This is a genomic window from Irregularibacter muris, assembly GCF_024622505.1.
In the GTDB taxonomy this organism is placed as follows: domain Bacteria; phylum Bacillota; class Clostridia; order Eubacteriales; family Garciellaceae; genus Irregularibacter; species Irregularibacter muris.
Genome location: NZ_JANKAS010000016.1, coordinates 1 through 57671, shown reverse-complemented (window position 1 = coordinate 57671; position 57671 = coordinate 1). Strand labels below are relative to the sequence as shown.

The window sequence follows — 57671 nt, the reverse complement described above, 5'->3', positions numbered from 1 at the left end:
CCATGCTGGCAACTTGAAAAATATCCTCATAATCTGTCCCCTTGTTAACATATTTTCTGGATAGAATTTCGGGAATATAGATATATCTTTCTATTAATTCATTTCTGATATGAACATCCTTAGTCTCGGCATATTTTTTGAAAAGTTCTCTCATATGCTTTTTATCGTCTAAAGTTTGTCTCCTATTTTTTGTCTTTTTATCATTCGTCATATTAGGCTTCCCCCAGGCTCTTACTCATTCTAATGCTTGTTCCACATTCTCTGCTTTCAATAAATTCTACTTCATCCATTAGAGATCTTATAATGAAAATACCCAATCCTCCTTCTCTAGGTTTTGACAAATCTGGTTGTTGCAATTTTTCATAATCAAAACCTTTACCCTTGTCGGTTACATCGATAACCAGCTTATTGTCACATATAAAAAACACAATATTGTAGTTTGAGTTACTATCACAACCATGTTTTAAGGCATTAGTACAGGCCTCAGCAATAGCAACCTTCAAGTCTTCTATATCTTCAATATTAAACCCCATACGATTAGCTATTCCTGATAGGGTCAATCTTGCTATGCTTACATACTCAGGGGCATTGGGTAGGGAAAGGGATACCCTATCTCTTACTTTTTCCGGTATATTTTTATTGCAATTTATTTGTTCCTGCATATCTACACTCCTCCTATTACTCTTCTACTATGAATATTTTATCCAACCCTGTGATCTTTAATAATTTTCTTACGTTTGGTTGAACGTTTGTAAGCACTAGCACTTTGTTATTTTCTATCATTCTACCTCTTATGCCAATAAGCGAGCCAAGACCTGTACTATCGATATATTTTAAGGTAGTACAATCCATCAGGATATCTGCCATATGTTGATCTAACAATTGATTTATTTTATCCTTTAAGTTATTTACGGTATATACATCAATTTCTCCTTCTAACTGCACCAGCCACTTTTTTTGTTGTTCATCATATTGATCTTGTATTTGTAATATCATTTTTCTTCCTCCCTTACCCTTAAACTTTCCTATAGATTATCCCCGAAATTTTGCTATCCATATCCGTTTTCTATTCTATTATATCCTATTTATTTTGCTTTCTCCTTTTTTAAAATACCTGCTACATTTTTTACCCCTTGCCCTAGATTGATTAATCCCATTATGGGCATGATGATATTGTCTCTGCTCATTTCAACAGTCTCTTCTACCATTTTAGTGGTATTATTCAAGGACTCCACAACTCCATTGATGTCCTCCATATCCTTTGCTATATCCTTAGTTATGGTAGCTGCATTTTCGCTAACCGCGGCTAATTCCTTCGTGATAACGGCTACACTCTGGGAACTACTGTGTACTAAGGTTCTTACTTGATCCAAGGTACGATTTAATCCCTGGAGTACATTGATTAGATAAACAGTTAAAATAATGAAGCATATTGCCACGATAAACACTGCCACCTGCCATAATTCTACTAACATGTTTTCCCTCCTTATTCTTAAAGAAAACCAAAAACTAGGCTAACCAAGCTTTTGTCTTTGGTTTAAGTGGATGATGTCCACTTTCTTTTATATATTTCTTCCTTAGTAAAAGTGTATCCCCGGTGGATTATTCTTCCTCTTCTATTTCCTCTTTATCTTCTTGGATTTCTTCTTTTATTTCTTCTTCAATTTCTTCGATTTCTTCCTCTATGGTATCTTGGGCTGCCGCTGCCTTTTCTTTAATATCTTCCCATTTTTCATAGGCCTTTGTCTTGGTCCCTTCAACCTTTTCCTTTATTTTATCGGCGCTTTTCTCTATTTTGTTTTGCACATATTCTTTATGGTCTGATACCGTATCCATGATATCTTCGCCATATTCTTTGATATTTTCCTGAAACTCTAAACCTTTATCCTGAATTATCTTCCTTGTCTCTTTACCAGATTGAGGTGCCAATAATACTCCTAGTACCCCTCCTGCTAGACTGCCAAAGAACATTCCTTTCCAAAAGTTATTTTTTTCTTGATTTGACATAAACCCCATCTCCTTTTTTAAAAATTCTTATGTATTTCAATATTACCCCTTATGCTCATTATAAAACAAAAAACAATAAAAGCCTATCTCTAGGGATAGGCTTTTATTGTTTACTCTTCGCCGAACTTACTTTCCACTAGTTCTGCCAGTTTTTCTACTGCTTCCCCTTCATCTGGACCTTTGGCTTCTATAATAATTTCAGTTCCTTGTGAAATACCTGCAGCCATAATTCCCATAATACTCTTTGCATTAATTCTGTTTCCATCCTTAATGACAAAAATATCTGATTTAAATTTACTTGCTGTTTGAATAAACATGGAAGCTGGTCTTGCATGTAATCCTGTGGCATTTTGAACAGTTACTGATTTTTGCATATTTATTCCTCCCTACATTATTGTTATATTTAATTTATTTAATTTTTCGTTAACCATATCTCTTATTTCTTCTGGAGTGGCTAGGGAAAGGGCTTCATTGGCTATCTCCTTAGCTTCTTCCAAAGTAATATTGCGAATTATTTTTTTGATTTGAGGAATAGTCAAAGCACTCATGCTAAATTCATCTAGACCCAAACCTAAGAGAATTAAAGTATTGATAGGATCTCCTGCCATTTCTCCGCACATCCCTGTAAAAATTCCTCTTTGGTGGGATGCATCGATTACATTTTTCACCAATCTCAGTATGGCAGGATGAAGGGGCTCATATAGATAGGAAACCTTCTCATTCATTCTATCTACTGCAATAGTATATTGGCATAAATCATTGGTTCCTATACTAAAGAAATCAACTTCTCTAGCAATAATATCTGCTGAAACAGCTGCCGATGGAATTTCCACCATAATACCTATTTTGATATCCTTATCAAAGGGGATATTTTCTGCCTCTAGTTCTCTCTTGGCTTCCTCTACTATTGTCTTTGCTTCTCTTACTTCCTGTACTCCTGAAATCATCGGAAACATAATAAGAGCCTGGCCATAGGTACTTGCTCTCAATATCGCTCTTAATTGCGTCTTAAACATGTCCTTTAATTCAAGGCATATACGAATTGCTCGCCACCCTAAGAAGGGGTTCATTTCTTCAGGTAAGTTTAAATAGGGTAGTTTTTTGTCTCCACCTATATCCAGGGTTCTAATAATAACAGGCTTACCTTCCATTCCCTGCAATACTTCTTTATAGGCTACAAATTGCTCCTCTTCGGTGGGCATATTCTCTCTGTCCATATATAAAAACTCTGTTCTATATAGACCAATACCTTGTCCTCCATTGTTTAAGACACCTTCCACATCTTGAGGTGTGCCAATATTTCCTGCTACTTCTACCTCATGTCCATCTAAGGTTTTAGCTGGCAGTTCTTTTAATTCTTCCAATTCTTTTCTATAGGATTGATATTCTCTTTTTTTATGTTCATATTTTTCTAAAAGTTCTTCAGAAGGATTGATCAGCACTTCTCCTGATAAACCGTCTAATATAATGATATCTCCATCTTTAACTTGGGATGTAATATCTCCCAACCCTAGTACTGCTGGTATTTCCAAACTTCTTGCCATAATGGCTGTATGGGATGTACGTCCTCCTATATCTGTTCCAAATGCCAACACTCTATCCTTATCCATTTGGGCTGTATCCGAAGGAGTTAAATCATAGGCTAATATAATGGCATCCTCATCCATGGAGCTTAAATCTCCTGATTGTATCCCTAAAATATTTTTAATGATTCTCGTCCCTACATCCTTAACATCTGCTGCTCTTTCCTTTAGATATTCGTCATCCATACTTTCGAAAATACTCACAAATTGGTTCATAATTTTCTGGGTAGCAAAGGCGGCATTATCTAGATTATTTTCTATATCCAGTTTAACCTGCCCTACAAATTCCGGATCTTCCAATACCATAAGATGGGCACTAAAAATTTCTGCTTCTGATTCTCCTAATTCTTTAACTGCTTTTTCTTTAATGGCTTCCAATTGCTTTCTGGACTTATCAATGGCTTTTTCTAGTTTTTCTACCTCTGCTCCTTGATCAGCAGATTGTATTTTTTTAGAGCTCACTTCAATTTCCTGATGCTTTAATACCAAAGCCTTTCCAATAGCAATTCCTGGAGATGCACCAATTCCAATCATTTTATTTCCCCCTTCATCCATATGATTTTTATGAGTAGAACAAAAATGATAAATAAAAACACAATTGTAGAATAGAAAATTTGTAATAATTGTCTAAAAACACTTAACTTTTTTTATGATATCATACCCTATATTTTTTTGCTAATTGTAAATGTTTTCAATTTTCAAAAGAAATATTTTTCTTCATAATTTTTCTTATGTAGAAGCAGATTAAAGGAAAATCATAAATATAGGATTATTGTTTTTATTCTATGCTTGTTTTATTCTTCCTATGAAATTTTTATCCTATGAAGATGAGAAAGAATGGTCTTACCAACAAAAAAAGAGCTGTCGCACTAAATAATTAGTGCTCAGCGTCTTTTTTCGTGGATTTATTCTATGCTTCTCCACATCTAAGAAGTAGTTCGTTCCATCTTCTATCTACTTCTGCTTGGAAGTCTTCTAAAAGATCTTTGTTTTCTGGTTTTAAAAGATGCTTGAATCTTCCTTGAATCTTTAAGAAATCTTCAATAGGTCTTTTATTTTTTGGTTTGTAGTTTAATTTCCACTCTCCATCAATAACTTCAAATAATGGCCAGTAGCAAGTTTCCACTGCTAATTTGGAAATTTCCATTAATTTTGGTGTATCATATCTCCATCCTCTAGGACAGGGAGCCAAAACATTTAAGAAAGCTGCTCCTTCAGTATAGATAGCTTTTTCAGATTTTTCATAAAGATCTTTAAAGTTACCGATTAAAGCAGATTGCCCTACATATGGAATATTGTGGGCTGCCATAATTTGTGTTAAGTCTTTTCTAGATTGTTGTTTCCCTTTTATTACTTTACCAGCTGGAGAAGTAGTAGTATCTGCATACTTTGGAGTTGCAGAGGATCTTTGAATACCTGTATTCATATATGCTCCATTATCATAGCATACATATACCATATCATGTCCTCTTTCCATAGCTCCTGATAGGGATTGGAAACCGATATCGTAGGTTCCACCATCTCCACCAAAAGTAATGAATTTGGTATCTCCTTCTATTTTTCCCTTTCTTTTCATTGCTTTATAAGCTGCTTCGGCTCCAGATACTGTTGCACCGGCATTTTCAAAAGCACTATGAATAAAGGAATCTTTCCAGGCTGTATAAGGATAAATAAAGGTAGATACCTCTAAACATCCTGTTGCAGATCCTACAACGGCATGATCTTCTGGTTTTAATGCTCTAAGCACTGTTCTTACTACAGGAGGAGCACCACAACCAGCACACATTCTATGTCCACCAGTTAATCGTTCTGGTTTACTCATCACTTCTTTTAATTTATATGCCACTTACGCCACCTCCTACTTTTTTAATCCTAAATAGTTGTAAACCTCATCTACTTGACCGGATTTTTCAATTTCCATTAAGTTCTCATATACAACCTTGATATCATCAGTTCTAACATCTCTTCCGCCAAGGCCATAGATGTAGCTAATTACTTTAACATCATTTGCAAAATCATACATTGCACTTCTAACTTCGTTAAATACAGGACCACCATTGGTTCCAAACATTTCAGATTTGTCCATAACAGCTACTGCTTTTTTCCCCTTAAGAGCTTCAGCAATTTCCTTAGCTGGGAATGGTCTGAACATTCTTATTTTTAAGAGACCTGCTTTTACGCCTTCTTTTCTTAACTCATCTACAACAGCCTTTGCGGTACCAGCAGTAGAGTTAAGAATAACAATAGCAACATCAGCATCATCTAATTTATATTCTTCAAAGAAACCATATTTTCTTCCAGTCATTGCTTCAAATTCTTTAGCAACCTCTAGAATAACTTCTTTAGCATTTTCACATGCCACTGCTTGTTGATATTTATGTTCGAAATAATATGGAGGCATATCCAAAGGACCAGCAGCCATTGGATTTTCTCTGTTTAAAAGGTAATTTTCTGGGGTATATTCTCCTACAAAATCCTTTACCTTATCGTCTTCAATTAATTCAATATTTTCAATGGCATGGCTAGTGATGAAACCATCTTGACATACCATAACCGGTAATTGAACATCTAAATGTTCTGCAATTCTGAAGGCTTGGATTGTATTATCATAAGCCTCTTGGTTCGTTTCTGAATATAATTGAATCCAGCCAGAATCTCTTGCTCCCATAGTATCACTATGATCGTTATGAATATTGATTGGGCCAGATAATGCTCTATTTACAGCACCTAAAATAATAGGTAATCTATTGGAAGCCGCAATATATAGCATTTCCCACATTAGGGCTAGTCCGTTGGCAGAAGTTGCTGTACAAGTTCTAGCACCTGCTGTAGCGGCACCAATACAAGCACTCATAGCACTATGCTCACTTTCAACAGCAACAAATTCAGTATCTACAGTTCCATTGGCAACAAATTGTGAAAAATATTGAGGAATTTCAGTAGATGGTGTAATGGGGAATGCTGCCATTACATCAGGATTAACTTGTTTCATAGCAATTGCTACTGCTTCATTACCACTTAATCTTTCTCGAATACCCATTTACTTAACCTCCTCGCTTCCTTCTTCTACGAATTTAATTGCTTCAAAAGGACAAACGGCTACACAAACTCCACAGCCTTTGCAATGATCGTAGTCGAAATCTAATCTTTTTCCATCTTTTACAGGAATTGAGCTATCAGGACAGGTTGGAGGACAAAGCATACATTGTTTACACTTTTCTTCCACCCAAATAGGCTTCATAGATCTCCAGTCCCCTGTATTAAAATCATGAGCACTACCTGCTTTATAAATATTACCCCCAGGAGTTAACTCTTCCCAAGTAGCATCTGCATTAAAATTATATTGTTTCTTACTCAAGGCCTTTCACCTCCTGCATAGCTTTCTCTAAAGCTTGCATATTTCCTTGGATAACTTCAGGCTTAGTAGCAAATTTATGAGCAAAAGAATTTTTCATTGATTCCAAGAATGTATCTTCTCCCATAATACCAGAAATCTTCACAACAGCACCAAGCATTGGAGTGTTGGGGAAATATCTACCTAGAGTTGCCATAGACACCTCTCTTGCATCTATGGTATATACCTTACCTTTGTAACCTTTAAGTAATGGTCTTAATTCTTCTGGAGTCTTATGTGTATTAATGATAATACCTCCATCTTCCTTTAGACCCGCTGCAACATCTACTGCCTTTAATAATGTTTCATCCACTACTACTACATAATCTGGTTTGTATATATTGCTGTGAATGGTAATCCTATCATCACTAATTCTGTTATAAGCAGTAATTGGAGCTCCCATTCTCTCTGGACCATATTCAGGAAATCCCTGGATATACTTTCCAGTGTCGAAAGCTGCATCGGCTAATAGCAATGAAGCAGTTTTCGCTCCTTGTCCTCCTCGGCCATGCCAACGGATTTCAACCATCTTACCCATATACTCTCCTCCCTCCATAAATATAAAGAATATTTTTTTACTTTACTTTGCTTTGCATTCTATATTCTAAACTATCGGAATATAGAATGCAAAAATATTTTATAATATTTTTACAGCTTATCCTATTAGGTTTTGTTGTATTATAACAGCTTCATCTTTTGCTGCGTGTATTATAACATATTATCTCTTCGAGGTATAACAGTTTCTCAATTTATTGATATGTAACACTTTCAGCTGTGAAACATGTTTCCTCAAGAAAAGTATAACAGAATATTATTCCTTATGTCAATATATTGTATACAACTTTTCCAATCTCTAAAAACCCTCAAAAAAATAAAAAAAGCGGCTAAGACCCCTCTAGTAATCTAGGACAGATTTATCCCTTATTCCCAAGACCAACTTTCCTATACAAAAATAAAACTCAACCCTATAAAAGTTGAGTTTTTATAATATATTTTTCAGAATAATCATTAATACAATGCCGGGTACTCCTAAAAATCCAGCTACTAAAACAGTTATGGGATTCACAGCCATGTAGAAATCAAAATATCCTCCCACCATATTTATCAAAAATAGCATGATTCCCCCAAGTATGCCATTAAATAGCAAAACCCCTAGCCATTTTAATGGTTTAGAAAAAAGCTTATAAAGTATATAGCCTGTAATATATAAAAGTACTAGTGCAAAACCATAGGCAATTAAAACTTCTATTTCTATTCCCAATATTCTCACCCCATTATTTACGCATTGTCCTATTAATCATCTTATTAACTTAGGGCAAGTTTTATGTATATTTTTATGCCTCCGCTCGAATTCCTTTTCTCTTTGCTTCTTTTAATAAATAGATATAAAAAGTTCTCGTAGCTTCTATACGATAAATAGCCAATTCTATTAAATCTGGATCAGTGACTTCTTCAAAATAATTTAGAGCATCCTTCCAATCTTCTTTGGCCTTATTAACTAAGATTACAAATTCTTTGGTCTTTTGTTTCTTTTTAGCCTCTTCTATTTCTTCTGGAGTTTGTCTTGTCCACAGCTTAGAAAGTTCTTGCCACCATTGCTTTAAAAAATCCATGCCTTCTCTTTCTTTAAGTTGTTCCATAGCTTTCATCTTATACCCTACCCCTTTCCTTATCCTTATTATAATTTTGGACAAAAAAAGGGGGAAATATACCATAATTTGTACTCTTATTCTTTTTCTATAGATTTTTTAAATATTTTGTAATTAGTTGATCTAGTTTTTGGCTTAATTCTAGAGTTTCTTGATTACTTATTCCCTTATCATTTGCTAAAGTTTTTTTATTGAGCTCATCCCTTAGGTCTTCTATCTCCTGCCTCATTTTTTTTAACCCATGATTGTCTATCTGTTTATCTTTGTTTTTGACTTGATGTTTTTTTCTTCTATCCCTATTCACTGGTATCTTGACTCCTCCAACTTATTGATTGTCTCCCTATGCCTATCTATATAGATCCATTTTCTCCCTTATAGTATTCATTGTATAAATATTTTTATACGAGCAAACCATAGATTAGGGCAGAATTGCCCACTTTCTTTAAATCTTCTTTGTAAAATCCAAAAAAACAAAACTCCTACAGACATAAATATAATATTGCCTGTGGGAGTCATTAGCATAAAGGAGTTTAGGTGAACTTCACCAACCTCTTTACATTATAGTCAGATTATCCTATTTGTCAAAAATAATATCAAATTATTTATATTTTCTATCGGACCTTTATTCCTATTCCCTTCTTAAATAATAGAATAGAAGTCACAAAGGTCACCACTAAAAATATAGCCGCTGAACTACCTTGGGCTATAATACTGCCTTCATTAAATCCTAGATAGGCATATCTTGTGATGCTCACCAAAGGATAGATAGGATTTAGAAGGCCTAGGTAAGCTAAAATTCCTGAAAGCTTAGATATTTCAAAAAATACGCCTCCCAAATAGGATAGGGGAGTGATGACAATGGCTAAAATAAAGTTCATCTTTTCAAAATTATCCAATAATAATCCAAAAATCAATCCTAGAGAAGAAAATATAAAGGAAGTAAGAATAATCGAGAAAAAGAAAAGGAATGGCTTTTCTATATAAAACCCTACAAAAGGTAGAGTTGCCACATAGGTCAAAATCCCTACTAAAATACCCCTAAAGGTCCCTCCTAAGATAAAGGCCATGGATTTTTCCATATCCGATATGGGATAACTATTGATTTCTTGAATGGTCCCTTGGAATTTCTGTTGTACCAAGGAAAAAGAAGGATTTTGATAGGCTGCCATAAGTGCTCCCATGGTTACCAAACCGGGCACTAAAAAATGTAGATAATTCACCCCTTCTAGTCCTACCTCCCTAGTCTTTAACATCCCTCCAAAGACTGCCAAATACAAGAGATTGGATAAAAGTGGTGCTAAAATGGTTTGAACAAACACCTTGAAAAAACGATGAATTTCTCTATATAAAAGGGTTCTAAAACCCAAGGAATTATAAAATATTTTCATGATTATCCCCCCTGTCGTGTCTGATTAGATTTAGGTAAATATCCTCTAATTTGGGCTTGTTTACCGTTACATCTATAAAGTTCAGTCCTTGATCACTTACCATTTTCATCAGTCTCGATAAACCATTCTTTTCCACCTTTAGGCAAAGTCTTCTATCTCCCTGAATCCTAGGGCTGAACTCTTTTAGAAATTCTATTTCCTGGTGAGGGATATCATAGTCAAATTCAAAGTCTACAGTAACATGCTGGGAAAAGACCTTCATGAGTTCTTCCTTTGGTTGGTCTGCTATGATTTCTCCTTGGTCGATGACGACGATTCTTTTACATAGCTTTTCTGCCTCTTCTATATAATGGGTAGTCAAAATAATGGTGGTACCTTCCTCATGAAGTTTGTTTAAAAACTTATACATAACCTGGCGTAGTTCTATATCTACTCCTGCAGTAGGCTCATCTAAAATAAGAAGTTGAGGTTTATGAATGAGGGCCTTGGCAATTAAAAATCTTCTTTTCATTCCTCCAGATAATTCCCTCATAGTGACCTTTCTTTTATCCTGCAAAGATAGGGCCGTTAAGAGCTCATCTATATATTCCTCATTATTTTTTATTCCAAAATAACCTGATTGTTTTTGTAACATATCTTCTAAGGTAAAACTATAGTCACTGCCTATCTCCTGGGGTACAATACTGAGAATTTTTTTAATTTCTAGGGGATTTTTGTCTAAATCATAGTCTCCAATAATTACAGTTCCTGTACTTTTATGCACATTTCCTCCCAGGATATTGATGAGGGTAGTTTTTCCTGCTCCATTTTGTCCTAATAAAGCAGTGAATTCTCCTTTTTGAATATTTAAATGGATATCCTTTAAAGCCTTTTTATTTCCTCTTTTATAAGTCTTTGAAACATTGTTTATTTTCAGCATTGATTGGTTCATTCCTTTCTTTCATACCCACTACCTAGAGTAGATGACTGGGACAGTTCTGTCGACTGAAATTTTTCAATAAATCTTATCATAATGAAGGTGATTTCCTCCATGGAATATAAATATTGATTTAAAGCTATTCTATTTTTTAGCTGTCGATGGGTTGTAGGCAGTGGAGCTTCATAAAAATGTTGCTTAATTGCATCTAGGGCCTTAAGCTGTATTTCATAGGAGTCCAATATCCTAGTATTCATAAAAAATTCTTCGGTAAAATATTTTAACATCATGACCTCTGATTTCTTAAGAAATTCCGGAAGTAAGAGTTTTTGCATAGATCGAATAATATAATATTGCTGGGAACGCATGATAAAATACTCCACATAATAGTTATTATGCTGTAGGTAATAACTATTCATATAATCATAGGCTCTTTTTTTCCCTGCGGAAATAATTTCTTTTAACTCCCTTAATTGCTCTTCTATCCTTTCATAATTACACTCATTAATTAAACATAAACTCATGTTGGAGAAAATAGAGCTAAGATGTTTTTCTAGCTGTTTTTGATAGTCTTTAATTTCCTTTTCTATATTAACATTATAGGCATTAAAAACAAGGGCTACAGTAATCCCTAATAACATCAAAAGAAATTCATTTAAAATTATAGCTGCTGATATCTGTTTTAGGGAATAGACATGCAATACCAACACCACATTAAGCACAATAGCAATCATGGTATCAAATTTTGACATCATTATAGTAAAAATAAATAGATAGATGCCAAATACAGTGATGGAAAATCCAAATAAGGAAAATAATAGGCAAGACAGTGCCAAGGAAAGGATAGCTGCCAATAAACGAGTCCCTGCAATTTTAAGGGACTGTTTTTTTGTATCCAACATACTTACCAGCACAATGGTGCCCACCGAAGTATAAAATTCCATATGTAAAGCCTTAGCAATCAATATCGCCACAATCATTCCCGAGGTAATTTTTATACCTCTGATCACATGTTCCTTCATCTACAACATCCTTTTTCTTTTTAAATCCCTTTATATTATAATCGAATCACTATTCCTGGACACCTGCATATATGAGGCTGCCCGAAGAAATAAAATGTAATAACTTCGCTCTTTTGATCGGTAAAATATGCGTGGTGGGAGTATACCACAATCTTATTTATACCCCTTTTAGGAATAAAAATAACATGCCAAAGCATTATATCATATTCTCCAGCAAAAAAGCCTAAAATGCACTATAATCATAGGCTTTAGGCTATTGTTATCCTTCTAGGCTTGCTATATTTTATTGTATGAAAAAATTTGGGATAGGTTTACAAATACTTATTCTTTTTATTTCTACTTCCGCTTTTTATGGTATCAAAGGGTTAATCCTTCTTCATTTCTTCAATAGGAAAGGTCACTTGCCAGTTTCCCTTTGTAAGCAATCCACTGGTTATAAAGTTTCCATAAAGAGAATATTGATCCATTTCTGACTGGGGAATATCAAATACATAGTCTACATAATCTACTCTATTGTCTCCATTAGAATTGTCCGTAAAATGAACACTATAATCATATAGGATTTCATTTCCCTGCTTATCCCTTAGGAAAAAATGTCCATGATTGTCCTTCCTCAAGTTATCCACAACAGAGGTTTGAATGTGAAGCTTCCCATTGATATATCCAAGGCCTGTAAGATCAATACCCTCAATGGGAAAATCCATTGGACGGGATGGGATGAGAACTTCAGGGGCAGTTGCATCCTTTGAAAAATCTTCTACCTCCTTGTCCCCACTAAAGCCATTTATAGAAACTTGATTTGTGGATGGCCTATGATCAACATTTTTTAGGTCTACTTCAATGGGTACATTATTATACACCTGTTTATCACTTAAAAACTCCCGAACTGAAAAGGTTATTTTGTCCCCTACAATCTTTTGTTTTTTCCACTCTGTTATGGTGATAAGAAAAGTTGCTGTTTTGGTTGATTCATCATAGCCCACAAAACTGCAGCTTGCCGAACTATCAAAGGGACGATGAATGGAATAACTGTCATAAAGATCTGTAGTTTCATCAATACGTCCTCCTATAAGGTCTTGCATAGTAATATATATTTCAATTGTATTGTCTTTGGTATAGGCTGACACAACTTCCATTTTAATCCTATTATCTTCAGTAGATTTTTGTATAGGCATAAAAAATTGGGCAGTTGAGGGAGAAATCAAATGCATTAACTCGTAAACAGCTGGAATATTTGCCGCAAGTACAGGGGTGGATGTTAAAACAATGATCATCAAAGTTACTGCAATAATCATAGGCTTAGGAAATAACATTTTCACTTTGTTTTTTCCCCTTTTCTTTCCTTCCTTGGAGTGCATCACTCTATTTATAAGCTCTTGATCAGGAAAAATTTGCTCATTCATGCTGTGGTATTTTTCTTTAAACATTATAATCCTCCTTTAAAATTTCCTTTAGTTTATACCTTGCTCGGGTAAGCTGGGTTCTAATGGTAGATGGTTTTTGATCTAAAATTTCACTGATTTTTTGGATACTCAAGTCCTCATAATAAAATAGGTGTATTACCCTTCTATACTTCATAGGCAGTTTCCCAAGCTCATAATAAAGATTATTTTCTTCCTCCATTTCAAAAGAAATGGTTTCCTCTAAGGCTATTGACTTTTTTCTCCAGGACAACGCCCACATTTTTTTACAACAGTTTACCGTAACCCGAATCAGCCAAGCTTTTCTATGTTCCTCTGTCTCAAAACAGGGTTTCTTTCGGATATATCGTAAAAAAACTTCCTGATAAATATCATCTGCATCACTTTTATTTCTTGTTTGGGAAAAAGCTAATCTATACACCATATTGGAATATGCTTTAATCGTTGTTTCTAGGCTATCGTCCCATTGTTTCATAAGCTCCATCCTCCCTTCACTATGAATACCCTTGGGCAACTCAAAAAGCTACAAAAACTTTAAAATATAAAAATTTCATCCTATATCTATTCTCATATTTCATCTTGGTCAGAATAAAGAAGGTAAATGACCAAACCTATATGATTAAAAAGGAGGTGTCTCAGAATAATTTCTGAGGCACCTCTAATTTTTAGTCAATTTTAATTTTTTCTATGTTTTCACAAGTAATGGTAATGACTTGCAATCCCTTAACGCTCTCCAACCTCCTGTTACACCAATAAAAACCATCTCCGCAACTATTGCAATAGCTACCAACAGTGGGATTTTGATAATTTCTAGTAGACTAACACTTGATCCGCCTCTACTTTCTGTAAGAACCTGTACAGTTGAATAAGCAAAATTTGGAAGATAGCTGATTTTCTAAAACTCATTTTATTCCTATCTCTAGACCCTTCCAATGCCTTCTAAATCAAAATAAACATTTCTTATCTTGAATGGGGAAGGGTTGGTATATTGTAACTTAATCTTTTCAAAATCACTTATTCTCCTAGAATGATAGTAAGGCTTATCAAATCTTAACCTTTCATCTCTGATCCAGTCTGGAACTTTCATATCATGGATTTGTAAATAATAATCTATTAAGGCTGATATTTTGGTTAGATATTTTATTTCCTTCCCCCTACATAATTCTAGATCTATGGGATCATGTAGACTATTTATAAATTCTATATTCTTTGATATTAATAATTCTAACAGCTGATTTAAGCTCGTATCCTCATCAGGATATTCATATAATTCTTTTAAATATTTATTTCCAATCATAGCCTAAATCCTCTCCTAAATATTCAATGAATTTTCTTTGTCTTTCTCCTATAAGAGTAAGATATATATATCCTGAGCATATATCCAATAATTTTTCTTTAGTTGTAATATTTAAATCTTTACACAATATATATGCATCTACAAAGTCTTTGGCTGGCTCCGGTCTTGCAGCTAACACCTTCATAGCTAATAATTGTTCAGCCTTGGGTTTTAATATCTTCAAGTTAGAATATACCCTATAAGTTTCTTTGTCTTCTTTTAAAATTGATTTTAGTGGTTCTTTAATTTCTTCATTGATCCATCCATCTGTAAGGTTAAAAGCAAATTTAGTAAGCTCCAATATATTATCCAATAACTTGAAATTAGTTTCAGAAAATACACAATCTATATCTCTAGTAGCTGGGCGATTATCATAAACCATGGTCATAATAGAACCATCATAAATTGTGATCTCTAGTTGCATTTGATTTTCCCTAAGTCTTTCATTTAAATAGTCAAATATTTGTAATAGCTTTTCTTTATTCATTAAACCAATATCTTTAAACTTGTTCATCTTACCCCTCCTAATGATAGAGTTGATGATTACTATAATTATATCATATAAACAGATCTCTTCTGCCATATTCCTCTGCCTCTTCCAAGAAATCTGAGCAGATGATGGACATTTCAAGAGCTTCCATCATCATCGCTACCTGATCCACTCTTCGAATGACCAGTTCAATCTTAAACGCCTAATATAATACAAATAGTGCTTCAACATAAGGATCTTTCTAGGAGCCATTGGCATTACGCAATTGGGGTAACCTCATCCTCTTGTTCTTTGTGAGCTGTTTGCGCCTCTGCTATAACATCAACCTTTTTATACAACTGTATGAACAGGGAGACTCTTCTTATAAACTATCTACATACTCTTTGGCTTCCTTCAGCCCCATTCCTGTAGCTTCTCTTAATTTTTTAATTGCTCTAACTTTCTTGTTTTTCTTGTGGAGTTCTATTAACTCCTCTTTTAATTTCTCATCTATGTATATACCCGTGGACTGGGGCAATCCAAGATGCTCTATAATTCTATCTAGCTTTGATTTTATCTGTTTTTGATTCTCTTGTATCTCATTTATATTTGTACTAAAGATAACGAATAAAAAAATAACTAAAACTATAGATATGTATTCCATAGGGGAACCTCCTTAAGGGTTTATTATTGCGAGCTACTAATATGAAACGAAGTAGATGTAGGCATATGTTCTTAATCATCCTTCCTATTTCTAATTATCATATTAATATATTTTTCATTATTTCATCATTTTTTATAAATTTCCCTTAAATACCATTATACCAACTATAATCTTATAAATAAAATTCTTCAATACTCCACCCCTTAAGCTCTCTATCAAACCCTCTATTTCTCGGCCTTCAATTTTTTATTAGAAAACACTTTTCCCTTCTAGATTGCAATGATTATCATCTTTTATATGATATCTAAGTATTTTTTAAAATCTTCTTTGATTCTAAAGTCAAAATTTTTAATACAGTTGTATAACTTAATATGTAATTCTTGAATACAATCAGGATCAACTTCCCCATTAATATAACTATTTTTATATGTTAATGGTTCAAATTTATCTATAATTTCTTTTATAGCTTCTTCATCATCCTTCTTTGCCAATTCATAAAGTTCTTTTAAATCATAATTACTCATCATAATTACTTCCCTTCACATCATCCTTTTGTCGAATAACTAGCTCCATAAGATTGATAATCGTTGTATTTAACTGATCTAATTTCTTTTCAACTCTTGTTAGTAAAAAAGAAGTAACTAAAATCGGGAATGCTATATTACCTGAAAGATTACTAAATAGCTCTTCCATTTATTTCACCTCCTAGGTAAGTTCTTATTCTTTTTAAACCCGCAAGCTTAACCTTATTGACAGATTGCTTAGATACATTTAATTCTCGGGCAATTTGTTTTTCTTCTTTTTCTTCAATATAGTGCATGAATAATACTAATTTTTGTTTGTTAGTCGTATTTTCTATTGCATTAGCCAGCTCTTTGTTTGCTACCATATCTTTAAAATCCATACCCTTAGACATTTCGTCTAAGGGATCTATTGAATCATCCCTTATCATATTTATTTTTTCTTCATTAAAATCCTCGTCGATTACATTCAATGTACATAATTCCCTCTCCGATAATTTTTTTCGTTTTCTTTTAATTTCTAAGGCCTTAAATCTTAAAGATTTTTCTATATAACTAATAAAATAAATTCTAAATACATAATTATGAAATTCCTCATATAACCGATTAATATCATACTGGTTACCATATGTTTTTGCTTTAAAATAAAGTTCGCTATTCCTGTTGTTTTCATTTAAGAACTTTCTTACTAAGTTATGCATACTTATCCCTCCTGTTAATATCCAGTGTCAAAATTATACCACAATCACCGAACTTATGTTCGTTTAAAAAGTAAAAAAATATACTTTTTTCTCTAATTACTTCCTTTAATATATAAGAAGATTTTTATAGAAAGGTTGACAACCTTTCTATAAAAATATATTCCAATACCGTCCAATTGGATTTTAAAAAAGAAACATAGGAAATATATAAAACTCTTATTTCCTATGTTTCTATATTTTATAAACTTTAATAAGTTATTATCAATCCAAGACTTGTAATTATGCCTTTGGTAAAATACAATCTATCCCCAAATATATGTTCACATATAGAATTACAATCTATCTTGAAATTCTTAGTCTTTTACGAGCATCTATAGGTACAACATCTTTACTTAATCAATCCAATTAACTATAATCCTAAAATTTAACCTTGGTTGTGTCCATATTTTCAGAAACAATATTTTTAAATAAGTCAATGTCTTCCTCTGAATCAAAGAATCTTGTAGGTATGACGATGGCTTTCATTGTAGTTACATATAGTATGAACATATCCCTCACTAGAATTGCTTTTTGAATTTCTCCCCATCTAAAAAGGGCATCTGAACTTTCACATTTTAGTCTTATACCTTCTTCACTAGAAATATAAGTCATTTCTCCCTTAATACTGGGTTCGCTTTTGTACTCTTTCACAGCAAATCTCATGTTAACTATTCTTATGGCAGAGATAAGCAAAACTGAAGTAATTATTGAAAAAAGAATAGAAAAAATAATAACTGAATGAAAATTATCCATCATTAAGACATAAAAGATTATAAAGAATAAAAAAAGAAAAGAAAAGAAAGCAATCATTTCCCGTTTTCTCATATGATACTTGTTATATCTTTTAAACTCCTCAAAATTTACTATTCCTTTTGCTAAAACTTCTTGATTCATATTTTAAAATCTTCCCTTCTTTGGCTTCATATTATTCTACATATGTACAATAAGCCGATATTTAAATTATATCATATTTCCTTTATTACCATATATTTTTCAACTTGAAACAATAATTGATTTTTGAATATTTATTATTTCTAGTTTCCATAAGTGTTCTATTTTGCTAAATATTTAATATGATTAGCAAGACGTTCGCTATCAACATGGATTTCTATCAGTATATCAGTCACTTTTAAATCTTACTTTTTACTAATATACTGATAAGGCCAGGGATATTGATTCTTTTTATAGATGATATAACAATTAGGATTAATACTTCTGTCATAAACCCAGTTAGAAATTTCATATGGAATATCATAAAACGTACAAAGTGAATTTTTCCCTACATATACCTCATGTCGGCTGTATTATCTCTTCTGAAGTAGTTGCGTTAAACACATCATCTGCGTAGAGATGGGTCTCAACTATGAATCATTAGAAACATTTATACAATATATTTACATAGTTTAAAAATAAAGATAAAAAATATCTTCATATGAAAAATTAGGATAAATGTATTCATTTATCCCAATTTTAAATCATTTTTAATTATTTTATGGTCTCACAAAGAGTGGTATTAGTTTGCAAGCATTTAACGCTCCCCACCCCCCTGTCATTCCTACAAAAACTACCCCAGCAACTATTGCAATAGCTGATACAACCACTGCGGTTTTGATAATTTCTGGTAAAATCTCACCTGACCCGTCTCTACTTCCTGTAGGAACCATTACAGTTGAATAAGCAAAATCTAGTGGATTTCTATAAATATTATATATGAATCTTTGATATACTGTGGTATCCCCTATTGGTAAAGCTGCTTCCATTATTACCTCTAAAAAATCAAGTTTATTTTGCACACTATATTTCACAATCCTATCTATATCTTGAGTAGCTTTCAATCGATTTATAGGCATTTGTAAATTCATTCCGGGCCCAAAAACAACTCCGGTCGATCCCAGTTTATCCAAAAAACTAACTTCTATTTCATTTGATGTTAATGATAAATTTAAAACTTCTTGTTTAGCTGGAATTGGAAATGTTGTTGTTGCTGATAATTCCACTTGCAGAGTAACTTTTGGCCTAATCGAAATTAATTGAACAGGACTCTTTGTATTAAATGTCTCTACATCAACGCCAAGCCCTTTAAATAAACCATTCCGACTAGCATATCGAATAATCTCTTTTGTTGCATCAGGTAGCTCTACATTTGCACCTATAATTTGAGAGGCTAGTGAAGATACAAATTCATTTTGTCCGGAATTTAATTTACTTGCATCACTTGAATTCGTTATAAATGCTGTTTCTGTTAGTATTGCAGGCATATTGCTTAACCTAAGCACAGCAAAATTAGCTTCTTTATGTCCTCTATTTCTTAAACCTAAACTTTTAGCCATATCATTAGAAACATTTCTCGATAAAGCTTTTGTAGATGCACTTGCACTTGGATGAGTAAAACACTCTGTACCATGTGCACTGGAGGATTTAAAAGCATTGCAATGTATGGATACAAATAAATCTGCTCCCCAAGCATTCGCTTGACTTGCTCTATTTTGTAGACTTACATATTTATCTGTTGTTCTTGAATACTTTACACTCATGCCTTTTGCTTGTAATAAATTGCCTAATTTTAATGCCATTGATAAGGTTATGTCCTTTTCTTTTAATCCATTTCCTAAAGCCCCGGGATCACTGCCACCATGTCCTGGATCAATAAATACCTTTTTTATGTTTCCGAGATTTCCCATTCCACCTGAAGAATCTATTCCAAATAATTTATTCCAAGTAGCTGGACCAACAGATCCATCCACAGCTAGTTTATTTGCTCTTTGGAATTCCATTACAGCTTGCCGGCAAGCTGGTCCAAATGATCCATCGATTATTCCACCATAAAATCCTAATGCTTGTAATCTTTTTTGTACATGAATAACATCATTACCTGTCATTACTGGGCTTGTATAGTATAGTGCCCTTGTGTACACGAGTTCTGTTGAGGCTGCATCATTGAAAAGTTTCTCCCAAGTAGCTGGTCCAACCGACCCATCTACTGCTAGCCCATTAGCTCTTTGAAAATTTCTTATTGCTTCATCACATCCTGGTCCAAATGACCCATCTATTCCTCCATTGTAAAAGCCTAACTCCTTTAATCTTTTCTGAACATGGGTTACATCATTGCCTGTCATAACTGGACTTGTATAGTGCAGCGCCCTTGTGTATTTCATTTCTGAATTTACATTGTCACTAAAAAGCTTGCTCCAAGTCAATGGACCAACAGACCCATCCACTTCTAACCCATTGGCTCTTTGGAAGTTTCTTGTTGCTAAATCACAGGCTGGTCCAAATGATCCGTCTATCGCATCTTTGTAAAATCCTAATTCTTTCAATTTTTTTTGAACTTTTACAACATCATCACCAGTTCTAATGGGGATTGTATAATACAATGCTCTTGTATAACTAACTTGGCCTGCCGATGTATCACTAAATAATTTATTCCAAGTAGCTGGTCCAACCGATCCATCTACATCTAAGCCATTTTCCCTTTGAAAGTTTATTACTGCTTGATTACAAAGTGTACCAAATGATCCATCTATTTCACCCGTATAGAATCCTAATGATTTCAGTGCATTTTGAACATGAGTAACATCACTACCTGTCATAACTGGCCTTGTATAATACAATGCTCTTGTATATTGAATTGAAGTATTTACATTATTTCCAAATAGTTTTTCCCAAGTAGCTGGCCCAACTGACCCGTCTATACCTAGTCCATTTGCCCTTTGAAAGTCCATTACTGCTTGATTACATGCAGGGCCAAATGATCCATCTACTAATCCTGTATAAAATCCCAACAATTTTAAACGTCTTTGTACATAGGTCACATCTTGTCCTACCATAACTGGTGAAGTATAATAAAGTGCTCTTGTATAAGTAAAAACGGCAACTGCATTACTACTAAATAATACATTCCACGTTATGGGACCTAAAGACCCATCAGGTTCCAATAGATTTGTTTTTTGAAAATGTATAACTGCTCGCCTGCAAGCTGGACCGAATGACCCATCAATGCTTCCTGTGTAGTATCCTAGTTCCTTTAATCTTTCCTGTACATATCTTACATCATTACCTGTCATAATAGGACTTTTATAATATAGTGCTCTTGTAAAATCCATGTTTACATTTCTCCCTTATTATATATTGGTAAGACTTCTATCTGTTGGCCAACTTATTTGTCCTACACTATATAAAAAGACTTATCTATTAAAATTATCAACTTCTTTCTTTAAAAAGAAAATTTATTTATATAAATGCTAAATTGCTTATGAAGTTTAAAAAATAATAACATTTAGTAAAAAATATTATCTGTGAGTTCACCACATTCAAAAGAATTCTTAGTCTTTACATCCATTCGCGATATATCATGAATGGATGTAGTGTCCAATAAAAAAACTCCTACTGAGACACTTTCCCTGTTCTCTGTAGGAGTCATTAGTATTATACAATTGGGGTAAGTAAACCCCATCATCTTGTTCTTTATAAACTGTTTGCACTTATCTTATAATATCAATTTTTTTATCCTTTACATTTTCACCCAATACACTTCATTATCAAGGGATTTGATGTATTTTTCCAAATCCGATGCCTTAAAAGTAATGGTGGCAGAATTGATATTTGGGTGTACTCCCACTTTATCACATTGTTTTAAATCTTGATCTATATAGACGATAACGTGATTGGTGGAATCATTGATCAGACCAAAGGGGGAAACACTCCCAGAGGGTACCCCTAAATATTTTAAAAGTCTTTTTTCACTGGCGAAGGATAGTTTTCCTAGGCCTTGCTTTTGTTCAAATTCTTTTAGATTAAAAGGTTTTTCCTTTGCCATTACCACAAGATAGTGTTGATTTCCTTTTTGATTTCTTAAAAATAAGTTTTTACATACTTGTGCATCCATTTCTGGAAGAACTTTTTCCATTTCTTCTACTGTTAGAGCCGCTTCATGCTCAATGATTTCAAAGGGTATAGATAATTCTTTCAGTTTTTCATATACTTTTTCTGCCGCCATAGCAACCTCCTTCGTCATTTACATAGATTTATTTTTCTTCAGTTTTGTAGAAAACTTTATAGATTATTTCTTTTCTTTATAATTCTCTTCTGCCCTCAAAGGCTTTACTTAAGGTTACTTCATCGGTATATTCCAAATCCCCTCCGATAGGAATGCCTGAGGCCAGCCGGGTGACTTTGATGCCTAAGGGTTTTACTAGCTTGGCAATATACATGGCTGTGGCTTCGCCCTCTATAGTCGGGTTGGTGGCCAGGATGATTTCCTTCACCTCATCATCCTGCAGTCTAAGGAGAAGTTCTTTAATATATATTTCATTAGGACCTATGCCTTCCATGGGGGAAATAGCTCCGTGGAGGACATGGTACTTGCCCCTAAATTCTCTGGTCTTTTCAATGGCCACAACATCCTTAGGGTCTTGCACTACACAAAGAACTTCACTATCTCTTTTGGTGTTAGCACAGATATCACAGCATTGTTTGTCTGTAATATTAAAACAAGTATCACAGTATTTTATCTTTTCCTTTGCCTCTATAATGGCCTGAGCCAATTCTTGGGCATTTTCCTGTGTGGTATTGAGAACATGAAAGGCCAAACGTTGAGCAGTTTTTTGACCGATTCCTGGTAGTTTGCTAAATTCATCTATTAATTTTGAAATTGGTGCTGCATAAAATGACATTTCTTCACCTCTACTGTCCGGGCCTAGAATAATCCTGGTATGTTCATTCCACCTGTTAGTTTACCCATCTCACTGGAAACCATGTCTTCTGCTTTTCTCATAGCTTCATTGACAGCTGCCAAAATTAAGTCTTCCAACATTTCTACATCGTCAGGGTCTACGGCTTCTGGCTGAATTTCTATAGATATAATATTTTTCTTTCCATTGGCCACTACTTTTACTACTCCTCCACCAGCGGTGGCTTCTACTTCCTTTTCTTCCAATTCAGCTTGCACCTTTTCCATATCTTTTTGCATCTTTTGTACTTGCTTCATCATATTTCCCATATTACCCATTCCACCTGGGAATTTTCCTCTTGCCATTTTTTATTCCTCCTCTAATCTCCATATATTTTTTTGATACAGATTTTTCTATGTTTAGCAATTTTTATTATAATACTTTTATTATAGCATAACAGCCTTTCTTTTCTACTTTTCCTCCACAATTTCCACTACATCTTCTCCGAAAATTTCTATGGTTTTATCCACAATATCTACTTCTTCCTGTCCTGAAAAAGTGATTTGGTCCATCATGACGCACTCTACCTTAATGGCAGAGTTCATCACCTGGGATATTACCTGCTGTAGTAGACCGAGATTATCTTTTCTAGAAAGGGCTGTTTGGTGAAAACCAAATCCTTCTTTAAAACCAAGCAATAATTTGCCTTTGTCATATTGTGCAAGTTGCCCTTCCTTTAACAGAGCTTCTACAGATACTTTTCTCTTCCTTACTTCCCTTAGGATATCCCCCCATTTTTCTTGGATATTTTCCTTGGTCAATGAATCATTTCTTTGTAATGTCTCCTGTTCTTCCCCTTGGGGTGGCACAGATGTCCGAGTTGGGGAAGGAGTTGGTTGGACTTTAGGCCTTGATGGGGGAGGGGGAGTAGGAGTAGGAGTAACCCTTGGGGATGGGCTGGCTTGGGTGACCATCCCGTCCTGTATTTTTTTCTCTAGAATGGATATTCTCTCCAATAGGCTTTCTAAAGATTCGCCCTTAGGTTGTTTACAAAGATTGATTAATTCCATTTCTAATATAATCACTGGTTGACTAGTGGTTTTCATTTTATTTTCTACTTGATTTAAATGATCTATAAATCGAAACAATCTTTCTTCTATAATTTCTTCTCCCTGATTTTTAAGGCTTTCTATTTGTTCTGCAGTCATTTCTAAAATATTCTCTGCCTGGGAGAGGGTTTTTACCATGAGAAGATTACGAAAATGCTCCCTAAGCTGTTTGACCATTTGAAGGATATCTTTACCATTATCCATCATCTCATGGAGCAGTGAAAGGGTGTTTCTTATATCCTGCTTTAAAATACTACCAGCAATATCATAAACCCAGCTCTCCGATGCCAGTCCTAAGGTATCGGTAATATTTTCATAGGTAATGGTTTGATTTTCTTCTACTAGGGATAGACATTGATCCAATATACTGAGGGCATCTCTCATGGCGCCCTCGGCATTTTTGGCAATAAGTTCTAGGGCCTTTTCTTCAATGGAAATATCCATTTCTCGGCAGATATATTCCATCCTTCCAACCATGTCCTTTAGGGTCACTCGTTTAAAATCAAAACGCTGGCATCTGGACAATATGGTAGCAGGCAATTTGTGCGGTTCTGTAGTGGCCAAAATAAAGATGACGTGCTTAGGTGGTTCCTCTAAAGTTTTTAGTAGAGCATTAAAGGCCTCTTGAGTGAGCATATGCACTTCATCAATGATATATACTTTATAGCGTCCTAGAGAGGGAGGATACTTTACCCTTTCTCTTAGGTCTCTAATTTCATCAACACCTCTGTTAGAGGCAGCATCTATTTCAATAATGTCCATAACACCTGAGCTTTCAATTTCTTTACATACTTCACATTGATGGCAGGGATCCCCCTGAATATGATGAGGGCAATTTACTGCTCTAGCAAAGATTTTAGCTGTAGAGGTCTTTCCCGTTCCCCTGGTACCACTAAAAAGATAAGCATGGGCAATACGATTGAAAAGTATTTGATTTTTTAAGGTGGTGGTAATATGTTCTTGTCCCACCACATCTTCAAAGGTTTTTGGCCGCCATTTTCTGTATAAAGCTATATAACTCACAATCTTCCCCACACTTTCCTTGATATCTTTTTTATTATTTCCCATTATACCATAAAAGCAAACCCTTAATCCTTTGGCTCTTCTCTTATTTTTCTATGATAAATACGTAAAAAGGATAGAGAATCTTCTCTATCCTTTTGCATTTATAAATTTTAAAGGCCGTACACCTACCTTCGGTAATGATCCTCCAGACGTTACCTGGGCAGTTAGCTCCAATCAGGCTAACCTGCGGCACACGGAAGGGTTCACTTACCGCTGCTTCCTTCCGGATCTGACGGGGTTCATGAATTTCCGTTGCGCAGGACCCGATCTTCAACACCACTTACTCAGGGCAGACTCCACAGAATCAAAATCTAGGGTAGGAATTCAATCCTGCTATAGCGGATTGCAGGTTATAGGGCACCGCTACCTCCCCATCTAGTACGACCAAACTTAATATCAACTTTAATGAAACTTGTTTTAGAGATGAAAAAAACCTCTTATTCAAGGTTCTAACATTTAATGGCGGAGAGAGAGGGATTCGAACCCTCGGTACGGTTTGTGCCGCACACCCGCTTTCCAGGCGAGCTCCTTCAGCCAGCTCAGACATCTCTCCAAAACTTATGATGTGAGTTATTTTTCTTCCTCACAGATCTATATTATACGTACTTTTTATTCCTCTGTCAAGTCTATTACACAAGAAATAAATGGATAAAGCCTCTAATGAATTCTCTGTCTCTATCTATACTTATTCTATTTACATCTCCATATAGTGTAGTTTATAATTTGTTATTAAGGGAAAAATGAATATATCAAGAATTTTAGGGAGGCAAAAAATGGTTCTTAAAGCGGACAAAAAATTAAAACTTCATGGTTTTAATAATTTAACAAAATCTCTTAGTTTCAATATGTATGATATCTGTTATGCCAATACCGAAGAGCACCGTAAAGAATATATTGAATATATAGATGAGCAATATAATGCCCAAAGATTAACGGATATCTTATCCAATGTATCAGATATCATTGGGGCCAATATATTAAATATCGCCAAGCAAGATTATGAACCCCAAGGAGCAAGTGTGACTATGCTGATTTCAGAAGAACCTATACGTACTCTAGAAGACTTAGAGGAATTTAAATCCGAGAGCCCTGGTCCCCTTCCCCAATCAGTAGTGGGACATTTGGATAAAAGCCATATCACTGTTCATACTTATCCAGAAAGCCACCCCCATGATGGGATTTGTACCTTTAGAGCAGATATCGATGTTTCTACCTGTGGAAGAATCTCTCCCTTAAAGGCCCTCAATTATCTTATTCACTCCTTTGACTCAGATATTATGACCATAGATTATCGGGTAAGGGGCTTCACCAGAAATGTAAAGGGTAGAAAAATATTCATTGATCATAAAATAAATTCTATACAAAACTTTATTGATCGAAATACTAGCAATAAATATCAGATGATTGATGTCAATGTCTATCAGGAAAATATTTTTCATACCAAAATGCTTTTAAAGGATTTTGACCTTAATAATTATTTGTTTGGAGTAGAGGAAAGCGACTTTTCTCCTAAGGAAGTTAAAACCATTAAGAAGAAATTGAGAAAAGAAATGCAAGAAATATTTTATGGAAGAAATGTCCCTAGAGTATAAAAAAAGCCAATAGGATTTTCCTATTGGCCTTTTAAATTGTATACTTATTTTCCATGTATTTGAATGGTCACTGTTTTTCTACCATATCTAAGGGCCTCTGCTCTGCTGCCAAAGGCTAAATCTATTCTATTTCCTTTAATAGCACTACCAGTATCTAGTGCCTGACCAAAGCCATATCCTGGTACATAAAGTCTTGTATAATAAGGAATAACGCTAGGGTCTACTGCGATAACACCTTTTTTAAGAGTTGCTCCTGTACTGGTACGATTGCCCACTCCAGGATCTTCAGAACTATAGGCTGTGGCAACTACTTTTAGTGTACGAGTTACCTTGCCATTACTACTAGATCCCCTAGAAGGAGTACCGCCTCTACTAGCTTTAGGAGCTGGTTTGGCCTTTGTGCCTACTTCTATAATTTGATCCACTGCTTTTTTGATGGTTTTTTCATTTATGGTTTTTCGATTTACTTCTTTTCCATCTTCATAAGTAACTTGTATTTCTTTTTCTAAGGTTCCTTTTTGCCCTTTTTGGACTACTTTATTGGTTCCTTTGTACAAAGAAGAAGAATTTTTTCGAACTGTTTTAAAATCAATATCTTCTTTTTCTGTGATGGTCTTTTCTTTTACTCGAGTAATTTTTATTTGTAAGTCTTTTTCAATCTTAGTCTCTAGATCATGATTAATCTTATCCTTCTCTCCCAGACTTATCTCCGCTTCCTCCATTACCTCTTTCACATTGGAGGCCGTAGTCAATAATTCTGTTTTCTCCCCATCCACTTCAATGACAATGGGTATAGCCCTTACCACCTGAATATTCAATCCTTGTTTTAAAGGTTTATCCAGACTTGGGTATACGTCATCTTTTTCGCCTAATTCAATCTTTGCTTGATTTAAAGCGTCTGCCACTGTCTCTACAGGAGTCAATAAATCATAAGTTTTATCGTCTGCCAGAATGGATACTTTTACAGCTCTTTCTATAGTAATCGTTATGTCGTCTTCTAGTTTGCTTTCCAAAGTTGGGGTAATTACATCTTCAGGAATATAGGAAATTCCCTGTTCTTCTAATACTTCTTCTATAGTATCTTTACGAGATTTTACTTCTAGCTCTTTTCCCTCATCTAGAATAGTTACTTTTTTGAAGGATAAATGGTACCCTACTGCTGTAAGAGATAAAACTGTAACAGCTAGTATGATCAGAAGGAGTTGAGTAGATTTCTTTTTAAAAATCTCCTTCTTTAGGATTTTATTCATTGTACTACCTCCTATTTTTTTACAAAACATAGATGTTTTGTAGGATCCAGATAATAGTATCTTTTTTGTTTCGATTTGTCAACTTTTTGTAACATACAGTATTATATTCTCTGGATGTTGATGTAATGCCTATTTTTATTTATAAACAAAAACTTGGTTTCCTTGGCTATCATTCCCATATTCTTTACTTTTATTCCTTATGATGATGTATCAACAACTCTATCCCCTTGACACATGGACTCTCAAAAAAATAAAAAAAGGCTTTTTCGGCATTAGCCTTGATTTTAGCCTATAGCACTCTTCCCCCCCAATTTTACGATTTTCAGAGAGAAGTGTAGAAAAACAACTTGGGAAATAACCTCAAGATACTTTAAGACCCAGTGCTTTTATAGCACACAAACCACAGCATACTCTGCCATTGACATTGATTTAAAGTAAATGACAAGGTAGGTTAGCCTCACAAAGGCTATGATCTATGTATAAAAAATATACAGCTTTCTCTTGATGGAGATACTCTGTATTTTGGAGTAATCCTAAAAAAGATTTTTGCTGTTAGGACAAATTATTCCGCCCTAGTTAGTGATAAACTGTAGTTTTTTGGTTCTCATGCTCACTTTGTTGGACTACTCTTTACTTATGAAATGTTCTGTATAATTATTTATATTAAATACTTTTTCCTTCAGAAATGAAGGATATATCGTCAAAGATTTAAGTTCATCCAAAGGAAGCCATCCCAATACAACATTACTGTTGTCTTTTTGTGAAATAAACTCACCATTGTCTGGAATATCCGTATCATTGCGTAAGGCTATCAGGTAATAAAATGCAATTGTATTTGCTGACTTTTTATTCCATTCCCAGAAACATTCTTCCGTCCATATCAATCTTTCACAGAGAATATCCGCCCCGGTCTCTTCTCGATACTCTCTAATTAAGGAATCAATTGAAGATTCTCCAATTTTGACATGTCCTCCCGGCAAAGCATATTCTGAACCATCTTTATCCCTTTGTACTAGAATTTTGTTGTTTCTTATTAATACACCAACACTTCTAAAGTTACAGATATAATTATCACCTCTAAACATCCAATCCCTTGGCACCCTTCTCGCCTCCCCAAATATTCATCAGCAGCAGTTCCGATTCATGTTTGCTCCTATAAAGTAGCAGACTTTTACCCATAATATCATTTTCTTCCCAATAAACAAAGACATAGTTTCCCCTTGGCGGAAATGCTATGTCTTTCTAAAATAACAATGCAAAAAAATTTTTAGGACAAACGATGTTACCTATGGCTTGGCTGATAAATTGAAGTTTATTATTTGTGCTTATTTTTGTGCGCCGTAATAATTGTATAACTGTGTGCATTTACAGTTATTATAAAATCATCAATAGTTACATAATAGTTTTTTCCTTTTTTACTTACAGTACAATTGACATCTTGAATTTTATTTTTACACCATTCTACAACATCATCTGTATCTAAATTAAGGTTTCTTTTTATCCTATCCATACCCATCTCAGTTGAATGGACTTTATCTAAATATAAAAGTAAGTTTTCTTTATTATCCATGGTATCCCTCCGTGCAAATTCTTGTTTATTCGCTCCATTGCTCTACAGTAAAAACTCGTGTACACTTATATGTTTCAAATCATTTCTGCTCATATCAAATTCATCATAGGACACAACATACTTGGGAAAGTTATCCCTAAGGGTATTATATACCCCCGAATTCACGCTGGATGGTTTCCTCAGATGCAAGCAGATAGGTCACCTGAACATAGAGTTTTTGAGTTTGCTTTTCAGCAATAAAATCTATCTCTTTTTCTCCTACTTTTCCAACTGTGACTTTATACCCTCGCCGCAAGAGTTCCATATATACAATATTCTCAAAAATAAGTTAATATCCTTCATATTCCCCCCGAAAACCGCCTCCCTGATTCCGTGATCAGTAATGTAGTATTTTTCATTGGCAGTGAGAATTTTCTTTCCCTGCAAATTCTGCCTGCGGACACGGTAGAATAGAAAAGCATCCTCGCAAGCCTTAATGTAGTTCAATATTGTTTCAGGTGCAACAGTACATCCCTCACTTTTCAGATGTTTTGAAATTGCTGTGGCGGAGAAAATCGTCCCGACATTTGCCGTAATATATGCGGTGATTCCCTCCAGCAAATCAACATCCCGGGTGCTATTGCGTTTTACGACATCTTTAAGGACAACAGAGTTATAGAGGTCTTGCAGATACTGATAGCTCGGTTGCTCGGCATAACGGAGGTTGCTCAAATACGGCATTCCGCCGGCGGTCAGATATCGAGTAAACATCGTTCTCGAATCAGAATCAGGAAAAACAGTATGATATAGCTCTGAAAACTCTACATACCTCCCTGCAAGGTATGTAGCTAGCTCTCCCGAAAGCAACTTGGCATTTGAGCTAGTGATATAGATATCACAGTCACAGTCAAATTCAACTCGAAAGGAATTGATGCACTTTTCCCAACCAACCACTTCCTGAATCTCATCAAAAAAAGATACGTCTTACCGAAAATACCCTTTATCCGCTTTTATAAATTATAACTTATAAAATTAAACATTTCAGCCCAAAATTCAGTTAAAGAATCGGAGTGTGAGGATGCAATTCAATTCTCTGGCTCTTTTGTTTTCTGGAAGGGATTTATTGAAACCATAGTGGAAAATTAGTATAAGGAAAAACTCAAGCAATTACTTCAAGTTGCTAAACGGTATATAAAAAAGCCGATATTTTGCAAATGCTATTTTGTGGTATACTTTTAAAATTATTAAATGCATTGACTCTCTCGCCACGGTATGCTTTACAATAGAATTAATCAAAGGAGGTTAGCCCTATGAGAACTGTAAAAGAAGTTTCAGAAATGACTGGAATAAGTATAAGAGCATTGAGGTATTATGATGAAATTGGGCTTTTAAAACCAACGGCACTAACCGAAGCGAATTATCGACTTTATGATGATAGAGCCTTAGAAAAACTGCAACAGATATTATTTTTTCGAGAATTGGAAATCCCATTGACAGACATAAAGTCTATTTTAGAAAATCCCAATGTTGATAAAAAGCAATTATTGGGAACGCAAAAATTATTATTAGAACTAAAAAGGAATCGCTTAGATGGTATTATAGACTCCATCACTCATATAATGAGGGACATCAGCACGACAAACTTTAAGGTATTTGCTGATGATGATATACAAAAAATGGTGGAACAAGCTGTAAAACGTATATCTGAAGATGACCCGACTGGACAGCTTAATCCCTTTGGCAGTATAGAAAAATATGGAAAATACGTTGCCACAATCTTGAAAAACCAATATATAGCAGATGGCATGATTAAAGGCTATGGAAGTCAAGAAAAGGCTGTGCAAGCGTTTATATCTGGAGTCTGGGATAACACGTTCCGCAAAGATGATGAAGAAAAAATTTATCATCAGATTATCCAAGCGAAAAACACAAAAGACGAGGTTTTAGAAAGGCAAGCAATCAAAAGGCTGGAAGCACACTGGAAAGAAATCGCTAAACGTGATGATGTTGGTTCTGTACTATTGAAACTTGCAGACACCTATTTGCAGAATAATGAATTGATAGGTGAAACGGATAGCCGTTGGGGCAAAGGAAGCTCAAAATATATCGCACAAGCCATCCAGCGATATTTTGAAGATTAGTTCAGATAAAACAAAATGCTCAGCGGTAGAGAGAAAAAAATCACTGTTAGATGGACGAATTAGTCTGCTCAAATAATAATACTATAACCAAACGATGGTTTTGAATACAATTACAAGAACAGGGCGCGACAATCTGGATCGACTCTCACACCCTATTATCTTATTTATAAAACAGTATATTCCTGCTTTTAAAGTACCATGAAGCCATTCCCAGTTAGAAATTTCAACTTCATATCCAATATCATTCTATGCTATGGTGTGTTCTTATTCAAGATAAGGTATCTTATACCAGTTTCCTTCAATTTCTTTTATAGCATAATAGAATGAGCCAAAGGAGGCGTGAATTGTACTTAGCTTCATAAAGCGTAATTTATCAAAATGTTCATTCTTTATTAAGATACCATCATAATCAAAAATCAAATTCGCCATATAGGCCTTGCATCTCTCGAATCAGGTTTACCATTTCAATTGCGCCAACCGCACAGTCGAAGCCCTTGTTTCCAGCCTTAGTGCCAGCCCGTTCAATCGCCTGCTCAATATTTTCTGTTGTCAACACGCCGAACATGACCGGAATATCGCTGTTCAGGGATACATGCGCGATACCCTTGGATATCTCGCTGCACACATAGTCATAGTGGGTGGTGTTGCCACGAATCACGGCACCAAGGCAGATGACTGCGTCATATTTTCCACTTTTCGCCATTTTAGAAGCAATGAGCGGAATTTCAAATGCTCCGGGAACCCATGCAATATCAATGCTGTCCTCACTGACCTCATGACGTTTCAACCCATCAAGAGCGCCACTCAGCAGCTTGCTTGTAATAAATTCATTAAACCGTGCGACAACAATACCCATTCGAATGTCCTTGGATACAAGTTTACCTTCAAAAGTTTTCATTGTTATAATCTCCTTTTTCACTTAATAATGTAAAATATGGCCCATTTTTTTCTGCTTAGTTTCCAGATAGAATAAGTCATGATCAGTAGCGTCCATTTGAATCGGAACACGCTCAGTGATTTCTATGCCGAACTCGGAAAGCTGATAAACCTTATCCGGATTATTGGTGAGTAGGCGCAAGGTCTTGGCTCCAAGGTCATGCAAAATCTGTGCACCGATGAAATATTCCCGCATATCTCCCGGAAAGCCAAGGGCAAGATTCGCTTCCAAAGTATCCATGCCTTGGTCCTGAAGCGCATAGGCGCGCAGTTTATTAATCAGACCAATACCACGACCCTCCTGACGCATGTAAAGCAGAATTCCCCGTCCTTCTTTTTCAATTTGCATCATGGCTGCCGCAAACTGCTGACCGCAATCACAGCGCGTGGAGCCGAACGTATCTCCAGTTAGGCACTCGGAATGAACACGGCATAACAAATTCTCTCCATCACCAATCTTACCCTTGACCAGCGCCACATGATGCTCCCCGTTGAGCTTGCTGATGTATCCGTAAACTTTGAAATTCCCATACTTTGTAGGTAGAGAGGTACAGGTTACCTGCTCGGCAAACTTTTCATTTCTCTTACGGTATTCCTGCAGAGCTTTGATGGTAATCATTTTAAGGCTCCATTTCTGCGCCAGCTCCATCAGCTCCGGCGTACGCATCATGGTTCCATCTTCCCGCATAATCTCGCAGCAAAGACCGCATTCCTTTAAACCAGCCAGCCGCATCAAATCCACAGTGGCTTCAGTATGTCCGTTTCGCTCAAGTACGCCATTTTTCTTTGCAAGGAGTGGAAACATATGACCAGGGCGGCGAAAGTCCTCCGGTTTGCTTTCATCCGCTATGCATTTCAAGGCGGTGATGCTTCGTTCTGCCGCCGAAATACCCGTGACGGTATCCACATGGTCAATGGATACCGTAAACGCTGTTTCGTGGTTATCCTTGTTGTCGGTGACCATTTGGGGAAATTGCAGCTTTTGGCAAAGCTCTTCACTTATAGGCATACAAATCAAACCTTTCCCATGAATAGCCATAAAATTCACGTTCTCGGTGGTGGCAAACTCAGCGGCGCAGATAAAATCGCCTTCGTTTTCTCTGTCCTCATCGTCTATAACCAGAATAATTTTTCCAAGACGGAGATCTTCTAACGCCTCTTCGATCGTGCTAAATTGAAACATTTTGATTCCTCCTAAAAGCCGTATTTTGTAAGAAACTCGGCTGTAATATTGTTGTTTTGCGATTCTTTTCCCATCAGGCATTCCACATATTTTCCAATGCAGTCATTTTCCAAATTAACTAAATCCCCAACACGTCGGCTAGATAGCGTTGTTGATGAAGCCGTATGCGGTATGATGGAAACGCTGAAGCTGTCCTTATACACCCTTGCTACGGTCAGACTGATACCGTCAATAGCAATTGAGCCTTTCTCAATGATGTAACGAATAATTAGTAAGGGCGTTTTGATTATGTACCAAAGGGAGTTATCATCTCTGCGAATATCCAGAATCGTGCCGGTGCCATCGATATGCCCAGTAATAATATGTCCGCCAAATCTGCCGTTTGCGGGCATAGCCCGTTCCAGATTAACAGGGTTTCCTATCCGCAAGTTTCCAAGGGAGGAACGGTTTAAGGTTTCATGCATCACATCAGCAGTAAAGCCGTTTGGGGAAATGGACGTAACTGTAAGGCAGACTCCATTTACTGCAATACTGTCACCAAGATAGACATCCTCCATGATCTCCGATGCCTGAACCGATAGGATGGCCGAACTTGTCCCTTTTTGTATGCCTTGTATTTTCCCGATTTCTTCTATGATTCCTGTAAACACCAAATCACCTCGCTTTCTAACAAAATATCTTCATCAATCTGTGTGATGATCGGCTTGCTTAGTAGAAAAGCTCTTTCTGGATGGTCAACGCCCAAACCCTCTACGGGAGTTTTTCCGCTGCCACCAAAAAGCTTTGGAGCAACATACGCCTGCACCTTATTCACAATGCAGCTTTGCAAGGCTGACCAATTCAGGGTACCTCCGCCTTCCAGCAAGAGGCTATCAATCTGCTTTTCACCCAATCTTTGCATCAAGCTGTTTAAATCAATGTGATTATCCTTTTGGGGAATTACCATAATCTCACAGCCTGCATCCAAATACGGCTGGTGCCTATTTGTATCTGTCATGGCCGTAGCGATGAGGGTAGAAGCGGTATCGGTTGTTGTGACAACTTTTGCTTGCAACGGCGTTCTCAGGCTGGTATCGCAGATGATGCGTAGCGGATTCCTGCCATTCTCCAGCCGACAGTTCAGCATGGGATCATCCTCAAGAATAGTGCCTACACCAACCATGATGGCAGAATAACGGTGCCGATCTTCATGCACACGCTGGCGTGCCGTCGAGCCGGTAATCCATTGGGATCTACCAGTATGGGTGGCGATTTTTCCGTCCATGGTCATCGCATATTTCATGACCACATAGGGTGTTCTATTTTGAATATAATGGAAAAAGCTTTTGTTAAGCTTGTCGCATTCATCCCTTACAACATTCTCCATTACCTCAATGCCATGAGAGCGCAGAATTCCAATGCCTTTCCCGGCAACCAGCGGATTGGGATCATAAGAACCGACTACCACACGACTGATGCCGCTTTCAATGATTGCTTCAGTACAGGGGGGCGTTCTTCCATGATGACAGCAGGGTTCCAGCGTCACATAAAGGGTTGCGCCAATTGCCGGTGTCTGGCAGTTTTCCAGTGCGTTTCGTTCTGCGTGGAGCTCTCCATATTTTTTGTGGTAGCCCTGCCCGATGATCTTGCCGTCCTTCACAATCACTGCACCCACCATGGGGTTCGGGTTTACCCATCCGCAACCTTTCCTTGCAAGTTGAATTGCATGATACATATATGCTATTTCATCCATATAGCACCTCCTTAGAATGAAAAATGCCCTGAACGAGACGTTCAGGGCAGGAAAATTTCACAATGATTTTACCGCGTACAAATTAGGAAGTTATGCTATAAAAAATGCCTTGAACACACAATTGTTCAAGGCATTTTTATAGAGCTAATCGCAATTATGCTGCATGGATACAAAAACAAAAGCTCTGAAATGATCATTCATTTCAGAGCATAAATTCAAATATCCACGCAAAAACGCGATTCTTCCTTTATCTTCTACTATCAGACTATACTGTCGGCTTCGGAATCTCACCGAATCAACCTTGCGGTTCGTGGGCTGTACCACCGGTCGGGAATTTCACCCTGCCCCGAAGATCTTATTCAATTGGCATTATTATACTATGGATTGTTAAACCTGTCAACAAAACAGTTTATTTGGTGAAGTCAGAGAGCAATCTAGTTAAGTAGAAACGTCCATTTTGAATATTCTCTTTGTTTATTTTCAGCCATTAAGCAAACATTTCAGGGGTATTCTTTCGTACATTTTCTACCCAATCCCTACCATCAGCTTTCAATAATTGAAGCCTTACGCCACCGGTGCAACGATACAAGTTTTTCAGTAGAGGGCATTTTAGCTACAGTTGTAGGGTGCATCCACAATAGAGAATAAATGGTTGGATAAATTACGCTTTATGTGTAGCGTATAATTCCAGACCCACAACGGTGATATTTTTTCACGCTAGTGGTTCTCTCGCTCGAAGCATTACTGTCGATAAAATAGATGGAATATTTGAAAGAAACCGAGTGACAGAACCTACTGGACTTGGAGCAGCTTAATGATTGTCTACGAGATACTTTATCAGAATACAGCAAAGTCTTATATAACAAAGATTCAGACATATCCATTTCTATGCAAGAAGGAAAGACGCCCTCCAAAGAGAGCGTAAAAAACTCAAAAAAAGGAAGAGCCTGTTGCGGACATTGACCGCAAACAGGCTCATGGCGGAGGCGGAGAGATTCGAACTCTCGTGCCCGTGAGGACAACCTGATTTCGAGTCAGGCTCGTTATGACCACTTCGATACACCTCCGTATTTTATTTTAATACACAGGGCCTTTTCATAGAAGTCAAGGCAAAGTGTAGAAAAACCGTAGAAATCGCTAAAAACTTAAATTTTTAAAATCCCGAAAATTTACATAAGTTCAAGGGTTTTTCGCATTTTCAAAGCAATTGATCCGGTGAATTTTGAGTTAAGCCCATTGAACTCAACTCCCCTGTTTCTCCATTTATCTCGAAATAGGAATGTTTGTCTTGCTGGCAAGGGCCCAAATCTTCCTATTTCACTTGAGCGGCCTTGGCTACTTACTTGTTTCTTTTTTCCCTTAATAAGAGAAAAAAATCCTTCATCAATTGGGAACATTCTTCTTCCATAATCCCTTCAAAAACTTCCACTCTATGATTAAACTTAGGATGATTAACAATATTTACAATAGACCCTGCTGCTCCAAACTTTGGCTCCATGGCCCCTATAATAAGTCTCCTTATACGGGATTGTACAATGGCTCCTGCACACATAGCACAGGGTTCCACGGTCACATATAGATCACAATCCTCTAATCGCCATGTATGGAGTCTTTGGGCGCCCTCTTGAATAACTAAGATTTCAGCATGGGCGGTGGGATCATTGTTGATCTCTTTTAGATTATGGGCAGTGGCTATCACTTCATCATTTTTTACCAGTACAGCACCAATAGGCACTTCTGCTTTGGCAAAGGCCTTTTTTGCTTCTTTTATAGCCAACTCCATATATTTTCTCATGGTCTCACCTGCTTGTACAAGATAGAAGCTATTGCCATACTTGTGAATAGAAAAGTATAAAATAGAAAAATATAAAAAAATGGTGCGCCCGAGAGGATTCGAACCTCCGGCACACGGTTTAGGAAACCGTTGCTCTATCCTGCTGAGCTACGGGCACATAATAAGTTTTTTAAAAATAAAATGAAAAATGGTGTGCCCAGAGAGATTCGAACTCCCGACCTTCTGATTCGTAGTCAGACACTCTATCCAGCTGAGCTATGGGCACACATTTATACGCTATTTAATTAACTATTATATAGTACCATAAATGATAGTTAAAATCAATTACTTTATTTTGTAAAACTTTCTATATAACTCCAGGTTGATTGTCTTGATATTTTGATTATAATGTATTATAGCATTCAATTAACCTGTTATGCTCTTTAAATACAGTTTACTTTATGAAAAGGTGAAAAAAATGAAAATAGGTGCAAGAATTATAAAAACAGCCATCGCAGTTGCTCTGTGTACTATTTTAGGCAGGTTTTTAACGGATAACTCTGGTTTTTTTGCAGCCATTGCTGCCATTATTACTATGCAGGAGACCTTTAGTACTTCTTTTAAAAAGGGGAAGGAAAGAGTCTTTGGTACGACGGCCGGGGCCTTAATAGGCTATCTATTTGCTCTAATATCCCCCGACAGTATCCTATTAATCAGTATAGGCATTGTTCTCACAATTTATATATGCAATCTTTTAAAATGGCAGGGATCTATTGTTATTGCCTGTGTGGTATTCATTTCTATCATGACAAGCCATTCAGTCGATCCTCTTCCCTATAGTATCAATCGTATTATTGATACTACGGCGGGCATCGCCATTGCCCTTGCAGTAAACTATCTTATTTTATTACCTAAGCCCATACTATCAGCCTATAAAGAGTGGGGAAATCTCTTTGATGAGTTATCCCAACATATTGATGAGGTCATTTATGAGAATAAAAATGTGGATCTGGAAGAGCTCCATGAAAAAATTATGGATTTAAAGAAAAAGGCCAAATTAAATCAGTTGGATACCATTATACATCAGGAAAATGAAAAAGAAATCGAAAGATTAGATGAATTAATTGAAGGACTTTTATCAGTTTATGAGCATTTAAAATTCGTAGAGGAGATAAAACAAGCAGATACTGAACTTACATATCTTTCCTCTCTAGAAGATAATCCTTCATCCAAAAAAATATCTGATATTATTTTACAGTTCCATAGTCAGAGGGTATTTAAGGAATGGTCTAGAATAAAATCTCTACGAAAAAAAGCAGATAGGGTGTAGTCCCTATCTGCTTTTTTATGCTCTTTCCTTTTTAATATGCTCTTGCAAAATAAACCATATCATCGGATTTTTTACCACAGCATATACATTCATCTGTTCCTAAATCCTCTTGGGCAAAAGGAATACAACGAATGGTTGCCTTTGTTTCTTCTTTTATTTTCGCCTCACAAGTTTCATCTCCACACCACATGGCCTTAATAAAGCCAGGAGTATCATGGATAATTTCTTTAAACTCTTCCATATTTTTAGCAACAAAGGTTTTTTCTTGTCTCATCTTTAATGCCTTATTGTAAAGAGACTGTTGAATATCCTCTAGTAGCTCTTCTATACTTTTATTTAGATTATCCATAGATAGGGTAGTTTTTTCTCCATTGTCCCTTCTCGCCACAACCACCTGATTTTTCTCTATATCTCTAGGTCCAATTTCCAATCGAATAGGCACACCTTTCATTTCCCATTGGTTAAATTTCCAACCTGGTGAGTATTCATCGCTGGCGTCTATTTCCACTCTAAATTCTTCTTCAAGCTGCTTTTTGATCTCATAGGCCTTATCTAGTACTCCTTCCTTATGCTGAGCAATAGGAATGACAACTACTTGAGTTGGAGCAATCTTTGGAGGTAATACTAAACCATTATCATCTCCATGTACCATAATCAATCCACCGATTAATCTTGTAGATACTCCCCAGGAAGTGTGGAAAGGATGTTCTAACTCACCATTACGACCAGTAAAAGTGATATCAAAGGCCTTTGTAAAATGCTGCCCTAGATTATGGGAAGTACCGGATTGTAGTGCTTTACCATCATGCATCAATGCTTCCATTGTATAGGTAGCAAAAGCTCCAGCAAATTTTTCACTTTCACTTTTTTGTCCTACTATCATAGGCATAGCCATATGTTCCTCTGCCACTTCACGGTAAATATCTAACATCTGTAAAGTTTCTGCCTGAGCCTCATCATAGGTTTCATGAAGAGTATGACCCTCTTGCCATAGGAATTCTGAAGTTCTTAGGAAAGGACGGGTACTTTTTTCCCAGCGAACCACACTACACCATTGGTTATATAGATAGGGTAGGTCTCTCCAAGATTTTAACCACTTGGAATACATACTACAAATAATGGTCTCTGATGTAGGACGGACACATAATCTTTCTGCTAATCTTTCATGTCCTCCATGGGTTACCCAAGCTACCTCTGGGGCAAACCCCTCTACGTGTTCTGCTTCTTTTTGTAGTAAGCTCTCTGGAATTAATAAAGGGAAATACACATTTTTATGTCCTGTTTCTTTAAATCTTTTGTCATAGGCTGACTGAATATTTTCCCATATGGCATATCCGTAAGGTCTTATAACCATAAATCCCTTTACAGGAGCATAATCCACCATTTCTGTTTTTAAGATTACATCTGTATACCATTGGGCAAAGTCCTCTGACATTGGGGTAATCTCTTGTACTTTATCTTTATTTTTAGCCATTACTATTCCTCCATTTCTTTTATTTATTTTAATAATGTTTTGATAATTTTATAGGTAAATAAAAAAACCTTCATTCCACTAAAGGGACGAAGGTTATTCGCGGTACCACCCTGATTAATAGATCTATAGATCTATTCTCTCAAGTTATTATAACGGTATAAAACCGGAAAAGACTTATTCATCTTCAACTCTAGGGTGGGTTCAAAAGATCTTCACTTACAGAATTTTTCAGCCGGTGAATTCTGCTCTCTAAAAGATTATCTCTTTCTACTATTCCCCTTCATCGTTTTTCATTTATTCTTAATTTTCGATATTTAGAATACATTATATGTTATTCATCTATTATTGTCAAACTTTTTTTAAATTAACCTTATTTATATTCTATACATAATTAATAAAGTAGGTTCCTTTTATGTAAGCCCTAAAAATCTTCATAAATAATATTTTCCTTTTTCCTTAGCTTTCCGGTAAAGATCCTTGGTCCTAGACTCCTGAGGATGACATTGCACTGGATTTAGGATTTTGGGCAAAAAAAAATGGCGGAGAAGGAGGGATTTGAACCCTCGCACCGGTCACCCGGCCTATACCCTTAGCAGGGGCACCTCTTTAGCCACTTGAGTACTTCTCCATTTTTTTATGGCGGAGGGGATGGGATTCGAACCCATGTGGGCTTGCACCCTAACGGTTTTCAAGACCGCCCCGTTATGACCACTTCGGTACCCCTCCACTTTTCCGGCACATTCTATATACTATCACAGCAATGAATTTCTGTCAATAAAATATGCTTAGAAAAGTATGGTAATCTTATGAAACTACAGTATAGATTGAAATCAGGATATCTATTTTAATATTTTTATCCAGTAGCATATTCCTCCTCGGGTAATACTTGCACATTTATCTCCAGTACCCGTCTAAAGTCAATTTTTGTTACGGTTATCTTTAGATTTTCATAGATAAATTGATCACCCTCATTGGGTATTTTTCCAAGCTCTTCTATTACAAATCCACTGACTGTATTTGAATTATACTCTCTATGGATATGAAAAAGTTCAAACATTTTATCAATATTTGCGCTGCAAGATATTTTATATTCATTTTCTTTTATTTTAATAAATTCCTCAACAATTTCATCATGTTCATCCCAGATTTCTCCTACTAATTCTTCTAAAATATCTTCAAGGGTAACAATACCTACTGTTCCCCCATATTCATCAGTAATCACTGCCATATGACATTTTGTTTTTTGTAATAATTTTAATAGTTTTGAAATTTTCATAGTAGGGGTAGCGAAGACAACAGGTTTGATAATGTCTTCAATAGATCTTCCCTTTCCTTTTAAATAAAGATTAAAATTCTTTTCATGAAGCACGCCCATGATATTATCAATACTATTTTTATATATGGGCATTCTAGAATAACCACTTTCGGTAAATAGTTCATCTATTTCTTCATTAGAATAAGTGATATCTACAGCGACTACATCCACCCGAGGGGTTAAAACATCATTTACATCTAGATCATTAAATTCAATAGCAGAACGAATAAGTTCTCCCTCATGTTCATCAATTCCACCTTCATTTTGTGCTTCATCAACGATGGTCAACAGTTCGTCCTCAGTAATCCTTCTATCTTCACTTACCTTAAATATTTTAGACAATATATTTTTCCATTGCATAAAGATAAAATTTAAGGGAGTAAATATAAACATAAAAAATCTAATCATGGGTGCTGAAAACATGGCAAAGCTTTCGGGACTTTCCTTTGCAAGACTTTTAGGAGATATTTCACCAAAAATAAGAACCAGTACCGTCATTACGATGGTTGATATGGTAACTCCTGCATTGTCATAATATTTCACAAACAAAACAGTGGCCAAGGATGCCGATACAATATTGACAATATTATTTCCGATTAGAATAGTAGATAAAAGCATATCGTAATTTTCCGATAAGGATAATGCCAGTTTTGCTTTTTTGTCATGATTTGCAAGGTTTTTAAGACGAATTCTATTTAAAGATGAAAAAGCGGTTTCAGTAGCTGAAAAATAAGATGACATTAATATTAAAGTTGCGATAACAATGATCATTGTTATACTATGACTATCCATTATTTATATTCCCTCCAAAATGGTTTGTTTTTTCCAAGTAGGAAAACCGATCTCCCTTATAGGAGAAGAGATTTCTCTATATACGAATGTGGCCACAGCCACTTTATTCTAAATATATTCAACAAATCATTGGGGGTCCATGGATGACTAATAAGAATCTATTGCTCTTTATTTTTATTTCCTTATCTATTTCAAGATAGCAAAAAAGCCCACAACAAACCAGTATCATTAAAGCAAGTTTTTTAATGATATCCTTATCCGATCTGTAGACTTTTTCTATGGGATTATTTATTTCCTTTAAGGTGTTGCCTTTTTTTAATAATACTCTATAGAACTGGGTACTCCATTTCTTTAAGTCCATCTTATATTGAATACTTGCTATAAGAGATGATTGTACCAATATCCTAATTAATACAGCCATAAGAATATTCTTTTTTGTTTCTATGAATCGAAAAATATTCTGGGGTAACGGCGGGTCTTCCAAAATTATTCCTTCTTTCCTTACATTTTTTATTCACTATATTCTTATTTTATCATTATGATGCTCATTTTACAATTATGAATGGGAAAATGGGGACTGTCATTTTTGATGATCACTCCCCATTGGTTTGTTATTTTTCTATTTTTTCTCTTCCGCCCATATAAGGTCTTAATTTTTCTGGAATAATTACACTTCCGTCTGGTTGTTGATAGTTTTCTAAAATGGCTGCCACGGTTCTTCCGACAGCAACTCCAGAACCGTTTAGTGTGTGTACAAATTGAGCTTTTTCTTTAGAATCCGGACGGAATCTTATATTAGCCCTTCTAGCTTGGAAATCTTCAAAATTACTGCAGGAAGAGATCTCCACATAGCGATTATAGCTAGGCATCCATACTTCAAGATCATATTTTTTTGCTGCCGTAAAGCCTAGATCCCCTGTACAGATTCTCACTACTCGATAAGGAAGGCCTAATAATTTCAACACTTCTTCTGCATCTCTCGTGAGTTTTTCTAGTTCTTCGTAGGATTTTTCAGGGTGAACAAACTTTACCAACTCTACTTTGTTAAATTGATGTTGACGAATAAGTCCCCTAGTATCTCTACCGGCTGATCCTGCCTCTGCTCTAAAGCATGCACTATAGGCTACGTGTTTGATGGGTAGTAATCCACCATCTAGGATATCCTCTCTATACATATTGGTAACGGGTACCTCTGCTGTTGGAATAAGGAAATAATCCTCATTGGTTACTTTAAAAGCGTCCTCTTCAAATTTGGGCAGTTGACCCGTACCTACCATACTTCTTCTATGCACCATATAGGGAGGTAATACTTCTTTATAGTCATGATGATCTACATGTAAATCCAACATAAAGTTGATTAGGGCTCTTTCTAGTCTAGCTCCTAGTCCTTTATAAAAGGTAAATCGAGAACCAGTAACTTTGCCTGCTGTCTCAAAATCTAAAATTCCTAGATTTGTTCCTATATCCCAATGGGCTTTAAAGTCAAAGTCAAACGTAGTTGGCTCCCCCCATGTTCTCTCTTCTGCATTATCCTCATCGGTATCCCCTACAGGCACATCTGGATGGGGCACATTGGGAATAGTCAAAAGTCTATTGTGGATTTCTCCTTCTACCTCCTTTAAATTCCCATCTAGATCTTTAATTTTTTGGGATAATTCCTTCATTTCCTGCATAACAGCGGCTACATCTTCTCCAGCTTTTTTACGTTTTGGAATCTCCTTTGACACTGTATTTTGTTTGTTTTTCAGCTGCTCTACTTCAACTAAAATGTCTCTTCTTTTTTCATCCAATTGAAGTAAGCCTTCTAAATCATAGTCTTCCCCTCTTTTGGAGAGTCCGGCCTTTACTTCCTCAAAATTATTTCGTATTCTCTTTAGATCTAACATTTCTTTACTCCTCTCTTTATTATAAATTATTATTTTTATTAAAGATAATAAAAAAACTCCCATCCCTAATAAAAGGGACGAGAGCTATTCCCGCGTTGCCACCCAAATTAATTGGCTATATGCCAATTCACTTCAACAGACCATAAGGAGTCTTACACCTTTAACTTATTTCGCTAAAATCTCCAGGACGGATTCAAAGAACCTTTTTATCGGTTTTCACCTTCCACCGACTCTCTGAAAAAAACACTCTTTTACTATTTCCCTTCATAGATCTAAATGTCTTAATTTTATATCATTATATACTGAATAGCTGCATATTGCAACATATTGCCAACTGTAATCCTTATCTTTCCATTATTTTTCATTTTTATCCCTATTTGAAGTATATTTTTTTATTTTTTGTTCATAATCTTTATAGAAAGATTGTAAGGGGGGAATAAAGTTGACTAAGTTAGAAATTTTTGGACAAATTGCAGATTTAAAGGAAATTGATTATAAAAATACCTTGGCTATTGCCAGTATGATTGAAGTACTCATCGATAAAGGCATCATCCATCGCAATGATATTGCTAAAAAAGCTTATGAATTAGAACATAGAACCTCTGAAGAATTGCTAAGGAAGAAAGTTTAGTCCCTTACTAAAACGAACTCTCCTATTGTAAAATAAATAAGAGCATCTCCTGTCCTTGACGTGATATGTTCTAAGTCTGATATCCATAAGATAATTTATGGGAATATCGCCTATTGAAAAAGATGCATCTTGAATAAAATACACAACCCCATAAGTTATCTTATGGGGATATCTATGATTTCATTAAATTCTTTTTCATAATGAATATGCTTAAGCTTTAATTGAAGCTCCTCTCCTGTGCCTTTAAAGGATAGGATTCTTTTTTTGACAATAGCTTGATTGGTTTTTCTATATTCTTCGCTGTGGGTCATTTCAAGTTGGGTAGCCTGACCATCTATGATTAATTCAATTCCTGGTAACAATACATCTTCTTGGCTTTCAATGGTTACTTCAGTTCTACCCTCTATGGAATTTTCTATGTGTAAAATTTCAATTTTCTGTCCCTCTATTTCTATTTTCTTTTTTTCTCCTCTTTTAATCTCTACAATTTCATCTATTTTTTTATCTACCCTTAGGTTTTTTATTTGTAGTTTTAATTCCTTAAGATTTTTGGGCAATGCATCAAAACGGTGTTCCACTTCAATCCCCTTCATGGATGTACTCAACCCACTGCCTAATGGTTCCATAATTTTACCGTCGGCAATAAGATTAAAATTTATCTCTGGCCTTACTTGCTCTCCTAGTAGTTGTTCCCGAAATAAATCCAAAGGGCTACCCAGAGAACCTTTTACTAAAGTTTGGGTTTCGGTGGCAATAATATTTTTAAGATAGACCTCTTGATTATCTAAGTTTATTTTTTTATTAATCTTTTGCTTTATGCTATGGCCCATGGCTTTACGACGATCTAGAGAGAAGGGAATACTAAACTCCTCAAATTGTCCGTTACTTTCAAAGTTTCCTTGAAATTTTAGATTTTGTTCATAAAAGTCTAGAGGCTCAAAGGAGTGTACCATAATCAGTTCATGTTGATCCTCCTTGAATTCTCCCTGGCCTGAACTCGGTGTATATTCCTTAAATAATCCTCTTATTGTTGGAATCATGCTAAAGGAAGTGTCCCCATCCTTAGCTCTTGGATCCCTTATTCTATAGAAGACTAGCAATTGATTATCATCCACCATAATGCCATCTAGAGTCAATTCCACTTCATTTTTAAAAGTGACTTTTTTTCCTATTTCCTGCCCCTTGCCTAATTCATTTAAATCCTGCAAGGTTTGGGACATCACGGTATCGTAACCTAGTATTTTTTTCCCATAGTCAGCTAAAACTTCATAATTATAGCTAAAGAGAATGGTTATGATTAGACAGGCAACAATGGCTATTCTCTGCCGAGGAAATCTTTTTCTCTTTTCTTTATCTAGAATTTGAGATAATCTCTCTTCCATATCCTCTGGCATCTCTAAAGCCTCTAGTTCTTCTTTTTTCTCTCTCAATAAATCCTCTATTTCCTTCACTTAATATTCACCTCCAAAACTTTCCTTGAGTTTCTTTAGGGCGTAAAATACTCTAGATTTTACTGTGCCTAGGGAAGTATTTGTTATTTTAGATATGGTTTGATAATCCATATCTAAATAATATTTTAATCTAATGGCTTCTTGGTGTTTTGGACTTAATTTATTTAATTCCTTCTCTATATCTATTTGTTGTTCTTTGGAATGATAATGATTCCTATCATCCTTTTGCTCCCAATTATCCACTAAAATGATCTTCTTTTCTCTTCTTATTTTTCTTAGACAACAGGAAACCAGTATTTTCTTACTCCATGGATAAAAGGCCTCTTCTTTTTTTAAAGTGTTTATTTTTTGATATAGAATTACAATCATATCTTCTAAAGCATCTAAACTATCTTCTGAATTTTTCATATAGATATAGGCCAGTTTGTAATATTCACTTTTCTTTGCCATAATTAATGACACTAAAGCTTCCTTGTCACCGGCCTTTGCTTTTTTCACTAAAAATATTTCCTCCAACCCTCTCCCTCCTCTACCTATAAGAGTATCTATACAGACAAAAAGTTCATTTTTTATCTGACTACTTTTTTCTTTATTATAGCAGGAAGAGCAACAAACTACTCTAGAGATATGAGCAAGTTTAGCCCCTTGCTAGCAAGATGAATTTTCTTATATCATAAAAAAGATGGCCTAGGCCATCTTTTTTATGATAATTTTTCTTCTATTATTTAGAGATTGCTATCTCCCTCTGTATTTTCACCTATGGATTTTTCCAATTGTTTTAGGGTATCCTGCAACTTCTGAATTAACTCGCCGTACTCTGCCCAATTCCCTTGTCTTTGGGCATTTTCAGCTTGTTCAAATAAATTATTGGCCCTTTTTACTAAATCTGAAGCTTGGCCTTGACCAATAGGTGTCTCGTCCGTAATGTTCTCTTGTTCCTGATCCTGGTCTTGGTCTTCACTTAACCCAAATATTTGATCCAAAGCACCTTGTAGAGTTTCCGCCATGACGATTTTATTTTCATAGGATACAATGACTCTTTTTACTTCAGGTAAATTTCTTTCACTACCTGTAGATTCTATATAGATAGGTTCCACAAAGATTAGGGAATCATCTACGGGTATGGTCAAGAGATTGCCTCTTAACACATTGGATCCCTGTTGATCAAGTAGAGTAAGTTCCTTGGAAATATTGGGATCTTGATCAATCCGTTTTTCTATTTGCATAGGGCCATAAACAAGTTTTTGTTTTGGGAATTTGTATATTACCAATTTTCCATAATCTTCTCCATCGTTTAATCCTGCCATCCAAGATATCATATTGTCCTTTTCCCTTGGGGTATAGGGCACCATAAGTACAAATTCTTCTTCTTCTCTATCGGGAAGTTTCATGACAATATAGGCTGATTCTACGATTTCTTCTTGTTCTTTTCCATATTTTTGATTGGCTATTTCCCATACATCTTCTCTATTGTAGAATACATTCGGATTTTCCATATGATAGGTTCTATAAATTTCGCTTTGCACATCAAATAAAGCTTGGGAATATCGGATATGCTTCCTAATTCCTTCTGGCATTTCTTCTATATCCTTTAATAATCCAGGATATATCTTGCCATAGGTAGAGGCTATAGGATCATCTTTATTGACTTGATAGAAGGTAGTATCTCCATTGTAAGCATCCACAACCACCTTGACCGAGTTTCTGATGTAGTTATAAGAATTTCCCTTGCCCATGGGCTGAGAATAGGCATAGCGATTGCTGGTAGTAAAACCATCCATAATCCAATAAAGTTTTCCATCTTCAATGACTAAATAAGGATCCTCATCATAGCTAAAGAAGGGAGCTATCTTCTGCACTCTATCCACAATATTTCTATTGATGAGTATTTTACTATCTGAAGTAATATCGTTAGACAACATAATTCTTAGGCTACCTTTATTTATAGCAAAAAGAGTTCTATTGATAAAATTTAAAGGAATACCTGCATTACCATCATAGACATTTTCTTTATTATCATCCCCCTCGGGATAATCAAATTCCTTTGCTTTTGTATTGGTAATGGCATAATCATTAGTCAATTCCCCAAAATATATTCTAGGCTCTGTGATTTCTAGCTCTGTTTGGGTTTGAGGAGGGATATCTTTGACTAATAATTCTGGCTGTCCTACCTCATTGACTTCATTGACTGGAGAAACCGCTGCTCCAAAACCATGGGTATATTTAAGATATTTATTAATCCATGTTCTTGAACTCTCATCTATTTTATTTTGATTAAGTTCCCTAGCCGATAAAAAGACTTGCGTATATTCTCCATCGATATTATAACGATCAATATCCACATCATGGAATTCATAGTATCTTCTAAAGCCCTGCAAAGAATTATACATAGAAAGGGTAGGTCTATAGTCATTAATAGGGATATTGTTTATGGTAATGCTATTTTCCTCAAGGCTTTCTGGCGTAATATTTTGCTGTACAGAAAATTCTTTTTCTTCAATTTGATCCAACCCATAGGCTTTTTGCGTATATTCAATATGATTGATGATATAGGGTTTTTCTTTGGCTAATTCATTGGGAGAAACAATAAAGTTTTCCATTCCCATAGCTACAATATTCCCTAGAATGGTAATGGCAATCATTAGCACTGGGCCTACTAAAGCTAATTTTATTTTTTTTCTATATCCTGCTATAACAAGTAAAACCGCAGAGATTAGTGCAATTATCGCAGAAATACGATAAAGCCATAGGATAACTTTTAAATCTATATAGCTTGCACCAAAAACAATGCCCCTTGAAGAGTATAAGAGAGTATAACTTCTCAAAACGTATCCAAATGCCAAAAATAAGAAAAATACTCCTAAGACTACCCCTAATTGTCTAGAAGCCAGAGAAATAAATTGATGATAGGTCTCTTTAAAATTGATTTTATTTTCTTCCTCTGGTCTAAATATTTTTTGTTTTCCTTTGACGATTAACATAATAAAGAAATACGCAAGGGTAACAATAGCAAGTAATAATAAGATCACTAAACCTGTAGAGTATATTTGTTCCAATAAAGGTAACTTAAATACGTAAAAGGACATATCTTTTTTAAATACAGGATCTGTAACATGAAAATCTGAGGATTGAAAAAACTCCAATATTTTATACCACAAATTCGAAGTAATTAAACTGGAAATAATAATAGATAATAGAGCTGAAGCGATAAGTAGCCATCTATTTTCTTTTTTATTCTGTTCCTTGGATTGAAATATCATCATGTTTTTATTGTATAACTTTTTTAAAGTCCTAAAATAAAAATATAGGAGAAGAGAGATGATAAAAAAAGCTGGTATGCCAATTTTACTCTTTGTTAGGATTTCCTTTAAAAATACCTGGGTATAGCCTACTTCTGAAAACCATTTATAATCAATAATAAATCCTATAGTACTAGTAAGAGTTGCCAAAATCATAAAGACAATAAGAATAATAATACCAATGGATTTTCTTTGACCTTTTTTGCCTTGATTCATTGAATCCTCCCTTTCTTTTTATTACTAAATTATTCTTCTCTTAAAATTTCTCATCCTTATACCGGTTTTTCTACAGTGACAATCAATACTTTAGCTTCTACCTCCCCCATAATTATTAACTCTTCTATCCTTTCCTCTGGTTTATGACGACAAGCAATAGTCTTTCTAATATTTCGTAGCTGTAAAGAAATAGATCGTCTTGAGGAGCAAACAGTATACTTTCACCAGCTGCCCGGACAATAACCTGCCCATTTATACCAAGTTTTTGGCTAAATCTATACTCTTAATAGACTGAGTTCTTTGCTTTATGATAAAATGTAGTCTTTCTCTTCTTTCAGCCCCATCCATTTCTTCATCCCTATATTATCATATTCTCCCACTGTCTCTTTGCCTTCATTATACATAATAATAGGAAAATAACAAAATAAGGTGGACCTATGTCCACCCTTGTACCCAACTTATTTTTTACTATTATTTTATCCTTCTTTTTGATATAACTTTTTTTGATAATATCCTTGCGAAAGATAAATTGTAGCTAAAGGATTGTGACCAGTAACTCTATCTTTTACTGCAAGAGTAGTCATAGGAGCCTCTAAGTATTTCATGACCAATGTATCATGTCCTACACATAAACCTAATATCACATTAAAATCTGTTTTCTGCTGATTGAGTAATAACGCTTGACCTATGGGGTTGCACATAATTTCATCGCATTCTCCAGGAATTTTTTCCTCTTCATCAAGACCTAGATAATTTTTTTCAATTCCTCCATTTTTACATAAAACAGAAATCACTTCGAAATCATGATACGTCAATAAATTTTGAAATGTTTTTGCTTCTTTAAACAGACCTATGCAAAACACTAATCCTATTTTTTTATACTCACATTTTTTTGCAAAGGCTATAATTTCTTCTACCCTGGTCATTTGTCCGTATCCTTCTGCTTCGATAAGAGCTGCATTATACGCTATTTTAATATTTTCTTCTTCTAGAAAAAGTTTTTTAGCTTTTTCTTGGATTTCTTTTTCTTTGCTGGGACAATGGGGTAAGGATTCATCCATTTTCCCCCTTGAGCACCCCTGCAAGACACAATTTGTACAAGTATACATGATCTTTCCATCCTTTCACTATCATTATTATATGGATAATGATGGGCTTTTTTCTTCTAACATATTTAATATCTCATTTGACAATCTTCCATAGTATTCCTCTGCTCTATCTCTTGGTCTCGGTTTATCTATATTTATAATTTCTTTAACTTTTCCTGGTCTATGGGACATGACAATAATCTTATCTGCTAAATAAATTGCCTCGTCTACACTGTGAGTGATAAACAAAATGGTTTTACGATTTTTTTCCCATATATAAAGCAATTCTCTTTGCATAAGTATACGAGTATGAGCATCTAAAGCTCCAAAAGGTTCATCCATTAACAATACTATAGGATCATTGGCTAATCCCCTAGCAATAGCTACTCTTTGTTGCATTCCTCCCGATAATTCAAAAGGATAGGCATTGTGAAAGTCACTCATTCCAATCATTTCTAAATATTTTGTAGCAATCTTCTTTTTTATTGTTTTAGGTTCTCTTCTAAATTCTAGTCCTAATATTATATTTTCCTCCACTGTTTTCCAGGGTAATAAAGAATATTGCTGAAATATCATTCCTATATCTCGGGTAGGCTTTTTTATTTCTTTACCATAATAAAAAGCTTTACCTGTAGTAGAATGTTCCAAACCCGCTATTATCCTAAGTAATGTTGATTTTCCACATCCTGAAGGCCCTACAATACATACAAAGTCATTTTCTTCTATTTCAATATTTACATTTTCCAGAGCCTGAACTTTTCTACCGCTTCCTGACACAAATTCCTTACTAAGATTTTCAATTTTTAAACAAGTATTTTCTTTTTCCATTTAAATTACTCCTTGGATTATTTGAAATTATCTTCTTCAATTTACTACCTTTTGATTATTACTCCAGACAAATTTTTTCCTTTCAATGAATCGAATACTATAGTCCAATAAAAATCCTATAACACCAATGCTTATCATACCTGTCATAACAATATCTATTTTTGCCAACTCATAGGCATGGGTAATTAAATACCCTACTCCAGATAAACTTCCCGGCATCATTTCAGCTGATACAAGACTAGTCCATGCACTGCCCAATCCTATTCGCATGCCATTTAAAATAGTAGGGGCAGCAGCAGGAATTAAAATTTTAAAGAAGATATCTCTTTGATTAGCCCCTAAAACCTTGGCCGACTCTATTAAGGTTTTTGGTACCTGAGTAATACCATGGATTGCGCTGGTAATAATGGGGAAAAAAGAGCCCAGAAAAATAATGAACATCATGGATACTTTAAAGTTATTTAAATATACATACCAAGTTCCTTGCTTTAAACCAAATATAGTAGCTAGACTAGTCACACCAAACCAAGCCAGCACCAATGGAACCCATGCCAGGGGAGGAATGGGCCTAAATAATCCTATGAGAGGATTAATCAACTGATTAACTTTTTTGTTATACCCCATAATCACCCCTAAGGGTAATGCAATGACTAAAGCGATAAAATATCCTAATAATACTCTTATAATACTAATAAGTATATTAATTATTAAAGAACCAAGACCAATCATATTTTTATGAGGAGTAAGAAAATGTTTTATGACGGAAGTGAATTCTGGTAATATTAATCGATTATCAATGATTTTTGCTCCATATATCCACAGTAATAAAAAAATTAAAGGTCCTATAGTAGGCTGAATAAATTTAAAAAGATTTTTTTTCACTTTTATCTCCTTTTTTAAATAGAAAAATCCTGGTAAAATCTATCCAGAATTTTTCTATTTTTGTCTATATTATTTAATAAAGTAATTAATTGTTGATAAAATCAAAGTAGAAAAAGTCTTCTTTAATGTCTTTAAAACTTCCACCTTGTAAATCACCATCAAATTTACCTAAATCTTGTAATAAATCATAGTAAAGCTCTACACCCTCTTCCCATTTATCAGAAACTTGGGTAGTATATACTATTGTTGCTGCACTCACTGCCTCTTTTGGCACCCCGATAATATCTGCTAAAATGGTTGAGGCCTCTTCTTTATTCTCTGTACACCATTTTGCACTATATGTAAATAAATCTACAAGAGCATCAAATACTTCTGGATGTTTTTCTAATACATCTCCCCTTGCTGCTAATACACAACAAGGAAAATCATACCATTGTCCTTCTGGTGGAAATTGATTTAAATTTAAAGCAATGGAACCAATTCCTTCAGCTTCTGCTGCCTCTGGATAGTGAGAAGGAGCAACCCATGCATCTACTTGATCTCCTGTAAAAGCTGACAATAAGTTTTTAGAACCTTTTAAATCTACTAACAATACCTCTGCATTCCTATCATTTGGATCTTCAGTTACTTTAATATTTGCTTGTTTAAGTGCTGTTTCAATAACAACTCTGGGAGCACTTGTAGGAGAATGATAACCAATTCTTAGAGGATTTTCTAATCCTTTAATATAGTTTTCTACCTCTCCCCAACTATGTAAATCTGTACCTTTAGGAAATACCAAACCAATTCCATCCACATGTATAGGACTCAATACTTTAATATCTGTACCTTGGTCCTTAGCAGATAACATGCCCGTAACAGAATTTAAAGCACAATCCAATTGTTTCTGACCAAGCATTACAGCAGACTCAGAACTTCCTTTTGTTACAATGGTATTGACAATAGCTATTTGATTTCCATCTTTATATAATCCATATTGTTCTTTTTCAATAATAGGTTTCAGCCAAATTCCGGAATCTTTAAAATCTTCTCCCTTAATTGCTGCGGACAACATAACCGCTCCATGAAGATCAAAGTCCCAAGCCATATTTATTGTAGGGATGTCCTTTTCCTTACTAGCTTCTTGACTTGTATTTCCTGAATTACAACCAGCAAGAAGTGAAACACAAAATATACAGATGTTAAAAATATAAAACAACTTCTTTTTCTTTCTTAACAAGGCGATACCCCCTTCTAATGAATATAAAATAATCATATATATATTTGTTAATCTAAAAACAACGTTATCTCATTCTATGATATTAGTCCAATTGATTTTTCTTATAATAAAAATATTATGATATAAGATATTTATATAAAAATAATTTAAATCGGTTAAGGACTTGACCAAAAGGAATAAACCAAAACATAAGAATATTGACAATCTATGAATAGGTTTCAAAAATTATTTTTGGGCAATTTAAAGGCAGTTTAGAAAGGATATCCTTTCTAAACTGCCTTATTTTTTATCATTAGTAAATAAAACAAATTTGATTATTCTTTATTTAAAAACTCTTGAATATCTTTTAAGGAGCTATAGACATCTTTTTCATTAATACCTATAAAGGGGATTTGAATATGATATTGACGTAAATACTCCCTTAATTCCTCTATAAATACCCCTGAACTTTTTATTTCCTTTGCATCCTTTAAGGTATGGGTTATATCATCCTTAGAAGAATCATCATTTTCCCAATCCCCTGAACAAGTTACCTTCACACCACAGCTTGGACTACCATCAATACCAATTACCCCTACTATTTCATAACCTGTATCTATATAGCTTTTTACTTGGCCAATAATAGACTCTAGCATTTTTCTGCAGTTACTTCTATAAAAAAGGGTATCAAATTGCTCCTTTACATGACCCCATCTTTTAATGCCATATATGACCATCTCTGGGCAGGGGAGTTGAATAACACCTATATTTTTTTCACCAATAATATCTATAACTTCTTTAAATATTCCTTTATATTGACTTAATCCTTCTACCTTAGAATTTGCATTTAGTAAGCAATGACAAAGCAATATAATCTTCCTACTTCTTTTCATTAGACCACTTCCCTTATAAAATACATCATTTATAGATCAATATAGATATTCTTTTTATTCTTATGAAGACTTCTTGCCCGATCTGATAAATCTCTCTTCTATCATTTAAAATATCTGCATCTAATAGAATATCCTCTACTCTAAGGGTATATCGAATAATATTACCTTGGGGGAGAATCTTTTCAATCTTCCCCTGCAAAATATAATATTCTTTATCTCTTTGATACTGATTAGGGGAAATTTCAATTAGTTCAGGAGAAATAACTATATGTTTGGCCTCAGTATAGTTTTCATGAATTAGCTTAGAAAACATTCCCCCTGGAACAAAGTTATAGTTTCCAATAAAACTGGCAGCAAAACTATTTTTGGGATGACTATAGAGCTGAAAAGGATCTCCTGATTGTTCTATTACTCCATCCCTCATTAAATGAATAGTATCTGACATAGTCATTGCTTCGTCTTGATCATGGGTCACAAAAATAGAGGTCATTCCCAGTTCCTTATGGATCTCTTTAATTCTTAATTGGAGGGATTTACGAAGCTTTGCATCAATAGCACTTAAAGGTTCATCTAAAAGAAGTACTTTAGGTCGTGTTACAATGCATCTAGCTAGAGCTACCCTTTGCTGTTCTCCCCCTGAAAGCTGAGAAGGATATTTTTTTTCTTTACCCTTAAGTTCAATCATATCAATGGCCTGCATCACTCGCTCATGTATGACATGCTTTTCTAACTTTTTCATTTTTAAACCAAAGGCAATGTTGTGATAAAGATTTAAATTGGGGAATAGACTATATTGTTGAAAAATCATCCCCACATTTCGATCCCTTGGATTCATATGGGTAATTTCTTTTCCTTCTAAAAAAATTTTACCCTTGCTTTCCTGTTCCAACCCTGCAAAACATCTTAATAAAGTACTCTTTCCACATCCTGAAGCTCCCAACAAGGTAACAAACTCCCCCTGTTTAATAGACAAATTAATTTTTTTTAATATATAATTTTCCCCATAATACTTTTCAACATCTTGAAAAACGATATATTCCATAGTTATCTCCTCGACCTACTTGTCTAGTAATAAGTAAAAATTATTTAGAATTTTTACTTATTACTTCCAGGGCGTGATTTACATATTTCATATCAATAATATTTTCATATCCCACAGGGCTTTCTAAAATTCCTTGTTCTACACAAAATTTTTCAATGGCTTCATACCCTTCTTTTGAATAATTTCCATCTGTAGTTAAGGAGCTTCTTAATATCCCAATTATCTCAACCATGTCTTTCCCCTCAAACATAGGGGCTACCACTCTAGCAACTTCCTCGTCGCTATGCTCTGTCTGCCATTGGATGGCTTTCATAACCGCATTGACAAATTTCTGAACAGTTTCTGGGTTTTCCTGCGCAAACTTTTTCGTAACAGTAACCATTTGAGACTCATAGCGTTCAGTACCATAGATTTCCTTATGTTTTTCTGGATCACTGGTATTAATCAAAATATTTGCATTAATATCTTCTAACTTATTAATATATATTCCATCGAAAAAAGCAGCTGAAAGACTGCCTTGTTCCAAAGCTGCTAAAGCAGCTCCATATTCCATATTGATCCACTCTACATCATTTACTGTCATCCCTGCTTCTTCTAAGGCAGATGCAACAAAAGAATAAGGCGCTGAACCAGGCATTCCACCAAAAATAGCTTTCCCTTTTAATTGTTCAATACTGGTAATCTCTGAATTAGATGCAAACATGTATTGCTTGCTTTTTACCGTAGGGAGAATAATTGTAGATTCCAATCCCTCTTCATAAGCTCGCAAAACTGGTTCAGTGGAAAGCATACAAAATTGTGAATCTCCCGCATGCATACCTTGAAATGCTATAGGACCATCCTTATAAACTACAAATTCTGTAGCTAATCCTTCTTCTTCAAAATATCCTAGTTCTTCAGCTAAATATACAGGAAGCCAGGATTCTCCTCGCATTTCTGAAATAATAATTTTTTCTAGTTCTTCTTCGTTTTGCTGATTAGTTGCCTGGGATGAACATCCTGTCAAAAGTAAGCCTATTAAGCTAACAATAATAATTCCTTTTGATATTTTTTTCATTCATATATCTCCCCTTTAATATGTTTTATGTATTCTTATATGCATTGTCATGATTAATAGATAAATTAATGGGTGCTCTCCAACGAAGTAGATAATTCTCAGTCTTATCCAAAATGAAATTTAAAATACTGCCCACTACAAGTAAAATCAGTATGCAGGACATAACACGAGCAATATTAAAAAACGAGGTTGCATAGGCTATCATCCAACCAAAACCTGCTGACGCTCCTATGTATTCCCCAATTATAGCTCCCACTAAACTAGAACCTACTCCTATTCGAATGCCTGACAGAATCCATGGCATACTAGAAGGCAGTACCACATAGATTAGAGTTTGAATTTTTCCCGCTCCTAGTAAATTAGCTGACTCAATAAGTTTAGGTTCTACATTTTGAATACCTGAATATGTAGCGAAAAACACATGAAAAAAGACCATAAGTCCAGCAAGAAAGATTTTTGAAATCATACCTAGGCCAAACCATAAAACATAAACAGGTGCCAAAGTAAGCTGAGGAATTCCATGAATAGCCGTAATGATAGGTAAAAGAATTTTCCCTAAACTTTCAAGTTGTGCTAAAAGTAGCCCCGCTATAATTCCTGCAATTGTACCATAAAATAATCCCATAAAAGCTTCTTGTAAAGTAACCGATGTGTGTCTTACCAAATCCCCACTGGTATAAAACTTTACTAAATCTTTTAAAATATCGCTTGGAAAACTAGTAAATAAAGAATTATAAATTTTAGCTTGAGCAGCCCATTCCCAAAATACAAGAAAAAATCCAATAATAAATATTCTAATGATCATAATAGAGTAAGGCTTTCTCTGCTTCATATCACACCCCCAATCTTTTAAAGTCTCTAAACTTTATCTTCTCTAATCCTTGCTACACCTACATTTACATTGATCGCTAGCATGATTAGATTAACATATCTCTAAATAATAATCCAATTGTTAAAGGCTATAGGATATTTGTTTTAATAAATATTTTCTATAGAAAAAAGTAATAAAAAAGGTAGAAGATCATCCTCTCTACTTCTACCTGATTTTTCTCCAAAAAATAAAAAAAATCCCGCAACGACCTACTCTCCCAGGACGTCACCGTCCAAGTACCATCAGCGCTGGAGGGCTTAACTTCTGTGTTCGGCATGGGAACAGGTGTGACCCCTCCGCTATTGTCA

59 protein-coding genes, 6 tRNA genes, 1 rRNA gene, 1 other RNA gene, 1 riboswitch and 2 other annotated features (1 of these 70 running past the window's edge) are annotated in these 57671 nt (G+C 35.1%); of the genes, 4 read left to right on the top strand and 63 right to left on the bottom strand.

The window, feature by feature from the left end; genetic code table 11:
* From NSA47_RS13565 to NSA47_RS13405, 33 genes are all read right to left on the bottom strand, one after another.
* On the bottom strand, window positions 1-211 hold the start of the coding sequence (locus tag NSA47_RS13565; RefSeq protein WP_257532865.1) for a SigB/SigF/SigG family RNA polymerase sigma factor. Its footprint begins 572 nt before the window's first position; the window shows 211 of its 783 coding nt (coding positions 1-211); it begins with the start codon at window positions 209-211; its stop codon lies off the left edge, out of view.
* A 1-nt stretch (window position 212) separates the two neighbouring features.
* Window positions 213-662, bottom strand: coding sequence for an ATP-binding protein (locus NSA47_RS13560; RefSeq protein WP_257532864.1), 450 nt, complete (start codon window positions 660-662; stop codon window positions 213-215).
* A gap of 16 nt (window positions 663-678) precedes the next feature.
* A complete protein-coding gene (locus tag NSA47_RS13555) occupies window positions 679-996 on the bottom strand; it encodes an STAS domain-containing protein (RefSeq protein WP_257532862.1) in 318 nt (105 codons plus the stop codon).
* An 89-nt stretch (window positions 997-1085) separates the two neighbouring features.
* On the bottom strand, window positions 1086-1475 hold the full coding sequence (locus tag NSA47_RS13550) for a DUF948 domain-containing protein (protein WP_257532860.1): 390 nt from the start codon (window positions 1473-1475) through the stop codon (window positions 1086-1088).
* Window positions 1476-1602: 127 nt separating this feature from the next.
* Window positions 1603-2007 (bottom strand): YtxH domain-containing protein, encoded by a 405-nt coding sequence (locus NSA47_RS13545; protein WP_257532858.1) that lies wholly within the window; start codon window positions 2005-2007, stop codon window positions 1603-1605.
* A 110-nt stretch (window positions 2008-2117) separates the two neighbouring features.
* On the bottom strand, window positions 2118-2381 hold the full coding sequence (locus NSA47_RS13540) for an HPr family phosphocarrier protein (protein WP_257532856.1): 264 nt from the start codon (window positions 2379-2381) through the stop codon (window positions 2118-2120).
* A gap of 12 nt (window positions 2382-2393) precedes the next feature.
* Window positions 2394-4124 (bottom strand): phosphoenolpyruvate--protein phosphotransferase, encoded by a 1731-nt coding sequence (gene ptsP, locus NSA47_RS13535; RefSeq protein ID WP_257532854.1) that lies wholly within the window; start codon window positions 4122-4124, stop codon window positions 2394-2396.
* Between the two features lie 376 nt (window positions 4125-4500).
* Complete coding sequence (locus NSA47_RS13530; protein WP_257532852.1) at window positions 4501-5436, bottom strand: thiamine pyrophosphate-dependent enzyme; 936 nt, start codon at window positions 5434-5436, stop codon at window positions 4501-4503.
* Between the two features lie 12 nt (window positions 5437-5448).
* Window positions 5449-6630, bottom strand: a complete 1182-nt coding sequence (porA, locus tag NSA47_RS13525) for a pyruvate ferredoxin oxidoreductase (protein WP_257532851.1) — start codon at window positions 6628-6630, stop codon at window positions 5449-5451.
* Complete coding sequence (locus NSA47_RS13520; RefSeq protein ID WP_257532849.1) at window positions 6631-6948, bottom strand: 4Fe-4S binding protein; 318 nt, start codon at window positions 6946-6948, stop codon at window positions 6631-6633.
* The gene (locus NSA47_RS13515; RefSeq protein ID WP_257532847.1) at window positions 6941-7522 is read right to left on the bottom strand and encodes a 2-oxoacid:acceptor oxidoreductase subunit gamma family protein; all 582 of its coding nucleotides are present in this window, start codon (window positions 7520-7522) and stop codon (window positions 6941-6943) included. Before NSA47_RS13515 ends, NSA47_RS13520 begins: the two co-directional genes overlap by 8 nt.
* 444 nt (window positions 7523-7966) lie before the next feature.
* Entirely contained in the window at window positions 7967-8245 is a 279-nt protein-coding gene (locus tag NSA47_RS13510) for a pro-sigmaK processing inhibitor BofA family protein (protein ID WP_257532845.1), read from the bottom strand.
* A gap of 73 nt (window positions 8246-8318) precedes the next feature.
* Window positions 8319-8633 (bottom strand): DUF2508 family protein, encoded by a 315-nt coding sequence (locus tag NSA47_RS13505; RefSeq protein ID WP_257532843.1) that lies wholly within the window; start codon window positions 8631-8633, stop codon window positions 8319-8321.
* An 88-nt stretch (window positions 8634-8721) separates the two neighbouring features.
* Window positions 8722-8937, bottom strand: a complete 216-nt coding sequence (locus NSA47_RS13500; protein WP_257532841.1) for an aspartyl-phosphate phosphatase Spo0E family protein — start codon at window positions 8935-8937, stop codon at window positions 8722-8724.
* 307 nt (window positions 8938-9244) lie between these two features.
* A complete protein-coding gene (locus NSA47_RS13495; protein ID WP_257532838.1) occupies window positions 9245-10021 on the bottom strand; it encodes an ABC transporter permease in 777 nt (258 codons plus the stop codon).
* The gene (locus NSA47_RS13490; RefSeq protein WP_257532837.1) at window positions 10005-10940 is read right to left on the bottom strand and encodes an ABC transporter ATP-binding protein; all 936 of its coding nucleotides are present in this window, start codon (window positions 10938-10940) and stop codon (window positions 10005-10007) included. Before NSA47_RS13490 ends, NSA47_RS13495 begins: the two co-directional genes overlap by 17 nt.
* An 8-nt stretch (window positions 10941-10948) precedes the next feature.
* Window positions 10949-11959, bottom strand: a complete 1011-nt coding sequence (locus NSA47_RS13485) for an aromatic acid exporter family protein (RefSeq protein WP_257532836.1) — start codon at window positions 11957-11959, stop codon at window positions 10949-10951.
* A 365-nt stretch (window positions 11960-12324) separates the two neighbouring features.
* Window positions 12325-13386, bottom strand: coding sequence for a hypothetical protein (locus NSA47_RS13480; protein ID WP_257532834.1), 1062 nt, complete (start codon window positions 13384-13386; stop codon window positions 12325-12327).
* Entirely contained in the window at window positions 13379-13855 is a 477-nt protein-coding gene (locus tag NSA47_RS13475) for an RNA polymerase sigma factor (RefSeq protein ID WP_257532832.1), read from the bottom strand. The genes NSA47_RS13480 and NSA47_RS13475 overlap by 8 nt, the downstream gene beginning before the upstream one ends.
* Window positions 13856-14299: 444 nt before the next feature.
* Window positions 14300-14677 (bottom strand): hypothetical protein, encoded by a 378-nt coding sequence (locus NSA47_RS13470; RefSeq protein WP_257532830.1) that lies wholly within the window; start codon window positions 14675-14677, stop codon window positions 14300-14302.
* A complete protein-coding gene (locus NSA47_RS13465; protein ID WP_257532828.1) occupies window positions 14664-15230 on the bottom strand; it encodes a hypothetical protein in 567 nt (188 codons plus the stop codon). Before NSA47_RS13465 ends, NSA47_RS13470 begins: the two co-directional genes overlap by 14 nt.
* A 337-nt stretch (window positions 15231-15567) precedes the next feature.
* Complete coding sequence (locus NSA47_RS13460) at window positions 15568-15849, bottom strand: ribosomal protein L7/L12 (protein ID WP_257532826.1); 282 nt, start codon at window positions 15847-15849, stop codon at window positions 15568-15570.
* A 293-nt stretch (window positions 15850-16142) separates the two neighbouring features.
* On the bottom strand, window positions 16143-16373 hold the full coding sequence (locus NSA47_RS13455) for a helix-turn-helix domain-containing protein (protein WP_257532823.1): 231 nt from the start codon (window positions 16371-16373) through the stop codon (window positions 16143-16145).
* On the bottom strand, window positions 16366-16542 hold the full coding sequence (locus NSA47_RS13450) for a YvrJ family protein (RefSeq protein ID WP_257532821.1): 177 nt from the start codon (window positions 16540-16542) through the stop codon (window positions 16366-16368). Before NSA47_RS13450 ends, NSA47_RS13455 begins: the two co-directional genes overlap by 8 nt.
* Window positions 16526-17071: an RNA polymerase sigma factor gene (locus tag NSA47_RS13445; protein ID WP_257532818.1), complete on the bottom strand. Its 546-nt coding sequence runs from the start codon at window positions 17069-17071 to the stop codon at window positions 16526-16528. The genes NSA47_RS13450 and NSA47_RS13445 overlap by 17 nt, the downstream gene beginning before the upstream one ends.
* A 417-nt stretch (window positions 17072-17488) precedes the next feature.
* Window positions 17489-18004, bottom strand: a complete 516-nt coding sequence (locus NSA47_RS13440; RefSeq protein ID WP_257532816.1) for a YcxB family protein — start codon at window positions 18002-18004, stop codon at window positions 17489-17491.
* Between the two features lie 596 nt (window positions 18005-18600).
* Window positions 18601-21213, bottom strand: a complete 2613-nt coding sequence (locus NSA47_RS13435) for an N-acetylmuramoyl-L-alanine amidase (protein WP_257532814.1) — start codon at window positions 21211-21213, stop codon at window positions 18601-18603.
* 407 nt (window positions 21214-21620) lie between these two features.
* Complete coding sequence (locus tag NSA47_RS13430) at window positions 21621-22124, bottom strand: prolyl-tRNA synthetase associated domain-containing protein (protein WP_257532812.1); 504 nt, start codon at window positions 22122-22124, stop codon at window positions 21621-21623.
* Between the two features lie 58 nt (window positions 22125-22182).
* Window positions 22183-22782 (bottom strand): recombination mediator RecR, encoded by a 600-nt coding sequence (gene recR / locus NSA47_RS13425; RefSeq protein WP_257532810.1) that lies wholly within the window; start codon window positions 22780-22782, stop codon window positions 22183-22185.
* 23 nt (window positions 22783-22805) lie between these two features.
* Window positions 22806-23144 carry a YbaB/EbfC family nucleoid-associated protein gene (locus NSA47_RS13420; RefSeq protein ID WP_257532808.1) on the bottom strand — a complete coding sequence of 113 codons (339 nt, stop codon included), beginning with the start codon at window positions 23142-23144 and terminating at the stop codon, window positions 22806-22808.
* 105 nt (window positions 23145-23249) lie between these two features.
* Window positions 23250-24956, bottom strand: a complete 1707-nt coding sequence (dnaX, locus tag NSA47_RS13415; RefSeq protein WP_257532806.1) for a DNA polymerase III subunit gamma/tau — start codon at window positions 24954-24956, stop codon at window positions 23250-23252.
* Window positions 24957-25070: 114 nt separating this feature from the next.
* An RNA gene (gene ffs, locus NSA47_RS13410) (signal recognition particle sRNA large type) lies at window positions 25071-25337 on the bottom strand.
* Window positions 25338-25413: 76 nt separating this feature from the next.
* Window positions 25414-25506 (bottom strand) — tRNA-Ser (locus NSA47_RS13405).
* Window positions 25507-25726: 220 nt separating this feature from the next.
* Between NSA47_RS13405 and speD the strand changes: the two genes are divergently transcribed.
* Window positions 25727-26545, top strand: coding sequence for an adenosylmethionine decarboxylase (gene speD / locus NSA47_RS13400; protein WP_257532804.1), 819 nt, complete (start codon window positions 25727-25729; stop codon window positions 26543-26545).
* A 44-nt stretch (window positions 26546-26589) separates the two neighbouring features.
* On the opposite strand, the gene NSA47_RS13395 is transcribed toward speD, so the two are convergent.
* The 4 genes from NSA47_RS13395 to NSA47_RS13380 all read right to left on the bottom strand — a co-directional run bounded on the left by NSA47_RS13395 (window position 26590) and on the right by NSA47_RS13380 (window position 30298).
* Entirely contained in the window at window positions 26590-27795 is a 1206-nt protein-coding gene (locus NSA47_RS13395; protein WP_257532802.1) for a ubiquitin-like domain-containing protein, read from the bottom strand.
* Window positions 27796-28418: 623 nt separating this feature from the next.
* Window positions 28419-28895, bottom strand: coding sequence for an NUDIX hydrolase (locus tag NSA47_RS13390; RefSeq protein WP_257532800.1), 477 nt, complete (start codon window positions 28893-28895; stop codon window positions 28419-28421).
* Between the two features lie 215 nt (window positions 28896-29110).
* Window positions 29111-29365, bottom strand: coding sequence for a DUF3781 domain-containing protein (locus NSA47_RS13385; RefSeq protein WP_257532798.1), 255 nt, complete (start codon window positions 29363-29365; stop codon window positions 29111-29113).
* A 258-nt stretch (window positions 29366-29623) separates the two neighbouring features.
* Window positions 29624-30298 (bottom strand): ATP-binding protein, encoded by a 675-nt coding sequence (locus NSA47_RS13380; protein ID WP_444546814.1) that lies wholly within the window; start codon window positions 30296-30298, stop codon window positions 29624-29626.
* Window positions 30299-30654: 356 nt separating this feature from the next.
* On the opposite strand from NSA47_RS13380, the gene NSA47_RS13375 reads away from it, so the two are divergent.
* Window positions 30655-31485 (top strand): MerR family transcriptional regulator, encoded by an 831-nt coding sequence (locus NSA47_RS13375; protein WP_257532796.1) that lies wholly within the window; start codon window positions 30655-30657, stop codon window positions 31483-31485.
* A gap of 409 nt (window positions 31486-31894) precedes the next feature.
* Here NSA47_RS13375 and ribH read toward each other — a convergent pair whose 3' ends face one another.
* The 8 genes from ribH to NSA47_RS13335 form a co-directional block, all read right to left on the bottom strand.
* A complete protein-coding gene (gene ribH / locus NSA47_RS13370; RefSeq protein WP_257532794.1) occupies window positions 31895-32383 on the bottom strand; it encodes a 6,7-dimethyl-8-ribityllumazine synthase in 489 nt (162 codons plus the stop codon).
* Window positions 32384-32404: 21 nt separating this feature from the next.
* On the bottom strand, window positions 32405-33604 hold the full coding sequence (locus NSA47_RS13365) for a bifunctional 3,4-dihydroxy-2-butanone-4-phosphate synthase/GTP cyclohydrolase II (protein ID WP_257532792.1): 1200 nt from the start codon (window positions 33602-33604) through the stop codon (window positions 32405-32407).
* Between the two features lie 11 nt (window positions 33605-33615).
* The gene (locus NSA47_RS13360; RefSeq protein ID WP_257532790.1) at window positions 33616-34254 is read right to left on the bottom strand and encodes a riboflavin synthase; all 639 of its coding nucleotides are present in this window, start codon (window positions 34252-34254) and stop codon (window positions 33616-33618) included.
* On the bottom strand, window positions 34236-35336 hold the full coding sequence (gene ribD / locus NSA47_RS13355; RefSeq protein ID WP_257532788.1) for a bifunctional diaminohydroxyphosphoribosylaminopyrimidine deaminase/5-amino-6-(5-phosphoribosylamino)uracil reductase RibD: 1101 nt from the start codon (window positions 35334-35336) through the stop codon (window positions 34236-34238). Before ribD ends, NSA47_RS13360 begins: the two co-directional genes overlap by 19 nt.
* A gap of 245 nt (window positions 35337-35581) precedes the next feature.
* Window positions 35582-35694: riboswitch (FMN riboswitch) on the bottom strand.
* A gap of 620 nt (window positions 35695-36314) precedes the next feature.
* Window positions 36315-36403 (bottom strand) — tRNA-Ser (locus NSA47_RS13350).
* A gap of 272 nt (window positions 36404-36675) precedes the next feature.
* Window positions 36676-37131, bottom strand: coding sequence for a tRNA adenosine(34) deaminase TadA (gene tadA / locus NSA47_RS13345; protein ID WP_257532785.1), 456 nt, complete (start codon window positions 37129-37131; stop codon window positions 36676-36678).
* A gap of 80 nt (window positions 37132-37211) precedes the next feature.
* A tRNA-Arg gene (locus NSA47_RS13340) sits at window positions 37212-37288 on the bottom strand.
* 31 nt (window positions 37289-37319) lie between these two features.
* Window positions 37320-37396: transfer RNA gene (locus NSA47_RS13335), tRNA-Arg, on the bottom strand.
* A 192-nt stretch (window positions 37397-37588) separates the two neighbouring features.
* On the opposite strand from NSA47_RS13335, the gene NSA47_RS13330 reads away from it, so the two are divergent.
* Window positions 37589-38440, top strand: coding sequence for an FUSC family protein (locus tag NSA47_RS13330; protein WP_257532783.1), 852 nt, complete (start codon window positions 37589-37591; stop codon window positions 38438-38440).
* A gap of 31 nt (window positions 38441-38471) precedes the next feature.
* Here NSA47_RS13330 and proS read toward each other — a convergent pair whose 3' ends face one another.
* The 6 genes from proS to serS all read right to left on the bottom strand — a co-directional run bounded on the left by proS (window position 38472) and on the right by serS (window position 43907).
* Window positions 38472-39914: a proline--tRNA ligase gene (gene proS, locus NSA47_RS13325; protein ID WP_257532781.1), complete on the bottom strand. Its 1443-nt coding sequence runs from the start codon at window positions 39912-39914 to the stop codon at window positions 38472-38474.
* 79 nt (window positions 39915-39993) lie between these two features.
* Window positions 39994-40207: a binding site (T-box leader), on the bottom strand.
* Between the two features lie 244 nt (window positions 40208-40451).
* A tRNA-Ser gene (locus NSA47_RS13320) sits at window positions 40452-40542 on the bottom strand.
* Window positions 40543-40551: 9 nt separating this feature from the next.
* Window positions 40552-40640, bottom strand: a tRNA-Ser gene (locus tag NSA47_RS13315).
* 127 nt (window positions 40641-40767) lie between these two features.
* The gene (locus tag NSA47_RS13310; protein ID WP_257532779.1) at window positions 40768-42021 is read right to left on the bottom strand and encodes an HlyC/CorC family transporter; all 1254 of its coding nucleotides are present in this window, start codon (window positions 42019-42021) and stop codon (window positions 40768-40770) included.
* A 118-nt stretch (window positions 42022-42139) separates the two neighbouring features.
* Window positions 42140-42505 carry a hypothetical protein gene (locus NSA47_RS13305; RefSeq protein WP_257532777.1) on the bottom strand — a complete coding sequence of 122 codons (366 nt, stop codon included), beginning with the start codon at window positions 42503-42505 and terminating at the stop codon, window positions 42140-42142.
* A gap of 127 nt (window positions 42506-42632) precedes the next feature.
* Window positions 42633-43907, bottom strand: coding sequence for a serine--tRNA ligase (gene serS / locus NSA47_RS13300; protein ID WP_257532775.1), 1275 nt, complete (start codon window positions 43905-43907; stop codon window positions 42633-42635).
* Window positions 43908-43977: 70 nt separating this feature from the next.
* Window positions 43978-44184, bottom strand: a binding site (T-box leader).
* Between the two features lie 165 nt (window positions 44185-44349).
* Between serS and NSA47_RS13295 the strand changes: the two genes are divergently transcribed.
* Window positions 44350-44538: a hypothetical protein gene (locus NSA47_RS13295; RefSeq protein WP_257532774.1), complete on the top strand. Its 189-nt coding sequence runs from the start codon at window positions 44350-44352 to the stop codon at window positions 44536-44538.
* Window positions 44539-44693: 155 nt separating this feature from the next.
* Here the strand turns inward: NSA47_RS13295 and NSA47_RS13290 are convergent, their stop codons facing one another.
* From NSA47_RS13290 to rrf, 12 genes are all read right to left on the bottom strand, one after another.
* Window positions 44694-45989 (bottom strand): DUF4179 domain-containing protein, encoded by a 1296-nt coding sequence (locus NSA47_RS13290; protein WP_257532772.1) that lies wholly within the window; start codon window positions 45987-45989, stop codon window positions 44694-44696.
* On the bottom strand, window positions 45990-46505 hold the full coding sequence (locus NSA47_RS13285; protein WP_257532770.1) for an RNA polymerase sigma factor: 516 nt from the start codon (window positions 46503-46505) through the stop codon (window positions 45990-45992).
* Window positions 46506-46714: 209 nt separating this feature from the next.
* The gene (locus NSA47_RS13280) at window positions 46715-49504 is read right to left on the bottom strand and encodes a UPF0182 family membrane protein (RefSeq protein ID WP_257532768.1); all 2790 of its coding nucleotides are present in this window, start codon (window positions 49502-49504) and stop codon (window positions 46715-46717) included.
* A gap of 476 nt (window positions 49505-49980) precedes the next feature.
* The gene (locus NSA47_RS13275; RefSeq protein ID WP_506323682.1) at window positions 49981-50565 is read right to left on the bottom strand and encodes a DUF1847 domain-containing protein; all 585 of its coding nucleotides are present in this window, start codon (window positions 50563-50565) and stop codon (window positions 49981-49983) included.
* 75 nt (window positions 50566-50640) lie between these two features.
* A complete protein-coding gene (locus NSA47_RS13270) occupies window positions 50641-51420 on the bottom strand; it encodes an ABC transporter ATP-binding protein (protein ID WP_257532764.1) in 780 nt (259 codons plus the stop codon).
* Between the two features lie 36 nt (window positions 51421-51456).
* Window positions 51457-52302: an ABC transporter permease gene (locus NSA47_RS13265; RefSeq protein ID WP_257532762.1), complete on the bottom strand. Its 846-nt coding sequence runs from the start codon at window positions 52300-52302 to the stop codon at window positions 51457-51459.
* An 85-nt stretch (window positions 52303-52387) separates the two neighbouring features.
* On the bottom strand, window positions 52388-53521 hold the full coding sequence (locus NSA47_RS13260) for an ABC transporter substrate-binding protein (protein WP_257532760.1): 1134 nt from the start codon (window positions 53519-53521) through the stop codon (window positions 52388-52390).
* A 314-nt stretch (window positions 53522-53835) separates the two neighbouring features.
* The gene (locus NSA47_RS13255) at window positions 53836-54393 is read right to left on the bottom strand and encodes a CD3072 family TudS-related putative desulfidase (protein ID WP_257532758.1); all 558 of its coding nucleotides are present in this window, start codon (window positions 54391-54393) and stop codon (window positions 53836-53838) included.
* Between the two features lie 25 nt (window positions 54394-54418).
* Window positions 54419-55435, bottom strand: a complete 1017-nt coding sequence (locus tag NSA47_RS13250) for an ABC transporter ATP-binding protein (protein ID WP_257532756.1) — start codon at window positions 55433-55435, stop codon at window positions 54419-54421.
* Between the two features lie 40 nt (window positions 55436-55475).
* A complete protein-coding gene (locus NSA47_RS13245; RefSeq protein WP_257532754.1) occupies window positions 55476-56492 on the bottom strand; it encodes an ABC transporter substrate-binding protein in 1017 nt (338 codons plus the stop codon).
* Window positions 56493-56517: 25 nt separating this feature from the next.
* Entirely contained in the window at window positions 56518-57324 is an 807-nt protein-coding gene (locus tag NSA47_RS13240; protein ID WP_257532753.1) for an ABC transporter permease, read from the bottom strand.
* Window positions 57325-57559: 235 nt separating this feature from the next.
* Window positions 57560-57671, bottom strand: a 5S ribosomal RNA gene (gene rrf / locus NSA47_RS13235); the annotation flags it as partial.

Coding starts and splice junctions, on each gene's coding strand:
- NSA47_RS13240 (WP_257532753.1), bottom strand. CDS start 57,324: ATGAAGCAGAGAAAGCCTTACTCTATTATGATCATTAGAATATTTATT.
- NSA47_RS13560 (WP_257532864.1), bottom strand. CDS start 662: ATGCAGGAACAAATAAATTGCAATAAAAATATACCGGAAAAAGTAAGA.
- ribD (WP_257532788.1), bottom strand. CDS start 35,336: ATGGATGAAATAGCATATATGTATCATGCAATTCAACTTGCAAGGAAA.
- NSA47_RS13365 (WP_257532792.1), bottom strand. CDS start 33,604: ATGTTTCAATTTAGCACGATCGAAGAGGCGTTAGAAGATCTCCGTCTT.
- porA (WP_257532851.1), bottom strand. CDS start 6,630: ATGGGTATTCGAGAAAGATTAAGTGGTAATGAAGCAGTAGCAATTGCT.
- NSA47_RS13540 (WP_257532856.1), bottom strand. CDS start 2,381: ATGCAAAAATCAGTAACTGTTCAAAATGCCACAGGATTACATGCAAGA.
- NSA47_RS13480 (WP_257532834.1), bottom strand. CDS start 13,386: ATGTTTAAAGAAAAATACCACAGCATGAATGAGCAAATTTTTCCTGAT.
- NSA47_RS13435 (WP_257532814.1), bottom strand. CDS start 21,213: ATGGATTTTACAAGAGCACTATATTATAAAAGTCCTATTATGACAGGT.
- NSA47_RS13440 (WP_257532816.1), bottom strand. CDS start 18,004: ATGAATCAAGAAGTTTTAGCAAAAGGAATAGTAAATTTTGAGGAGTTT.
- NSA47_RS13515 (WP_257532847.1), bottom strand. CDS start 7,522: ATGGGTAAGATGGTTGAAATCCGTTGGCATGGCCGAGGAGGACAAGGA.
- ptsP (WP_257532854.1), bottom strand. CDS start 4,124: ATGATTGGAATTGGTGCATCTCCAGGAATTGCTATTGGAAAGGCTTTG.
- NSA47_RS13490 (WP_257532837.1), bottom strand. CDS start 10,940: ATGCTGAAAATAAACAATGTTTCAAAGACTTATAAAAGAGGAAATAAA.
- tadA (WP_257532785.1), bottom strand. CDS start 37,131: ATGAGAAAATATATGGAGTTGGCTATAAAAGAAGCAAAAAAGGCCTTT.
- serS (WP_257532775.1), bottom strand. CDS start 43,907: ATGTTAGATCTAAAGAGAATACGAAATAATTTTGAGGAAGTAAAGGCC.
- NSA47_RS13255 (WP_257532758.1), bottom strand. CDS start 54,393: ATGAAAAGAAGTAGGAAGATTATATTGCTTTGTCATTGCTTACTAAAT.
- NSA47_RS13495 (WP_257532838.1), bottom strand. CDS start 10,021: ATGAAAATATTTTATAATTCCTTGGGTTTTAGAACCCTTTTATATAGA.
- dnaX (WP_257532806.1), bottom strand. CDS start 24,956: ATGGGAAATAATAAAAAAGATATCAAGGAAAGTGTGGGGAAGATTGTG.
- NSA47_RS13385 (WP_257532798.1), bottom strand. CDS start 29,365: ATGGATAATAAAGAAAACTTACTTTTATATTTAGATAAAGTCCATTCA.
- NSA47_RS13445 (WP_257532818.1), bottom strand. CDS start 17,071: ATGCATAACTTAGTAAGAAAGTTCTTAAATGAAAACAACAGGAATAGC.
- NSA47_RS13555 (WP_257532862.1), bottom strand. CDS start 996: ATGATATTACAAATACAAGATCAATATGATGAACAACAAAAAAAGTGG.
- NSA47_RS13245 (WP_257532754.1), bottom strand. CDS start 56,492: ATGAAAAAAATATCAAAAGGAATTATTATTGTTAGCTTAATAGGCTTA.
- NSA47_RS13475 (WP_257532832.1), bottom strand. CDS start 13,855: ATGAAACAATGGGACGATAGCCTAGAAACAACGATTAAAGCATATTCC.
- NSA47_RS13275 (WP_506323682.1), bottom strand. CDS start 50,565: ATGGATGAATCCTTACCCCATTGTCCCAGCAAAGAAAAAGAAATCCAA.
- NSA47_RS13460 (WP_257532826.1), bottom strand. CDS start 15,849: ATGGAATACATATCTATAGTTTTAGTTATTTTTTTATTCGTTATCTTT.
- NSA47_RS13270 (WP_257532764.1), bottom strand. CDS start 51,420: ATGGAAAAAGAAAATACTTGTTTAAAAATTGAAAATCTTAGTAAGGAA.
- NSA47_RS13330 (WP_257532783.1), top strand. CDS start 37,589: ATGAAAATAGGTGCAAGAATTATAAAAACAGCCATCGCAGTTGCTCTG.
- NSA47_RS13465 (WP_257532828.1), bottom strand. CDS start 15,230: ATGAACAAGTTTAAAGATATTGGTTTAATGAATAAAGAAAAGCTATTA.
- NSA47_RS13455 (WP_257532823.1), bottom strand. CDS start 16,373: ATGAGTAATTATGATTTAAAAGAACTTTATGAATTGGCAAAGAAGGAT.
- recR (WP_257532810.1), bottom strand. CDS start 22,782: ATGTCATTTTATGCAGCACCAATTTCAAAATTAATAGATGAATTTAGC.
- NSA47_RS13420 (WP_257532808.1), bottom strand. CDS start 23,144: ATGGCAAGAGGAAAATTCCCAGGTGGAATGGGTAATATGGGAAATATG.
- NSA47_RS13450 (WP_257532821.1), bottom strand. CDS start 16,542: ATGGAAGAGCTATTTAGTAATCTTTCAGGTAATATAGCATTCCCGATT.
- NSA47_RS13375 (WP_257532796.1), top strand. CDS start 30,655: ATGAGAACTGTAAAAGAAGTTTCAGAAATGACTGGAATAAGTATAAGA.
- speD (WP_257532804.1), top strand. CDS start 25,727: ATGGTTCTTAAAGCGGACAAAAAATTAAAACTTCATGGTTTTAATAAT.
- ribH (WP_257532794.1), bottom strand. CDS start 32,383: ATGAAAACTTTTGAAGGTAAACTTGTATCCAAGGACATTCGAATGGGT.
- NSA47_RS13395 (WP_257532802.1), bottom strand. CDS start 27,795: ATGAATAAAATCCTAAAGAAGGAGATTTTTAAAAAGAAATCTACTCAA.
- NSA47_RS13430 (WP_257532812.1), bottom strand. CDS start 22,124: ATGACGAAGGAGGTTGCTATGGCGGCAGAAAAAGTATATGAAAAACTG.
- NSA47_RS13485 (WP_257532836.1), bottom strand. CDS start 11,959: ATGAAGGAACATGTGATCAGAGGTATAAAAATTACCTCGGGAATGATT.
- NSA47_RS13550 (WP_257532860.1), bottom strand. CDS start 1,475: ATGTTAGTAGAATTATGGCAGGTGGCAGTGTTTATCGTGGCAATATGC.
- NSA47_RS13470 (WP_257532830.1), bottom strand. CDS start 14,677: ATGATTGGAAATAAATATTTAAAAGAATTATATGAATATCCTGATGAG.
- NSA47_RS13280 (WP_257532768.1), bottom strand. CDS start 49,504: ATGAATCAAGGCAAAAAAGGTCAAAGAAAATCCATTGGTATTATTATT.
- NSA47_RS13250 (WP_257532756.1), bottom strand. CDS start 55,435: ATGGAATATATCGTTTTTCAAGATGTTGAAAAGTATTATGGGGAAAAT.
- proS (WP_257532781.1), bottom strand. CDS start 39,914: ATGGCTAAAAATAAAGATAAAGTACAAGAGATTACCCCAATGTCAGAG.
- NSA47_RS13505 (WP_257532843.1), bottom strand. CDS start 8,633: ATGAAAGCTATGGAACAACTTAAAGAAAGAGAAGGCATGGATTTTTTA.
- NSA47_RS13310 (WP_257532779.1), bottom strand. CDS start 42,021: ATGGATAGTCATAGTATAACAATGATCATTGTTATCGCAACTTTAATA.
- NSA47_RS13545 (WP_257532858.1), bottom strand. CDS start 2,007: ATGTCAAATCAAGAAAAAAATAACTTTTGGAAAGGAATGTTCTTTGGC.